The 57,039-nt window shown below is 68.0% G+C and carries 50 protein-coding genes, 1 tRNA gene and 1 pseudogene (1 of these 52 only partly in view); 17 read left to right on the forward strand and 35 right to left on the reverse strand.

The window, feature by feature from the left end; all coding sequences use genetic code 11:
- The first annotated feature begins 209 nt into the window (after positions 1-209).
- Positions 210-1,613 carry a signal recognition particle protein gene (gene ffh / locus J5T34_RS13170; RefSeq protein ID WP_208580134.1) on the forward strand — a complete coding sequence of 468 codons (1,404 nt, stop codon included), beginning with the start codon at positions 210-212 and terminating at the stop codon, positions 1,611-1,613.
- 78 nt (positions 1,614-1,691) lie between these two features.
- The gene (locus J5T34_RS13175; RefSeq protein WP_149316591.1) at positions 1,692-2,237 is read left to right on the forward strand and encodes a hypoxanthine-guanine phosphoribosyltransferase; all 546 of its coding nucleotides are present in this window, start codon (positions 1,692-1,694) and stop codon (positions 2,235-2,237) included.
- 49 nt (positions 2,238-2,286) lie between these two features.
- Here J5T34_RS13175 and J5T34_RS13180 read toward each other — a convergent pair whose 3' ends face one another.
- The 4 genes from J5T34_RS13180 to J5T34_RS13195 form a co-directional block, all read right to left on the reverse strand.
- Positions 2,287-2,907, reverse strand: coding sequence for a LysE family translocator (locus tag J5T34_RS13180; RefSeq protein WP_208580135.1), 621 nt, complete (start codon positions 2,905-2,907; stop codon positions 2,287-2,289).
- Between the two features lie 207 nt (positions 2,908-3,114).
- A complete protein-coding gene (locus tag J5T34_RS13185) occupies positions 3,115-4,080 on the reverse strand; it encodes a 2OG-Fe(II) oxygenase (protein WP_208580136.1) in 966 nt (321 codons plus the stop codon).
- Complete coding sequence (locus tag J5T34_RS13190; protein WP_208580181.1) at positions 4,077-4,811, reverse strand: lytic transglycosylase domain-containing protein; 735 nt, start codon at positions 4,809-4,811, stop codon at positions 4,077-4,079. Before J5T34_RS13190 ends, J5T34_RS13185 begins: the two co-directional genes overlap by 4 nt.
- A gap of 67 nt (positions 4,812-4,878) precedes the next feature.
- Positions 4,879-6,606, reverse strand: coding sequence for a proline--tRNA ligase (locus J5T34_RS13195; RefSeq protein ID WP_208580137.1), 1,728 nt, complete (start codon positions 6,604-6,606; stop codon positions 4,879-4,881).
- 225 nt (positions 6,607-6,831) lie between these two features.
- Here J5T34_RS13195 and J5T34_RS13200 point away from each other — a divergent pair, with 225 nt between their 5' ends.
- Both J5T34_RS13200 and J5T34_RS13205 read left to right on the forward strand, forming a co-directional pair.
- Positions 6,832-7,491, forward strand: coding sequence for an RNA pyrophosphohydrolase (locus J5T34_RS13200; protein ID WP_174104623.1), 660 nt, complete (start codon positions 6,832-6,834; stop codon positions 7,489-7,491).
- Positions 7,484-8,122, forward strand: a complete 639-nt coding sequence (locus tag J5T34_RS13205) for a CNP1-like family protein (protein WP_244258874.1) — start codon at positions 7,484-7,486, stop codon at positions 8,120-8,122. Before J5T34_RS13200 ends, J5T34_RS13205 begins: the two co-directional genes overlap by 8 nt.
- A 98-nt stretch (positions 8,123-8,220) precedes the next feature.
- On the opposite strand, the gene proB is transcribed toward J5T34_RS13205, so the two are convergent.
- The 4 genes from proB to rplU form a co-directional block, all read right to left on the reverse strand.
- A complete protein-coding gene (proB, locus tag J5T34_RS13210; RefSeq protein WP_208580138.1) occupies positions 8,221-9,345 on the reverse strand; it encodes a glutamate 5-kinase in 1,125 nt (374 codons plus the stop codon).
- Between the two features lie 60 nt (positions 9,346-9,405).
- The gene (cgtA, locus tag J5T34_RS13215; RefSeq protein ID WP_208580139.1) at positions 9,406-10,503 is read right to left on the reverse strand and encodes an Obg family GTPase CgtA; all 1,098 of its coding nucleotides are present in this window, start codon (positions 10,501-10,503) and stop codon (positions 9,406-9,408) included.
- A gap of 137 nt (positions 10,504-10,640) precedes the next feature.
- Complete coding sequence (gene rpmA / locus J5T34_RS13220) at positions 10,641-10,901, reverse strand: 50S ribosomal protein L27 (protein WP_053822556.1); 261 nt, start codon at positions 10,899-10,901, stop codon at positions 10,641-10,643.
- 66 nt (positions 10,902-10,967) lie between these two features.
- Complete coding sequence (gene rplU, locus J5T34_RS13225; protein ID WP_006576525.1) at positions 10,968-11,279, reverse strand: 50S ribosomal protein L21; 312 nt, start codon at positions 11,277-11,279, stop codon at positions 10,968-10,970.
- 553 nt (positions 11,280-11,832) lie between these two features.
- Here rplU and ispB point away from each other — a divergent pair.
- The 8 genes and pseudogenes from ispB (at position 11,833) to J5T34_RS13265 (ending at position 18,449) form a co-directional block, all read left to right on the forward strand.
- Entirely contained in the window at positions 11,833-12,762 is a 930-nt protein-coding gene (gene ispB / locus J5T34_RS13230; RefSeq protein WP_174104687.1) for an octaprenyl diphosphate synthase, read from the forward strand.
- 20 nt (positions 12,763-12,782) lie between these two features.
- Positions 12,783-12,859: transfer RNA gene (locus J5T34_RS13235), tRNA-Pro, on the forward strand.
- A 306-nt stretch (positions 12,860-13,165) separates the two neighbouring features.
- Positions 13,166-14,452 (forward strand): annotated as a pseudogene (locus J5T34_RS13240) (ATPase, T2SS/T4P/T4SS family); the annotation flags it as partial.
- Positions 14,453-14,472: 20 nt separating this feature from the next.
- The gene (locus tag J5T34_RS13245; protein WP_208580140.1) at positions 14,473-15,597 is read left to right on the forward strand and encodes a type II secretion system F family protein; all 1,125 of its coding nucleotides are present in this window, start codon (positions 14,473-14,475) and stop codon (positions 15,595-15,597) included.
- A gap of 1 nt (position 15,598) precedes the next feature.
- Complete coding sequence (locus J5T34_RS13250; protein ID WP_279633763.1) at positions 15,599-16,540, forward strand: prepilin peptidase; 942 nt, start codon at positions 15,599-15,601, stop codon at positions 16,538-16,540.
- Between the two features lie 74 nt (positions 16,541-16,614).
- Complete coding sequence (gene coaE, locus J5T34_RS13255) at positions 16,615-17,247, forward strand: dephospho-CoA kinase (RefSeq protein ID WP_208580141.1); 633 nt, start codon at positions 16,615-16,617, stop codon at positions 17,245-17,247.
- A gap of 248 nt (positions 17,248-17,495) precedes the next feature.
- Positions 17,496-18,254, forward strand: coding sequence for a cell division protein ZapD (gene zapD, locus J5T34_RS13260; RefSeq protein WP_174104629.1), 759 nt, complete (start codon positions 17,496-17,498; stop codon positions 18,252-18,254).
- 6 nt (positions 18,255-18,260) lie between these two features.
- Complete coding sequence (locus J5T34_RS13265; RefSeq protein WP_208580142.1) at positions 18,261-18,449, forward strand: DNA gyrase inhibitor YacG; 189 nt, start codon at positions 18,261-18,263, stop codon at positions 18,447-18,449.
- A gap of 59 nt (positions 18,450-18,508) precedes the next feature.
- On the opposite strand, the gene J5T34_RS13270 is transcribed toward J5T34_RS13265, so the two are convergent.
- The 4 genes from J5T34_RS13270 to secA all read right to left on the reverse strand — a co-directional run bounded on the left by J5T34_RS13270 (position 18,509) and on the right by secA (position 24,032).
- Positions 18,509-18,913 (reverse strand): NUDIX domain-containing protein, encoded by a 405-nt coding sequence (locus J5T34_RS13270; protein ID WP_208580143.1) that lies wholly within the window; start codon positions 18,911-18,913, stop codon positions 18,509-18,511.
- Positions 18,910-19,809 carry an ATP-binding protein gene (locus J5T34_RS13275; protein WP_208580144.1) on the reverse strand — a complete coding sequence of 300 codons (900 nt, stop codon included), beginning with the start codon at positions 19,807-19,809 and terminating at the stop codon, positions 18,910-18,912. Before J5T34_RS13275 ends, J5T34_RS13270 begins: the two co-directional genes overlap by 4 nt.
- A 123-nt stretch (positions 19,810-19,932) precedes the next feature.
- Positions 19,933-21,162, reverse strand: a complete 1,230-nt coding sequence (gene argJ, locus J5T34_RS13280; protein ID WP_208580145.1) for a bifunctional glutamate N-acetyltransferase/amino-acid acetyltransferase ArgJ — start codon at positions 21,160-21,162, stop codon at positions 19,933-19,935.
- 95 nt (positions 21,163-21,257) lie between these two features.
- A complete protein-coding gene (secA, locus tag J5T34_RS13285; RefSeq protein WP_208580146.1) occupies positions 21,258-24,032 on the reverse strand; it encodes a preprotein translocase subunit SecA in 2,775 nt (924 codons plus the stop codon).
- 254 nt (positions 24,033-24,286) lie between these two features.
- Between secA and J5T34_RS13290 the strand changes: the two genes are divergently transcribed.
- Positions 24,287-24,787, forward strand: a complete 501-nt coding sequence (locus tag J5T34_RS13290; RefSeq protein ID WP_208580147.1) for a DciA family protein — start codon at positions 24,287-24,289, stop codon at positions 24,785-24,787.
- Positions 24,788-25,082: 295 nt separating this feature from the next.
- Here the strand turns inward: J5T34_RS13290 and lpxC are convergent, their stop codons facing one another.
- The 18 genes from lpxC to coq7 form a co-directional block, all read right to left on the reverse strand.
- Positions 25,083-26,000: a UDP-3-O-acyl-N-acetylglucosamine deacetylase gene (lpxC, locus tag J5T34_RS13295; protein ID WP_149316574.1), complete on the reverse strand. Its 918-nt coding sequence runs from the start codon at positions 25,998-26,000 to the stop codon at positions 25,083-25,085.
- 253 nt (positions 26,001-26,253) lie between these two features.
- On the reverse strand, positions 26,254-26,760 hold the full coding sequence (locus J5T34_RS13300; protein ID WP_174104636.1) for a peroxiredoxin: 507 nt from the start codon (positions 26,758-26,760) through the stop codon (positions 26,254-26,256).
- Positions 26,761-27,234: 474 nt separating this feature from the next.
- Positions 27,235-28,428, reverse strand: coding sequence for a cell division protein FtsZ (gene ftsZ, locus J5T34_RS13305; protein ID WP_149316572.1), 1,194 nt, complete (start codon positions 28,426-28,428; stop codon positions 27,235-27,237).
- Between the two features lie 184 nt (positions 28,429-28,612).
- Entirely contained in the window at positions 28,613-29,845 is a 1,233-nt protein-coding gene (gene ftsA, locus J5T34_RS13310; RefSeq protein ID WP_149316571.1) for a cell division protein FtsA, read from the reverse strand.
- Positions 29,842-30,780 carry a cell division protein FtsQ/DivIB gene (locus J5T34_RS13315; protein ID WP_208580148.1) on the reverse strand — a complete coding sequence of 313 codons (939 nt, stop codon included), beginning with the start codon at positions 30,778-30,780 and terminating at the stop codon, positions 29,842-29,844. The genes ftsA and J5T34_RS13315 overlap by 4 nt, the downstream gene beginning before the upstream one ends.
- Before the next feature lie 58 nt (positions 30,781-30,838).
- Positions 30,839-31,831, reverse strand: coding sequence for a D-alanine--D-alanine ligase (locus J5T34_RS13320; protein WP_208580149.1), 993 nt, complete (start codon positions 31,829-31,831; stop codon positions 30,839-30,841).
- Complete coding sequence (gene murC / locus J5T34_RS13325; protein WP_208580150.1) at positions 31,828-33,333, reverse strand: UDP-N-acetylmuramate--L-alanine ligase; 1,506 nt, start codon at positions 33,331-33,333, stop codon at positions 31,828-31,830. The genes J5T34_RS13320 and murC overlap by 4 nt, the downstream gene beginning before the upstream one ends.
- A 37-nt stretch (positions 33,334-33,370) precedes the next feature.
- Complete coding sequence (murG, locus tag J5T34_RS13330) at positions 33,371-34,447, reverse strand: undecaprenyldiphospho-muramoylpentapeptide beta-N-acetylglucosaminyltransferase (RefSeq protein WP_208580151.1); 1,077 nt, start codon at positions 34,445-34,447, stop codon at positions 33,371-33,373.
- Positions 34,444-35,712: a putative lipid II flippase FtsW gene (gene ftsW / locus J5T34_RS13335; RefSeq protein WP_208580152.1), complete on the reverse strand. Its 1,269-nt coding sequence runs from the start codon at positions 35,710-35,712 to the stop codon at positions 34,444-34,446. The genes murG and ftsW overlap by 4 nt, the downstream gene beginning before the upstream one ends.
- Positions 35,709-37,256, reverse strand: coding sequence for a UDP-N-acetylmuramoyl-L-alanine--D-glutamate ligase (gene murD, locus J5T34_RS13340; protein WP_208580153.1), 1,548 nt, complete (start codon positions 37,254-37,256; stop codon positions 35,709-35,711). Before murD ends, ftsW begins: the two co-directional genes overlap by 4 nt.
- 81 nt (positions 37,257-37,337) lie before the next feature.
- Positions 37,338-38,507 carry a phospho-N-acetylmuramoyl-pentapeptide-transferase gene (gene mraY, locus J5T34_RS13345; protein ID WP_174104643.1) on the reverse strand — a complete coding sequence of 390 codons (1,170 nt, stop codon included), beginning with the start codon at positions 38,505-38,507 and terminating at the stop codon, positions 37,338-37,340.
- Between the two features lie 95 nt (positions 38,508-38,602).
- The gene (locus J5T34_RS13350; protein WP_208580185.1) at positions 38,603-40,033 is read right to left on the reverse strand and encodes a UDP-N-acetylmuramoyl-tripeptide--D-alanyl-D-alanine ligase; all 1,431 of its coding nucleotides are present in this window, start codon (positions 40,031-40,033) and stop codon (positions 38,603-38,605) included.
- Positions 40,034-40,107: 74 nt separating this feature from the next.
- Positions 40,108-41,661, reverse strand: coding sequence for a UDP-N-acetylmuramoyl-L-alanyl-D-glutamate--2,6-diaminopimelate ligase (locus J5T34_RS13355; RefSeq protein ID WP_208580154.1), 1,554 nt, complete (start codon positions 41,659-41,661; stop codon positions 40,108-40,110).
- The gene (locus J5T34_RS13360; RefSeq protein WP_208580155.1) at positions 41,658-43,502 is read right to left on the reverse strand and encodes a peptidoglycan D,D-transpeptidase FtsI family protein; all 1,845 of its coding nucleotides are present in this window, start codon (positions 43,500-43,502) and stop codon (positions 41,658-41,660) included. Before J5T34_RS13360 ends, J5T34_RS13355 begins: the two co-directional genes overlap by 4 nt.
- Positions 43,499-43,879 carry a cell division protein FtsL gene (ftsL, locus tag J5T34_RS13365; RefSeq protein ID WP_208580156.1) on the reverse strand — a complete coding sequence of 127 codons (381 nt, stop codon included), beginning with the start codon at positions 43,877-43,879 and terminating at the stop codon, positions 43,499-43,501. The genes J5T34_RS13360 and ftsL overlap by 4 nt, the downstream gene beginning before the upstream one ends.
- Positions 43,876-44,868, reverse strand: coding sequence for a 16S rRNA (cytosine(1402)-N(4))-methyltransferase RsmH (gene rsmH / locus J5T34_RS13370; RefSeq protein ID WP_208580157.1), 993 nt, complete (start codon positions 44,866-44,868; stop codon positions 43,876-43,878). The genes ftsL and rsmH overlap by 4 nt, the downstream gene beginning before the upstream one ends.
- Before the next feature lie 7 nt (positions 44,869-44,875).
- The gene (mraZ, locus tag J5T34_RS13375; RefSeq protein ID WP_006577764.1) at positions 44,876-45,304 is read right to left on the reverse strand and encodes a division/cell wall cluster transcriptional repressor MraZ; all 429 of its coding nucleotides are present in this window, start codon (positions 45,302-45,304) and stop codon (positions 44,876-44,878) included.
- Positions 45,305-45,768: 464 nt separating this feature from the next.
- The gene (gene coq7 / locus J5T34_RS13380) at positions 45,769-46,395 is read right to left on the reverse strand and encodes a 2-polyprenyl-3-methyl-6-methoxy-1,4-benzoquinone monooxygenase (protein WP_208580158.1); all 627 of its coding nucleotides are present in this window, start codon (positions 46,393-46,395) and stop codon (positions 45,769-45,771) included.
- A gap of 322 nt (positions 46,396-46,717) precedes the next feature.
- Here coq7 and J5T34_RS13385 point away from each other — a divergent pair, with 322 nt between their 5' ends.
- From J5T34_RS13385 to J5T34_RS13400, 4 genes are all read left to right on the forward strand, one after another.
- Positions 46,718-47,830: a porin gene (locus J5T34_RS13385; protein ID WP_208580159.1), complete on the forward strand. Its 1,113-nt coding sequence runs from the start codon at positions 46,718-46,720 to the stop codon at positions 47,828-47,830.
- Between the two features lie 228 nt (positions 47,831-48,058).
- Positions 48,059-49,078 (forward strand): Bug family tripartite tricarboxylate transporter substrate binding protein, encoded by a 1,020-nt coding sequence (locus J5T34_RS13390; RefSeq protein ID WP_208580160.1) that lies wholly within the window; start codon positions 48,059-48,061, stop codon positions 49,076-49,078.
- Between the two features lie 93 nt (positions 49,079-49,171).
- The gene (locus J5T34_RS13395; RefSeq protein WP_174104651.1) at positions 49,172-49,675 is read left to right on the forward strand and encodes a MarR family winged helix-turn-helix transcriptional regulator; all 504 of its coding nucleotides are present in this window, start codon (positions 49,172-49,174) and stop codon (positions 49,673-49,675) included.
- Positions 49,672-50,199: a hypothetical protein gene (locus J5T34_RS13400; RefSeq protein ID WP_244258876.1), complete on the forward strand. Its 528-nt coding sequence runs from the start codon at positions 49,672-49,674 to the stop codon at positions 50,197-50,199. Before J5T34_RS13395 ends, J5T34_RS13400 begins: the two co-directional genes overlap by 4 nt.
- A 33-nt stretch (positions 50,200-50,232) precedes the next feature.
- Here J5T34_RS13400 and J5T34_RS13405 read toward each other — a convergent pair whose 3' ends face one another.
- The 5 genes from J5T34_RS13405 to J5T34_RS13425 form a co-directional block, all read right to left on the reverse strand.
- On the reverse strand, positions 50,233-51,915 hold the full coding sequence (locus J5T34_RS13405; RefSeq protein WP_208580161.1) for a long-chain fatty acid--CoA ligase: 1,683 nt from the start codon (positions 51,913-51,915) through the stop codon (positions 50,233-50,235).
- A gap of 179 nt (positions 51,916-52,094) precedes the next feature.
- Positions 52,095-53,285: an aminopeptidase gene (locus tag J5T34_RS13410; protein ID WP_208580162.1), complete on the reverse strand. Its 1,191-nt coding sequence runs from the start codon at positions 53,283-53,285 to the stop codon at positions 52,095-52,097.
- Positions 53,285-55,384, reverse strand: a complete 2,100-nt coding sequence (locus tag J5T34_RS13415; RefSeq protein WP_208580163.1) for a molybdopterin-containing oxidoreductase family protein — start codon at positions 55,382-55,384, stop codon at positions 53,285-53,287. The genes J5T34_RS13410 and J5T34_RS13415 overlap by 1 nt, the downstream gene beginning before the upstream one ends.
- 165 nt (positions 55,385-55,549) lie before the next feature.
- Entirely contained in the window at positions 55,550-56,605 is a 1,056-nt protein-coding gene (locus J5T34_RS13420; protein ID WP_432207668.1) for an ABC transporter ATP-binding protein, read from the reverse strand.
- 5 nt (positions 56,606-56,610) lie between these two features.
- Positions 56,611-57,039, reverse strand: the final stretch of a protein-coding gene (locus tag J5T34_RS13425) for an ABC transporter ATP-binding protein (protein ID WP_208580164.1). It continues 573 nt past the right edge of the window; only the last 429 of its 1,002 coding nucleotides appear in the window; the start codon falls outside the window, past its right edge — the gene reads right to left on this strand; it ends in the stop codon at positions 56,611-56,613.

Here is a 57,039-nt window from a genome sequence, read left to right on the forward strand (position 1 = left end):
GCGCAGTGACCGACGGCGATGACCGACGGCAGTGACCCGCGGCGGCAAGGCCCGATCGCCACGCCGCGACGGACGCCCGGCGAGTCGGCCCGATCGGTACCCGCGGGCCCCGCCCGCCACGCCACGGTCGCCGCAACGCACTGTCGCGCACCGTCAATGCAGCCGCGGCGCGCCGCAACCCCTACAAAGCCCACCTCCGGATTTCTGCCATGCTGGACAATCTCACTCAACGCCTGGCGCGGGTCGTCAAGACCATGCGCGGCGAGGCACGCCTGACCGAAGCCAATACCGCGGAGATGTTGCGGGAGGTTCGCCTGGCCATGCTGGAGGCCGACGTCGCGCTGCCGGTCGTGCGCGAGTTCGTCGCCCGCGTCAAGGAAAAGGCGCTCGGCGAGGAAGTGGTCGGCAGCCTCACGCCGGGCCAGGCCCTGGTCGGCGTGGTGCAGCGCGAACTGACCAAGGTCATCGGCGGCGAGGAAGCCGTCTCGGCCGACGGCGCGCCCGGCAAGGCGGCCGAGCTGAACCTGGCGGTGCAGCCGCCGGCGATCATCCTGATGGCCGGCCTGCAGGGCGCGGGCAAGACCACCACGGTCGGCAAGCTGGCCAAATGGCTGAAGGAAAACAAGAAGAAGAAGGTGCTGACGGTCTCGTGCGACGTCTACCGCCCTGCCGCGATCGCCCAGCTCAAGACCGTGTCGGAACAGGTCGACGCGGACTTCTTCCCCTCGCAGCCGGACCAGAAGCCGGTCGATATCGCCCGTGCCGCGGTCGACTGGGCGCGCAAGCACTATCACGACGTGCTGATCGTCGACACCGCCGGCCGCCTGGGCATCGACGAGGCGATGATGCGCGAGATCGCCGCGCTGCACGCCGAACTCAAGCCGGCCGAAACGCTGTTCGTGGTCGACGCGATGCTGGGCCAGGACGCGGTCAACACCGCCAAGGCGTTCAACGACACGCTGCCGCTGACCGGCGTGGTGCTGACCAAGCTCGACGGCGACGCGCGGGGCGGCGCGGCCCTGTCGGTGCGTCACGTGACGGGCCGGCCGATCAAGTTCGTCGGCGTCGGCGAGAAGCTCGACGGCCTCGAAGCCTTCTACCCGGACCGCATGGCCCAGCGCATTCTGGGCATGGGCGACATCCTGGCGCTGGTCGAGGAGGCGCAGCGCGGCGTCGACATGGAAGCGGCCGAGAAGCTGGCCAAGAAGATCAAGAAGACCGGCGGCTTCGACCTCGAGGACTTCAAGGCGCAGATCGGCCAGATGAAGAAGATGGGGGGCCTGGGCAGCCTGGTCGACAAGCTGCCGGCGCAGTTCGCCCAGCAGGCCCAGGGCGCCAATATGGATCAGGCCGAGAAGCAGGTGCGCCGCATGGAAGGCATCATCAACAGCATGACGCCGGCCGAGCGCGCCAAGCCCGAACTGATCAAGGCCAGCCGCAAGCGCCGCATCGCCGCGGGCGCCGGCGTGCCGGTGCAGGAAGTGAACCGCCTGCTGAACCAGTTCGACCAGATGCAGAGCATGATGAAGAAGCTCAAGGGCGGCGGCATGGCCAAGATGATGCGCTCGATGGGCGGGATGAAGGGCGGCATGAAGGGGCTGTTCAATCGCTGATCGGCCGCCGATCCAGCCTGTCTCCCTATTGCGCGCCGCCGCCCCACCAAGAACACTGCCAGATCAGGACCGAACATCATGATGACTGCCGAACAGGCCCGCGAACTGTGGGCCAACTCCGAGGAAATCGTCAGCGCGCAGGCCGTGCAGCAATCGCTGGACCGCATGGCGCGCGAGATCACCGACAAGATGGGGGACCGCTTCCCGCTGGTGCTGTCGGTGATGGGCGGCGCCGTGGTGTTTACCGGCATGCTGCTGCCCAAGCTCGAATTCCCGCTGGAGTTCGACTACATCCACCTGTCCCGCTACAACAACAAGACCGTCGGCGGCGAGATGCAATGGCGCGTGGCGCCGCGCGAGTCGGTCAAGGACCGGACCGTGCTGGTGCTCGACGACATCCTTGACGAGGGCGAGACCATGGCGGCGATCCGCCAGCGCATCATGGACATGGGCGCGCGCGAGTTCTACGCCGCAGTGCTGTGCGAGAAGACGCTGGCCAAGGCCAAGCCGATGCATCCGGACTTCTGCGGCTTTACGGTGCCGGACCGTTATGTGTTCGGCTGCGGCATGGACGCCAAGGGCTATTGGCGCAACCTTGGCACTATCCGCGCGCTGAAGGGCTGAGCTGCCGGCGCCGCCGGTGCCGCCCGTGCCGCGGGTGGCCGGACGTGCCTCAGTGTCCGGCCGCCAGGATCGGCCACAGCGAGCCGAGCAGCAGCAGCGCCATCGTCACGTTGAACACGCGCAGCACGCGGGGGCGCGCCAGCCAGCGGCGCAGCGAGGCGCCGAACACCGCCCACACCGCCACGCTGGGCAGATTGATGATCGCCGACAGGCCGGCCAGCAGCAGCACGTTGAGCCAGACATTCGGGTGCAGCACATAGGCGCTGCACGCGCCCACCGCCATCACCCACGCCTTCGGATTGACCCACTGGAACGCGGCCGCCTGCAGGAAGCCCATCGGCTTGCCGACCTGGCGGTCCTGCACGCCGCCCGCAGTGGCCAGCTTCCAGGCCAGATAGACCAGATAGACGGTGGCCGCCACGCGCAGCACCGGCCAGGTCCACGGCAAGGCCGTGAACAGCGAGCCCAGTCCGAGGCCGATCAGCGCGATCATCAGGGCGAAACCGCTGCTGATGCCGAGCAGATGGGGAATGGTGCGGACAAATCCGAAATTGACGCCCGAGGCCAGCACCATCGTGTTGTTCGGCCCGGGCGTGATCGACGACACCAGCACGAAACCGCTGAACGCGGCAAACACGGCAGAGCCTGCCGCCAGATCCGACAGCGCCATGGCAACTCCTGAATGCAGGGGGAAAGCGGCAGTCTAGCGCGGCGACCCTATACAGTACCGGTACAGTTTCACCTGCAAAGCCCGGCACAGTGCTGCTGCCGGTTCGGCACAGATGCGAAGCGGCCGCTCAAGGTCACGGCTCCGAGCCCACGGCTGCGTTCGTTCAGCGTTCGTTCAGCGTTCGTTCAGCGTTCGTTCAGCGTTCGCTCAGCCCTCGCCCCGATACGGCGCTTCCCGCAGCCACTTGGTGGCGATCCACTTCTCGCCCTGCTCGACCGGCAGCCCGGCGTGCAGCGTGCGCTCGTCCAGCGCCCCGTCCTCGCCGAGATAGGCGAAGAACACCGCATTGCCCTTGACCGGATTGACGCGCAAGCCCAGCTTCGGGAACGCGGTGGCGCCGCCGGCGGGGACGTCGTTCAGATAGATCACCAGCGTCGCCATGCGCTGGCCGCCGACGCGCAGCTGGCGCGCTTCGCCCGGGCGCTGCGGATTGAAGAAGTCGTAGTGCGGCTGGTATTCGGCGCCCGGCTTGTAGTTCAGGATCTGCAGCCCTTCGCCCTGCTCCACCGGGACGCCGGTCACCGCGGCGATGCGCGCCTCCAGCGTTTCAATCAGCGGATGCTCGCCGACCTGGAACATCGCGCCCATGCTGGTGCGCGCATCGATCAGGTTCTCGTCGCCGGTATCGGGATTGACCACCGGCGAGCGCGCCAGCCGGCCGCGCGACAGCGCGATCAGTGCATCGCATTCGTCCGGCATCAGCAGCCGCTGGAACAGCGCGATGCGCGGCGATTCCATCGCGAACAGCACCGGCACGTCGCGGCCGTCGCCGGCGGGCAGGGCGTTGGGGGCGGCGATGGCAGCGGCCGCTTGGGCGTTGGCGTGTGCGGGGTTCGTCGCGGCTTCCGTAGCGGCCCTGGCCTTCGCGGTCCGCGGCGACGGCGATGCCGATGGCGCCGGGCCCGGCCGCGCGCTCCTCATCGCGGAGCCGGCAAAGGCGGCCTGCACCGTGGCCCGCGCGAAGGCCGCATCGTAACCGGACTGGCACATCGACCGCACCAGCGCGTCGGCGCCGAAGCCTTGCGCGATATGCCGGGCCAGCCAGCGTTCCAGTTCGGGCGACGAGGTGGCGTAGCCGGTCTTGCCGGCCACCGGATGCGAGCGGGAAGTCATGACGGATCGGGCAGGCGGTTGGGCTTGAGCGGATCGCGGGCGCCGTAGGGATCGGTCGTCCCGGGCAACGAACGCGCGGCATCGTGCCGGGAACGGACGCCATCGGCAGCGCTGGCCACCGTCACGGCGACTTCGGCATGCTGCCAGCGCTTCCAGGCGGCCAGCACCGCGTTCGGATAGTCGGCGCGGCCGCGGCTGCCGTTGTAGCGGCCCAGCGCCAGAAACAGATCGCCGGACTCCCGGTCCAGGTAGTGACGCAGGATGGTGCAGCCGTAGCGCAGATTGCTCTGCAGATGGAACAGCTTGCGGGCGTCGCCATCGCCGATGGTGCGCGCCCAGAACGGCATCACCTGCATCAGCCCGCGCGCGCCCGCCGTGCTGATCGCGTACTTGCGGAAGTTGCTCTCGACCTGGATCAGGCCGAGCACCAGCGCGGGCTCGAGCCCGGCGCGCCGGGCCTCGTAGTAGACCGTCTCGACCAGCTCGGTGCGGATCGGCGCCTCGGGAATGCGCGGCTCGAGGCGGCGCGACATTTCGGCGACCCAGCGCAGATAGGCCTGCCGTTCGCCGGCGGAGGCGAATACCGGCCGGGCGGGTCGCGCGTCGGCAATCGCCGCGGCCAGCGCGCCGCGCACCGCGTCGGCCAGCTGCTCTTCACGCTGGGCGCCGGCATGCACGGCCGGCGCAGTCAGCAGCAACGCCAGCGCGGACAACAGCACCGAGGCCAGCATCGCCTGCCCCGGCCACCGGCGCGGACACGGCGCCGCGATGGCGGCGCATCGCGGCGGTTGCATTGCCTCAGTCGGCCAGCAGCTTGCGGACATGCCCGACGATGTCGGCCACCGCCACGCGGCTCGCCTCGGCGTCGCGCCGGCCCTGGTACTCGACCTGGCCTTCCTTCAGGCCGCGGTCGCCGACCACCACGCGGTGCGGCACGCCGATCAGTTCCCAGTCGGCGAACATCACGCCGGGGCGCTCGCCGCGGTCGTCCAGGATCGCGTCGACGCCCGCAGCCAGCAGCTCGGCATGGATGCGATCGGCCTCGGCCTTGACCGCTTCCGAACGGTCGTAGCCGACCGGGCACACCACCACTTCGAACGGCGCGATCGCGTCCGGCCAGATGATGCCGCGCTCGTCGTAGTTCTGTTCGATCGCCGCGCCGACGATGCGGGTCACGCCGATGCCGTAGCAGCCCATCTGCATCGGCTGGGTCTTGCCGTTCTCGTCGAGGAAGGTCGCGTTCATCGCCGCCGAATAGCGCGTGCCCAGCATGAACACGTGGCCGACCTCGATGCCGCGGCAGATCGCCAGCCGGCCCTTGCCGTCGGGCGAAGCGTCGCCGGCCACCACGTTGCGCAGGTCCGCCACGAGGGGCTCGGGCAGGTCGCGGCCCCAGTTGACGCCGGTCAGGTGATAGTCGCGCTCGTTGGCGCCGCAGACGAAGTCGCTCATGTTGGCAACCGTGCGGTCGGCCACCACCTTGATCGGCGCCTTCGCACCGATCGGACCCAGATAGCCCGGCGGCGTGCCGAAGGTCGCAACGATCTCCGCCTCGGTGGCGAAGCGGAACTCGGCCAGGCCCGGCACCTTGGACGCCTTGATCTCGTTCAGGTCGTGGTCGCCGCGCAGCAGCAGCAGCCAGATCTGCGCGGGCTGCCCTTCCGCGCCGTCGGTCGCCAGCACGATCGACTTGACGGTGCGCTCCAGCGGGATGCCGAGCAGCTCGGCGACGTCCTCGCACTTGGCCTTGCCCGGCGTGGGCGTGCGCGTCAGCGCCTCGCGCGCCGGCGCACGCTCGGCCACCAGCGGCAGGGCCTCGGCGGCCTCCATATTGGCGGCGTAGTCGGACTCGGGGCAGTAGACGATGGCGTCCTCGCCAGTGTCTGCGATCACGTGAAACTCGTGCGAGCCCGAACCGCCGATCGCGCCGTTGTCGGCCGCCACCGCGCGAAATTCCAGGCCGAAGCGCTCGAAGATGCGGATATAGGCGTCGTACATCTTGCGGTACGAGACCTTCATCGCTTCCTCGTCGCGATCGAAGGAATAGGCGTCCTTCATCGTGAATTCGCGCCCGCGCATGATGCCGAAGCGCGGCCGGCGCTCGTCGCGGAACTTGGTCTGGATCTGGTACAGGTTCAGCGGCAGCTGCTTGTAGCTGCGGATCTCGGTGCGGACGATGTCGGTGACGACCTCCTCCGAGGTCGGCTGCAGCACGAAGTCGCGCTCATGGCGATCCTTCAGGCGCAGCAGCTCCGGCCCCATCTTGTCCCAGCGGCCGGTCTCCTGCCACAGCTCGGCCGGCTGCACGAACGGCATCAGCAGTTCGACGGCGCCGGCGCGGTTCATCTCCTCGCGGACGATCTGCTCGATCTTGCGGATCACGCGCAGGCCGACCGGCATATAGCTATAGATGCCGGCACCCAGCTTCTTGATCATGCCGGCGCGCATCATTAGCTTGTGCGAGACGATCTCGGCGTCGGCGGGGGCTTCCTTGAGAGTGGAAATGAAGAATTGCGAAGCTTTCATCCGTGGCTTTCGGTTGGGACAGCGCGCGCGGCGCGGATCGATGGGAAAAGGCGTAAGGGGGGAAACGCGGCCCAGAAAAACGGGCGGGGACACGGTGTGTGGGCCCGGCGAAAGGCGCCTGAAACGGCGCATTTCGTCGGGGAAAACCAGCACCTCGGGCCGCCCCGGTCGGACCCCGCGCTTCCTTTATAATCGACGTAATTCTAAAGGATTCGAGGTGCAGTCATGCTCGATCGTGAAGGCTTTCGCCCGAACGTCGGCATCATCCTCATCAACGCACGGAACGAGGTGTTCTGGGGCAAGCGAATCGGCGAACATTCTTGGCAGTTTCCGCAAGGCGGCATCAAATACGGCGAGACGCCGGAACAGGCGATGTACCGCGAACTGCATGAAGAGGTCGGACTGCTGCCCGAGCACGTCAGGATCGTCGGTCGCACGCGCGACTGGCTGCGTTACGAGGTGCCGGACAAGTTCATACGCCGCGAAATTCGCGGGCATTACAAGGGGCAGAAACAGATCTGGTTCCTGCTGCGCATGGCGGCGCGCGATTGCGATATCTGCCTGCGCGCCACCGACCACCCGGAATTCGACGCCTGGCGCTGGAGCCAGTACTGGGTGCCGCTCGACGCGGTGATCGAATTCAAGCGCGAGGTCTACCAGATGGCGCTGACGGAACTGTCGCGCTTTCTGCATCGCGGCCAGCGGGCGCCGCTGAGTCCCTACGGCAACCACCACGCCGGGACCCATGGCAACCCAGGCCGCGCCGGCGGCCAACGTGCGGGCCGGCAAGGCCCGGGCAATGCGCCGGCCGCCAGCCAGCCGTCCCCTACCCTGACGCAGCCGGAATCGCCGGTCTGCGTCCAAACGCGGAGCACTGATGACTAAACCCGCCGGCTTCGGCCGACGCCACGCCGGCAGCGCGATCCCCCGGGGTCTGGCTGCCGGGCTTGCCACGCTGTTCGCGCTCGCCCTGGTGAGCGCGTGTTCGACCAGCACCGAAACGCCCAAGCGCGCCGCCCAGCTGGAAGCCGAGGACGAAGAAGAACCCGTCTTTCTGCTGGACCGGCTCGCTTCCAAGGGTTTCCAGGAGGCCGCGACCAAGCTGCCGCCGCCTCCAGCCGATGCCGATCTGCTGCCGTTCGACGTCAGCACCACCGGACGCCTGTCGTTCGCCGTCGACGCCAAGTCGCTCACGGTCGGTGAAGACGGCGCGGTGCGCTACACCGCGGTGGTCACCAGCCCGACCGGCGTGCGCAATATCAGCTACGAAGGGGTGCGCTGCGACGTATTCCAGCGCAAGCTGTTCGCCACCATGCCGCCCGGCAGCAAGACGTGGGTGCCGAACCAGAGCGCGGGCGCCGAGCAATGGCGGCCGATGAGCACCAGCGTGCGGAACAGTTATGCGGCCACGCTGGCCGCCGAGTACCTGTGCGACGGACGCGCGGTGGCGGGCAAGAGCGAAGATATCGTCCGCGCGATCCGCGACGGCGTCGCGCGGCAGGGCGCGTACAGGTAAGAGGTATCGGGACAGTCCGGACGGACCGGGCGTACCGGTCGGGGATCAAGGCCGAAGGGCGGCGATTTGCCCTTCTTTGCACTGCGTGCCCCGCTGTGTCAGACCAGCACCAGATTGTCCCGATGAATCAGCTCGGGCTCGTTCAGATGGCCGAGCACCGATTCGATTTCCGATGACGGCTTGCGGGCGATCAGCCGCGCCTCGGCGCTTGAATAGTTGGTCAGGCCGCGCGCGACCTCGCGCCCCTGGGCATCGACGCAGGCGATGACCTCGCCGCGCGCGAACTCGCCCTGCACCTCCACGACGCCGATCGGCAGCAGCGACTTGCCGCCTGCGGTCAGCTTGTCGACCGCGCCGGCATCGATGACGACGCGTCCGCGCAACTGCAGATGGTCGGCCATCCATTGCTTGCGCGCGGTCAGCCGCCCGGTCGGCGCCAGCAGCTGCGTGCCGATCGCCTCGCCGCCGGCCAGCCTCGCCAGCACGTCGGCCTCGCGTCCCGACGCGATCACGGTATGCGCCCCGGACTTGGCGGCGCGCTTGGCCGCCAGGATCTTGGTCAACATGCCGCCGCGCCCGATCGCGGTACCGGCACCGCCGGCCATCGCTTCGAGTTCCAGCGTGCCGGCCAGCGCCTCGTGGACGAATTCGGCGGCCGGGTCCTTGCGCGGATCGGCGGTGTAGAGCCCCCGCTGGTCGGTCAGGATCACCAGCGCGTCGCCCTCGATCAGGTTGGTCACCAGCGCGCCCAGCGTATCGTTGTCGCCGAACTTGATTTCGTCGGTGACGACCGTGTCGTTCTCGTTGATGATCGGCACCACGCCGAGCCCGAGCAGCGTCAGCAGCGTCGAGCGGGCATTCAGATAGCGCTCGCGGTCGGCCAGGTCGGCATGGGTCAGCAACACCTGCGCGGTGCGGATGCCATAGCGGCCGAACTGGCTTTCGTAGACCTGCGCCAAGCCCATCTGCCCGACCGCGGCGGCCGCCTGCAGTTCGTGGATCTCGCGCGGACGCCGTACCCACCCCAGCCGCTGCATGCCCTCGGCGATCGCCCCCGAACTGACCAGCACGACTTCCTTGCCGGCGGTGCGCAGCCTGGCGATCTGCGCCGCCCAGCGGGCGATGGCGTCGTGGTCCAGCCCCTTGCCGTCATTGGTGACGAGGCTGGATCCGACCTTGACGACGATGCGCCTGGCCTGCGCGATGACCGATTGGGTGGGCAACTCTGTCTCCTGAAATGGGGTCGTGCCGGGCAAGGATCTGGCTTGGGATCGGGCGCGAAGTCAGCCTTGTTGTCCGTCGCGATCGACGTTGTGCAGCCGCTCGTCCAGACGCACGTCCGGCTCGGCCAGCGCCGCGGCCTCCTCGGCCTTCAGCGCGGCCAGATGGTCCTTGATCGCATAGGTCAGTTCGCGGCAGCCCTCGCCGGTCAGCGCCGAGATGCGGAACACCGGCCCCTTCCACTTGTAGCGCTTGATGAAGTCCTTGACGCGCGCCTCGCGCTCGTCCTCGGGAACCATGTCGAGCTTGTTCAGCACCAGCCAGCGCGGCTTCTCGTACAGATCGGCATCGTACTTCTTCAGCTCGTTGACAATGGCGCGCGCCTCGGCGACCGGATCGACGGATTCGTCGAACGGCGCCAGATCGACGATATGCAGCAGCAGCCCGGTGCGCTGCAGATGGCGCAGGAACTGATGGCCCAGGCCGGCACCCTCGGCGGCCCCCTCGATCAGCCCGGGGATATCGGCGATCACGAACGATTGCTCATGGTCGACACGCACCACGCCGAGGTTCGGATGCAGCGTGGTGAACGGATAGTCCGCCACCTTGGGCCGCGCATTGGAGACGTGCGAGATGAAGGTCGACTTGCCGGCATTGGGCATGCCCAGCAGGCCCACGTCGGCCAGCACCTTCAGCTCCAGCTTGAGCATGCGGCGCTCGCCCGGCTTGCCGTCGACCTGCTGGCGCGGCGCGCGGTTGGTACTGGACTTGAAATGCAGATTGCCCCAGCCGCCGATGCCGCCTTCGGCCAGGCAGACCTTCTGACCATGCTCGGTCAGGTCGGCGATGACTTCGCCGCTGTCCATGTCGGTGATCAGCGTGCCGACCGGCATGCGCAGCGTCACGTCCTCGCCGGCGGCGCCATAGCAGTCCGAGCCGCGGCCGTTCTCGCCGTTGCGGGCGACGTGCTTCTTGGCGTAGCGGAAATCGATCAGCGTGTTGATGTTGCGATCGGCCACCGCGTAGACGCTGCCGCCACGGCCGCCATCGCCGCCGTCCGGCCCGCCGAACGGCACAAACTTCTCGCGCCGGAACGACGCGCTGCCATTGCCCCCATTGCCGGCAATGACTTCGATTCGGGCTTCGTCGATGAACTTCATGATGACTATCCGTGATGGAGCGTGCCGCGACGAAAGACCTGGTCAGGCGCTGCCGGCGGCGGGCGACGTTCGACATTGTCGCCAGAAAAGAAAAAGCCCCGCAAGGGTTGCGGGGCCTTCGTGCTGCAAGGCAGTGGTCAGGCTGCCGGAACGACGCTGACCTGCTGCTTCTTGGCAGCGCCCTTGACGGCGAACTTCACGTGGCCGTCAACCAGGGCGAAGAGGGTGTGGTCCTTGCCCACGCCGACGTTCTCGCCGGCATGCACGCGGGTACCGCGCTGGCGGACGATGATGCCGCCGGCGTTGATGGCCTGGCCACCAAACACCTTCACGCCCAGACGCTTCGATTCGGAATCGCGGCCGTTCCGTGTGGAACCGCCGCCTTTTTTCTGTGCCATGACTTAACTCCTGTCGCTATACCTGAATGTCGCTCGATTTGCTGTCTCGTTGCCGTCCGCGTGGACTCAGGCAACGATCGCTTCGATGCGCAGTTCGGTGTAATTCTGGCGATGGCCTTGACGCTTCTGGTAATGCTTGCGACGGCGCATCTTGAAGATCTTCACCTTGTCGTGACGACCTTGGGAGATAACGGTAGCTTTGACGGAAGCCCCGCTGACCAGCGGCGTACCAAACTTGATCTGGTCGCCAGCGCCCACTGCGAGCACTTGGTCGAGCGTGATTTCTGCGCCAATGTCTGCCGGTATCTGTTCTACTTTCAGTTTTTCGCCAGCAGCAACCTTGTATTGCTTGCCGCCGGTTTTTACGACCGCGTACATTGTCGAACCTCTCGATGTGAATAAACGCCCAAAAGCCAGCACTGGCGTGGCTTCGCGGCTAGGCGAAGCGGCCATGCAACGCGCTTTCGGCCCGGTTATCTCCCGCCGGCACGGACGCAACAACAGCAGTTCAGCCGGAGGAAACTCGGCATTCTATACGAGCAGCGGGAAAAGTGCAAAGAAAACAAACACATAGCCCTGCAGGGGCGGGCAATGCACTTACCCGAGCCGGCGGTCAGGTGGCCTCGGCCAGCAGGAATCCCGCCAGAGCGGCGAAGGCGACCCACCACGCGAGGCGGCGGGACGGGCGGCGGCCATGGCCATCGGAAGCGGCGGGCTTGTTCATGCGCGCATTATAGGCGTCGGTTCAGGCGCCGCCTCGACGTCGCGAGGCTGGCCGAGCCGAACCCGCCTGCCCCCGAACCGCGCGGCAATCGCGCGCACGGCAAGCCATCTGGACACGGCCATCGCATATAATCGCTCGTTCTGCGTAACGGTGATCATCTTGTCCGAGTCTTCCGCCTCTGCCTTGCTCGCTCCGGTCGCTGCCGACATGCGCGCCGTCGATGCAGTCATCCGGCAGCGCCTGTCTTCCGAAGTGCCACTGATCGAACAGATCGGCGAATACATCATCGGCGCGGGCGGCAAGCGCCTGCGTCCCGTGATCCTGCTGCTGTCCGCACGCGCCCTCGGCTATGACGGACACCGCCATCACGAACTGGCCGCGGTGGTGGAATTCATCCACACCGCCACGCTGCTGCACGACGACGTGGTCGACGAGTCCGAGCTGCGGCGCGGCCGCCAGACCGCCAACGCGGTGTTTGGCAATGCCGCCAGCGTGCTGGTCGGCGACTTCCTCTATTCGCGCGCCTTCCAGATGATGGTCGACGCCGGCAGCATGCGGATCATGCAGATCCTGTCGGACGCGACCAACGTGATCGCCGAGGGCGAGGTGCTGCAGCTGCTCAACATGCACGACCCCGACGTCACGGTGGAGCGCTATCTGCAGGTGATCCGCTACAAGACCGCCAAGCTGTTCGAGGCCTCCGCCCAGCTGGGCGCGGTACTGGCGGGCGCCGACGCGGCGATGGAAGAAGCCGCCGCAGAATACGGCCGCCGCATCGGCACCGCCTTCCAGCTGATCGACGACATGCTCGACTACACCGCCAGCGCGGAGCAGATGGGCAAGAACGCCGGCGACGATCTGCGCGAGGGCAAGCCGACGCTGCCGCTGCTGCATCTGATGGAACATGGCACCGCCGAGCAACGCACGCTGGCGCGCGAGGCGATCGTCCAGGGCGGCACCGAACACTTCGACGCGGTGTTCTCGGCCATCCATCAATGCGGGGCCCTGGATGCGACCTTCGAGGCCGCAAAACGCGAGGCCGATGCAGCCGAACGTGCCGCAATGCAATTTCCCCCTTCACAACTGAAGGAAACACTGATAAAGTTATGTGCTTTCTCGCTGCAACGTCAGTCCTGACGCCGCAGCGGAAACGAAAACGGGGTGTAGCTTAGCCTGGTAGAGCGCTACGTTCGGGACGTAGAGGCCGGAGGTTCGAATCCTCTCACCCCGACCAGTTTTTCCGAAAGGGCCGTGCAGCGATGCACGGCCCTTTTGCTTTGGTGGGTCCTTTGGCTTTGAGCTTTGAGCTTTGAGCTTTGAGCTTTGAGCTTTGAGCTTTGAGCTTTGAGCTTTGAGCTTTGAGCTTTGAGCTTTGAGCTTTGAGCTTTGAGCTTTGAGCTTTGAGCTTTGGGCTTTGGCTCACGCTCCGGCTCGCACGGTGCGGTCCATTTTGAGACTGCGCGCATTCCGTCTCCGGCCCCCCGCATCGCACACTGGCCCCCTCCTCCACTGCGCCCTGCCCGCCATGATCGCCACCGCCGATGCGCCGATCGAATACGACCCCGCCATGCCATCGAGCGATGGCAGCCAGCGCGGCCACCGTGGTCCACGCGGCGGTGACGAGGTCGACGATGCGCCCGTGGTGCGCTTCGTCCAGAAGCTGCTGAGCGAGGCGTGCCGGCGCGGAGCCTCGGATCTGCACTTCGAGCCGTACGAAAGCTTCTACCGCGTGCGCTTTCGCATCGACGGGCTGCTGCACGAGGTCGCGCGTCCGCCGCTGGAAATACGCGACCGCATCGCGACGCGGATCAAGGTGCTGGCCCGGCTCGACATCGCCGAGAAACGCGTGCCGCAGGATGGCCGCATGCGCTTTGTGATACCGCGGCGCGACGGCGAGGCGGCGCCGGAAGGCACAGCAGCACGCGCGGTCGACCTGCGCGTATCGACGCTGCCGACGCTGTTCGGCGAAAAGATCGTGCTGCGCATGCTGGCCGCGTCCGGCGTGCGGCTCGACATGGAAGGCCTCGGCTTCGAACCGGCGCAGCTCGCCATGCTGCTCGAGCGCCTGCGCCGACCCCACGGCATGGTCCTCGTCACCGGCCCGACGGGCAGCGGCAAGACCGTCTCGCTGTACGCCTTCCTGAATCTGCTGAACCAGGACGAGCGCAATATCGCGACGGCCGAGGATCCGGCCGAAATCCAGCTGGCCGGCATCAATCAGGTCAATATCCACGACAAGGTCGGCCTGGGCTTTCCGACCGTGCTGCGCGCGTTGCTGCGCCAGGACCCGGACGTGATCATGGTCGGCGAAATCCGCGACGCGGAGACCGCCGACATCGCAGTCAAGGCAGCGCAGACTGGCCATCTGGTCTTGTCGACGCTGCATACCAACGATGCGCCGGGCACGCTCACACGGTTGGCGCAGCTGGGCGTCGCCCCCTTCCACCTGGCTGCCAGCGTGCTGGTCATCACGGCGCAGCGGCTGGCCCGCATGCTGTGCGCCTGCAAACGGCCCGGCACGTTCCCGCTGGCCGCGCTGCGCGAGGCCGGCTTCGCGGACGCCCTGCTCGACGGGGACTGGCAGCCCTGCGAGCCGGTCGGCTGCGCCGCCTGCCGCGGCAGCGGCTATCGCGGCCGCTGCGGCATCCACCAGGTGATGCCCGTCTCCGACGCGATGCAGGGCATCATCCTGTCGCGCGGCAGTGCGCGGGCGCTAGCGCAGCAGGCGCGTCGCGAGGGCGTGCTATCGTTGCGCGAGGCCGGGCTGCTCAAGGTCAGGGCGGGCACGACCTCGCTGGCCGAGGTGCTGGCGACCACCCATCCATAACGAAGATCGACCGAACGATCATGCCATCCGGGTCCACCATGGCGGCCCCCGCACCGCGCGCCGCGGTCCGCCTTCCCGCCGTGGCGCGCACGACCGCGCCACCACGATTCCGCGTCGACGACATTGCGCGCTTCACGCGGCAACTGTCGACGCTGCTGGGCGCGAGCGTGCCGCTGCTGCCGGCGCTCGACATCATCGCGCGCGGCCATGGCGATCCCGCCTGGCGCCACCTGCTGACGCAACTGCGCGGCGACATCGAAAGCGGGAGCGGCCTGGCTCAGGCCATGCGCCGACATCCCCGCACGTTCGACGCGCTCTACTGCAATCTCGTCGACGCCGGCGAACAAGGCGGCGCGCTGGGCAGCATGCTGGACCGGCTGTGTGCCTGCCTGGAACAGTCGATTGCGCTGCGCCGCCAGGTAAGGGCCGCGCTGCGCTATCCGCTGGTGGTGCTGGCAGTGGCCGCCGCCGTGATGACGATCCTGATGCTGTTCGTGATTCCCGCCTTCAAACAGGTCTTTGTCGGCTTCGGTGCCGGCGCCCAACTGCCCGCGCCGACGCAATTCGTGATCGCGCTGTCCGATGGCCTTGTCGCGCACTGGCAAATGCTGCTGGCCCTGCCGCCGCTGGCGTGGCTGAGCCTGCGGCATGCGCTGCGCCGCTCGGCGTCGCTGCGCCATGCACGCGACCGGGCGATGCTGCGCTTGCCGGTGGCCGGTCCGCTGCTCCGCAAGGCGGCGGTGGCGCGCTGGACGCGCACGCTGGCGACGCTGTCCGCTGCGGGCACGCCGCTGGTCGAGGCGATGGCGCTGGTCGCGGGGGCGGCCGGCAATCGCGTGTATCGCGACGCCACCCGGCGGATCGAACGTGCCGTGCGTTGCGGCGCCAGCCTCGCCACGGCGATGCGCGCCAGCGCCGTGTTCGACCCGATGGCGCTGCAGATGACCCGCATCGGCGAGGAATCCGGCGCGCTCGACACGATGCTGCTGCATGTCGCGCAATGCTGCGAGCGTGAGGTCGACGAGGACGTCGCCGCGCTCGCCGGCATGGTCGAGCCGCTGATCGTCGTGGTGCTGGGCGTGCTGATCGGCGCGCTGGTGATCGCGATGTATCTGCCGATCTTCAAGCTGGCGCAGGTGGTCTGAGATGCAAGGCTTCCTGTCGAACTGGAACGCGGTCATGCCGGCCGGTACCTGGACCATCGCCGCGCTGGCGGCCCTGCCGCCGTGGTTTCTGCTGAGCGCGGCGGCGTTGCTCGGGCTGGTGGTCGGCAGCTTCCTGAACGTGGTCGTGCATCGGCTGCCGCGCATGATGGAGCGCGAGGAGGCGAATTATCTGGCCGCGCTGCGCCACGAGCCCGCGCCCTACCCCGAACGCTATGACCTGATGGTGCCGCGCTCGTCGTGCCCGCATTGCGGCCATGCGATCGCGCCGTGGGAAAACATTCCGGTGCTGGGCTATCTGCTGCTGGGCGGGCGTTGCTCGGCCTGCAGCAAGCCGATCGGCCTGCGCTATCCCGCCGTCGAGCTGGCGAGCGCCGCGCTGTGCGCGCTGGCGGCCTGGCATTTCGGGCCGACCTGGCAGGCGCTGGCCGCGATGGTGCTGATCTGGTCGCTGCTGTCGCTGGCGCTGATCGATGCCGACACCCAACTGTTGCCGGACCAGATCACGCAGCCGCTGCTGTGGCTGGGCCTGCTGCTGAACCTGACGGGTCTGTTCGCGCCGATCGGCGACGCGGTGATCGGCGCGGTCGCCGGTTATCTGCTGTTGTGGACCACCTATTGGCTGTTCAAGCTGCTGCGCGGCAAGGAGGGCATGGGCTATGGCGACTTCAAGCTGATGGCGGCGCTCGGCGGCTGGTTCGGCTGGCAGGCGCTGCCCGCGCTGGTGCTGCTGTCGTCGGTGGTCGGACTGGTGTACGGTCTTGCCAAGATCGCGCTGCACCGACACGATCGCGATACGCCGTTCCCGTTCGGGCCGTTTATTGCCGGCGCCGGATTGCTGGTGCTGTTCGCGGGCGCCGACTGGCTGCTGCCGGCATTGGCGCCGGGCGCCGCGATCGAAGCGGGCGCGGTGATGACCCGCTGACGCCGGCGATGCTCCGCAGCGCCCGACTCACTGACGACCAACGCCACCCCAACGCCCCACTCACCTGGAGACATATGCTGGAAATCGGATTGACCGGAGGCATCGGCTCCGGCAAGAGCCGCGTCGCCGATCTGTTCGCCGAGCGCGGCGCCGCGCTGATCGATACCGATCTGATCGCACACGAGATCACCGCGCCCGGCGGCGCGGCGATTCCCGCGCTGGTCGAGGCCTTCGGTCCTGCATGTCTGCGCGCCGACGGTGCGATGGATCGCGATGCGATGCGCGCGCTGGTGTTCTCCGATCCGACCGCCAAGGCGCGCCTCGAAGCGATCACGCATCCGCTGATCCGCGAGGTCACCGAACAGCGGGCGGCACAGATTCGCACGGGCGGTGCCCATCCCTATCTGATCCATGTGGTGCCGCTGCTGGTCGAGTCCGGCCGCTGGCGCGAGCGCGTCGACCGCGTGCTGGTGGTCGATTGCAGCGAAGCCACGCAGATCGCCCGCGTGATGTCACGCAACGGTTTCTCGCGCGAGCAAGTCGAGGCCATCATGGCGAGGCAGGCGACGCGCGCGCAGCGGCTGGCGGTGGCCGACGATGTGATCGACAACGACGGTCCCGTCGAAGCGCTGCCTCCGCAGGTCGAGGCGCTCGATCGCCGCTATCGCGCGATGAAGCCCGCGTCGCCGACATCTGCCGCGGGCTGAACCGCACTGACGCACATCGCTGCGCATCAGGCGATCCCGAGGCCACCATCGGCGGCGTTTCATTGTCCTTGCGCGCGGTCTCGCATAGAATGCGTTGGAATATGCTGCCAAGTGCATGCATACGGCCGCATGCGAGCTTCGCATGCATTCTGTACCGATCGCCTCGCGCGCCAGCCTGAGCCGATTCGTCTGTCGAATCCAGCACCGGGCCGGCAAGCTGGCCGACGCCGCGCTGCACGGACTTCCCCTTGATTCTGTACGAATATCCTTTCAACGAACGCATCAGGACACTCCTGCGTCTGGAGGACCTGTTCGATCGGCTGGAGTACTTTCTCGGACAGGAACATGCGCTGCAGCATCATGTCGCGCTGACCACGCTGTTCGAGATCATCGACGTCGCGGGCCGCGCCGATCTGAAAACCGATCTGATCAAGGAGCTCGATCGCCAGCGGCAGGCGCTGACCGCGCTGCGCTCGAGCCCGCAGATCGATCAGCAGACGCTGGACGCCGTGATCGGCGAACTCGAGCAAGCCATCTCGCAGCTGAACCAGACCGTCGGCAAGGCGGGCCAGCTGCTGACCGACAACGAGTGGCTGACCAGCATCCGCAGCCGCGCGATCATCCCCGGCGGCACCTGCGAATTCGACTTGCCGTCGTACTACGCCTGGCAGCATCGGCCGGCGGAGGAACGGCGCGCCGACATCCTGAAGTGGGTCCGTCCGCTGATTCCGCTGCGCGTGGGCACCGACGCCGTGCTGAAGCTATTGCGCGAGTCCGGCCAGAGCGGCAAGGTGATCGCCACCGGCGGCAGCTATCAGCAGATGCTGTCCGGCCGCAGCTACCAGCTGATGCAGGTGCTGCTCGACGATTCGCTGCTGGCCTTCATCCCCGAGATGAGCGCCAACAAGTACATGCTGTGGGTGCGCTTCACCCAGCAGGATGGCGATATGCGACCGCGCTCGGTCGATGCCGACATCCCCTTCCTGCTCAAACTCTGCAATTTCTGATTTGCCATGCCATCCGTAGTCAAATGCCCGACCTGTGGCAAGGACGTGGTTTGGGCGCCGGAAAACAAGTTCCGCCCCTTCTGCTCCGAACGTTGCAAGCAAATCGACCTGGGGGCCTGGGCCTCCGAGAAATACGTGATCGAGGGCAAGCCGGCCGCTCCGACCGAGGACCAGCAGGACCGGGACGACGACTGAGCGACGACTGAGCGCCCACGCTCAGCCAAAGAGCGCCCACGCTCGGCCAGAGCCGGCCTTCAGGCCGCCTCCTCCCCCAGCCACTCGACCACCGGAATCGTCGCCGGCAGCAACGGCCCGACGCTGACGGGCACCTGCTCCCACGAGAAGGCCTGGCCTTCGCGCCCGACCGGCTCGCCGTCCCATCCGGTGACCTTGCAGAAGTGCAGCCGCACGTAGGCGTGCGGGTAATCGTGCTCCAGCACGTGCCAGCGGGTCGAGGCCGTGATGTCCAGCCCCAGTTCCTCGTGCAGCTCGCGCGCCAGCGCCGCTTCGACGGACTCGCCCGCTTCGAGCTTGCCGCCCGGAAACTCCCAGTAGCCCTCGTACGGCTTGCCGGCCGGCCGCTGCGCCAGCAGGAAGCGGCCGTCCGGGCGTACCAGCACGCCGACCGCGACCTCGGTGACCTTGCGCCCGCCGCTCATGCCGGCTCGCCCTGGTGCGCACCGTAGGGCTTGCCGTGCTTGCCGCCCCAATCGCGCGCGAACTGCCAGGCGACCCGCCCCGAGCGCGAGCCGCGCTCCAGCGCCCACACCAGCGCATCGCCGCGCGCCGCCGCGATATCGTCCTCGCTGCAGCCGAACTGGCGCAGCCAGTGCGCGACGATATTCAGGTATTCGTCCTGCTTCGGCGGATAGAACGACAGCCACAGGCCGAAGCGCTCGGACAGCGAGATCTTTTCCTCGACCACCTCGCCGGGATGGATCTCGCCATCCGCGGTGTGCTGATAGGTCTCGTTGTCCTTCATGTATTCGGGCAGCAGATGGCGGCGATTCGAGGTCGCATAGACCAGCACGTTGTCCGACTGCGCGGCGACCGAGCCGTCGAGCGCGGACTTCAGCGACTTGTAGCCCGATTCGCCATCCTCGAACGACAGGTCGTCGCAGAAGATCACGAAGCGTTCCGGCCGCTGCGTCAGCTGCTCGACGATATCGCCCAGATCGCCGAGATCGGCCTTGTCGACTTCGACCAGACGCAGCCCCTCGCCGACGAAGGCGTTCAGGCAGGCCTTGATCAGCGACGACTTGCCGGTGCCGCGCGCGCCGGTCAGCAGCACGTTGTTGGCCGGCAGCTTGTGCACGAACTGGCGTGTATTGGCGACGATGGCGTCCTTCTGACGCTCGATGTTCTTCAGATCGTCCAGATGGATCGGCGGCAGCTGCCGGATGGCCTGCAGATAACCGATATTGCCGAACAGACTCTGCCGCTTGCGCCAGCGGAAGGCGACGGCCTGCTGCCAGTCCGCCTCGGTCAGCTGCGGCGGCAGCCACTGTTCGAGCCGGGCGAGAAATTGGTCGAGACGGGAGGCGAGATCGGACATTGGCGGCAATCCGGAAAGGCGGGAGATGGAGAAGCGGAACGGCGAGGCGAGGACGATGGGCCGATGCCGGGCCCTTGTCGCGGGCGATGCCTCGCCAGGCGGCAAGGCATCGTCAGGCAGCAATCAGGAGCGATAGTCCGCGTTGATCGATACGTAGTCGTGCGACAGGTCGCAGGTCCAGACCGTGGCCGTGGCGTTGCCGCGGCCGAGCGCGATGCGCACCGTGATCTCGGCCTGCTTCATCACGCGCTGGCCGTCTTCCTCGCGGTATTCGGGATGGCGGCCGCCGTCCTTCGCCACCCAGACATCGTCGAGCCACAGATTGACGCCGCCAACGTCGAGATCGTCGACGCCGGCATAGCCGACCGCAGCGAGAATCCGGCCCAGATTGGGATCGGAGGCGTAGAACGCGGTCTTGACCAGCGGCGAGTGGGCCACCGCATAGGCGATCTGCCGGCATTCGGCGACATCGCGTCCGCCTTCGACCTGGATCGTCATCAGCTTGGTCGCGCCTTCGCCGTCGCGCACGATCATCTGCGCGAGCTCCTGCGCCAGCGACGTCACCGCGTCGCGCAGCGCCTCGAAGTCGGCACCGTCGGCGCGCTCGATCGCGGGGGCGCCGGCGCGGCCGGTGGCGATCAGCACGAAGGAATCGTTGGTCGAGGTATCGCCGTCGATCGTGATGCTGTTGAACGAATGATCGGCCGCGTGCGACACCAGCGCCTGCAGCACCGGTTGGGCCACGGTCGCGTCCGTCGCGATAAAGCCCAGCATCGTCGCCATATTCGGCTTGATCATGCCGGCACCCTTGCTGATGCCGGTCAGCGTGACGGTCTTGCCGCCGATCGTCACCGTGCGCGACGCCGCCTTCGGCTGCGTGTCGGTGGTCATGATCGATTCGGCCGCCGCCAGCCAGTTGTCCTCGCGCGCATTGGCGATCGCCTTGGGCACGCCGGCCAGCAGACGGTCCATCGGCAGCGGTTCGAGGATCACGCCGGTCGAGAACGGCAGCACCTGATCGGCGCCGATGCCCAGCGCGCCAGCGACCGCCTCGCAGGTCGCGCGCGCATTGGCCAGGCCCGGTTCGCCGGTGCCGGCATTGGCGTTGCCGGTGTTGATCACCAGCGCGCGGATGCCGCGGCCGGACGCCAGATGCTCGCGGCAGACCTGCACCGGCGCGGCGCAGAAACGGTTGCGCGTGAAGACGCCGGCCACCGTGCTGCCTTCGGCCAGGCGCACCACCAGCACGTCCTTGCGGTTGGCCTTGCGGATGCCCGCTTCAGCCCAGCCGAGCTCGACGCCGGCGACCGGTTTCAGATTCTCTGCCTGCGGCAGCGGCAAGTTGACGGCCATGTTCGATTCCTTGCTTCGATGCGATACCTGATGCCTGATGCTCAGTGACCGGGGCTCAGTGACCGGGGCTCAGTGCCCGGTGCCCAGTGTCCGGCTTAGCTCAGCCGGCCGTGGCACTGCTTGAACTTCTTGCCCGAGCCGCACGGGCAGGGGTCGTTGCGGCCGACGCGGGGCATGGTCGCCACTTCGCTGTCGTCGCGGGCGCCGCGTGCCGCCGCCGCGATCGCGCGCTCGCCGGTGTCGGGGCCGGCGCCGCCGAACTCGTCATGCTGGTATCGCACATTGCCCACGTGCGCCAGATCGTCCTCGATCTGCTCCGAGGCATGCTCGAGCTCTTCCGGCGACTGGATCTGGACGTTGAAGACGATGCGCGTGACTTCGCTCTTGATCACGTCCAGCAGACGCGCGAACAGTTCGAACGACTCGCGCTTGTATTCCTGCTTCGGATCCTTCTGCGCATAGCCGCGCAGATGGATGCCCTGGCGCAGATGGTCCAGCGCGGCCAGATGCTCGCGCCAGTGCGTGTCGATGCTCTGCAGCATCACCGACCGCTCGAAGCCGGCGAAGGCCTCGCGGCCGACCTGCGCGACCTTGGCCTCGTAGCGCTCGGCCGCGGCCGAAACGATCATCTGCAGCAGTTCCTCGTCCTCGATGCTCTGCGCGTTCTCGATGGTCTGCGCCAGCGGCAGCTCCAGGCCGAAGTCGTCGCGCAGACGCTTCTCCAGGCCGGCGATGTCCCACTGCTCTTCCATCGATTCGGCCGGCACGTACTCGCGGAACAGATCGACCAGCACGCCCTCGCGCAGGCTCTTGATCATCTCGCCGACGTCCTGCGCCTCCAGCACCTCGTTGCGCAGCTTGTAGATTTCCTTGCGCTGGTCGTTGGCGACGTCGTCGTACTGCAGCAGCTGCTTGCGGATATCGAAGTTGCGGCCCTCGACCTTGCGCTGCGCCGATTCGATCGAGCGCGTCACGATGCCGGCCTCGATCGGCTCGCCCTCAGGCATCTTCAGGCGGTCCATGATCGCGCGCACGCGGTCGCCGGCGAAGATGCGCAGCAGCTGGTCGTCCAGCGACAGATAGAAGCGCGACGAACCCGGGTCGCCCTGGCGGCCGGCACGGCCGCGCAGCTGGTTGTCGATCCGGCGCGATTCGTGTCGCTCGGTGCCGACGATATGCAGGCCGCCCGCGGCCTTGACCTGCTCGTGCAGCGACTGCCATTCCGACTTCAGCTGCGCGATGCGCGCGGCCTTTTCCTCGGCGGACAGATTCGCATCGGCCTCGATGAAGCCGGCCTGCTTCTCGACATTGCCGCCCAGCACGATGTCGGTACCGCGGCCGGCCATGTTGGTGGCGATGGTGATCATCTTCGGCCGGCCCGCCTGCGCGACGATCTCGGCCTCGCGCTCGTGCTGCTTGGCGTTGAGCACCTGGTGCGGCAGCTTTTCCTTGTTCAGCAGGTCCGACAGGTATTCCGAGGTCTCGATCGACGTGGTGCCGACCAGCACCGGCTGGCCGCGCTCGTAGCAGTCGCGGATATCGCGCACCACGGCGTCGTAGCGCTCCTTGCCGGTCTTGTAGATCTGGTCCTGGAAGTCCTTGCGCTGGGTCGGCTTGTTGGTCGGGATCACGACCACTTCCAGGCCGTAGATCTCCTGGAACTCGTACGCTTCGGTATCGGCCGTGCCGGTCATGCCGGCCAGCTTCTCGTACATGCGGAAGTAGTTCTGGAAGGTGATCGTCGCCAGCGTCTGGTTTTCCTGCTGGATGGTGACGCCTTCCTTGGCCTCGACGGCCTGGTGCAGGCCGTCGGACCAGCGGCGGCCGGTCATCAGGCGGCCGGTGAACTCGTCGACGATCACGACCTCATCGTTCTGCACCACATAGTGCTGGTCGCGATGGAACAGGCTGTGCGCACGCAGGGCCGCGTACAGATGGTGCATCAGCGTGATGTTCTGCGGCGCGTACAGCGACTCGCCCTCGCCGATCAGGCCCAGCTGGGCCATGATCTGCTCGGCCTTCTCGTGGCCGGCCTCGGTCAGGTAGACCTGGTGCGCCTTCTCGTCGACGTAGTAGTCGCCCGGCTTCTCGACGCCGGTGCCGTCGGCCTTCTCCTCGCCGATCTGGCGCTCGAGCAGCTTCGGGATGCCGTTCATGCGCTGGTACAGGTCGGTGTGGTTCTCCGCCTGGCCCGAGATGATCAGCGGGGTGCGCGCCTCGTCGATCAGGATCGAGTCGACCTCGTCGACGATCGCATAGTGCAACGGCCGCTGCACGCGCTGACCCGGGTCGTAGACCATGTTGTCGCGCAGGTAGTCGAAGCCGAATTCGTTGTTGGTGCCGTAGGTGATGTCGCTGTTGTAGGCCGCCTGCTTCTGGTCGTGCGGCATCTGCGACAGGTTGACGCCGACCGACAGACCGAGGAAGTTGTACAGCCGGCCCATCCATTCGGCATCGCGCTGGGCCAGGTAGTCGTTGACCGTGACCACGTGCACGCCCTTGCCGGTCAGCGCGTTCAGGTAGACCGCCAGCGTCGCAGTCAGGGTCTTGCCCTCGCCGGTTCGCATCTCGGCGATCTTGTTGTCGTTCAGCACCATGCCGCCGATCAGCTGCACGTCGAAATGGCGCATCTTCATCACGCGCTTGCTGGCCTCGCGGCAGACCGCGAAGGCTTCGGGCAACAGCGATTCCAGCGATTCGCCGCCGGCATGGCGCTGGCGGAACTGCTCGGTCATGCCGCGCAGTTCGTCGTCCGACAGCGCTTCGAACTTCGGCTCCAGCGCGTTGATCCGCTCGACTGTCCGTCGATATTGTTTGATCAGCCGCTCGTTACGGCTGCCGAAGACTTTCTTGAGAAGGCCCGTGATCATCGATTGGTGTCACCTGCGCACGATTGCGGTCCTGCCGTCCGTGCCGCATGGCCGGACGGGAAGCGCGCGTGGCGAAGAGAGGATTAGCGCAAAACGCCGAGTTTATCACGCGCGGCGGGCGGTTCCGTGGGCGAATCCGCCGCGGTTCCGGTACGCCGCGCGCGGGTCCGGACCGTGCCGGCACGGTGTCTCGCGCACGGCACCGGGGCGCTGCGCCGGGCCCGCTCGAGACGGGCTTGGGGCTAGAATGCGGCATGCGCCTGTTCACCCACCACGCCCTGCAAACGCCCGCCGCCAAGCCGCTGAACGACTGGCTGGCCAAGGCCGGGCCGATGTCCTCGCTGATGCAGACCGCGCGCGAGCTCGCCGCGCTGGAAGCCGAGGTGATGGCCCTGCTGCCGCCGGGCATGCGCGCCGGCATCGCGATCGGCGGCGTGCGCCGGGACATGCGCAGTCCCGGGGAGCCCAATACGCTGCTGCTGCTGGCCGCCCACGGCGCCGCCGCGGCACGGGTGCGGCAGATCGTGCCGAGCCTGCTGGCGCGGCTGCAGCAACGCGGCGCGCGCATCGATGCGGTCAAGGTGCGGGTACAGCCGGACGTCGCACGCGGCGACTGGGACGTGGCACCGGCGGAGCGGCCGAAAAAGGTGGGGGTGCCCGCGGCGGGGCTGAACAGCCTCGGCGAACTGGCGCAGACGCTGCCCGATTCGCCGCTGCGCGATGCGGTGCAGACGATGCTGGCGCGGCATCGGTAGGGGATTCGATCGGCAGGGCGCGGCAAGCGCCGTTTGCCCTCTCCCCCGGCCCCTCTCCCGCAAGCGGGCGAGGGGAGCAAACCCGCAGCAGTCGAGCTTCCCGCGCTTCGACTTCCCCTCGGCCAAAAGCGGGCGAGGGGAGCAAACCCGTAGCAGTGGAGCTCCCCGTGCTTCGATTTTCCTCTGCCGCAAGCGGGCGGGAGGAGCCCTCCCAACATTCACGCTTTCGACTCCCCTCTCCCGCTTGCGGGAGAGGGGTTGGGGGAGAGGGAACGCGCCGCCAGGCGCGCCTGGCTCAGGCGAAGGCCGGCTGCAGCTGCGGCAGGAAGGCGGCCGGGGCCTCTTCCTGGCGCTCGAAACTGACGATCTCGTAGGCCTGCTCGTCCGCCAGCAGCGCACGCAGCAGCTGGTTGTTCAGCCCGTGGCCGGACTTGTTGGCGACATAGGCGCCGATCAGCGGATGGCCGACCACATACAGGTCGCCGATCGCGTCGAGGATCTTGTGGCGCACGAACTCGTCGCCATAGCGCAGCTCCTCGTTGTTCAGCATGCGGTGCTCGTCGAGCACGATCGCGTTGTCCAGGCTGCCGCCGCGGGCCAGGCCCATCTCGCGCAGCGCCTCGACCTCGTGTGCAAAGCCGAAGGTGCGCGCCCGCGCGATCTCGCGGACATAGCTGGTGTCGCCGAAGTCGATCTCGAAGGTCTGGCCGGTCTTGTCGACGGCCGGATGGCGGAAATCGATCGTGAACGACAGCTTGAAGCCGAAATACGGCTCGAGCCGCGCCAGCTTGTCGCCATCGCGCACTTCCACGGCCTTCTTGACGCGGATGAAGCGCTTGGCCGCCGGCTGCTCCTCGATGCCCGCCGATTGCAGCAGGAACACGAAGGACGCGGCGCTGCCGTCCATGATTGGGATTTCCTCGGCATCGACGTCGACGAACAGATTGTCGATGCCCAGGCCCGCGCACGCGGACATCAGGTGTTCGATGGTGGAAACGCGCGCGCCGTTTTTCTGCAGCACGGAGGCCAGGCGCGTATCGCCGATGGCCGATGCCTTCACCGGAATCTCCACCGGCTCGGGCAGGTCGACGCGGGTGAAGACGATACCGGTATCGGTCGGGGCGGGCCGCAATGTCAGCGTCACTTTACGGCCCGAGTGCAAGCCAATGCCAACGGTCTTGACCAGGGACTTGATAGTGCGCTGTTTGAGCATGACGGCCTCTGCTAATTATTAAAATCTATCGGGCTTGAGATTCGATAAACCGTATCTTACCACCGGTCATTATATTGCGCTGCACCAGTTTTGTTTCGCCGTGTTAACGGTGTGGCATTCGACGGCTAAAGGCCCGAAAAAGATGCGGGAAATGGCGGGAAAATCGTCGGAAAATATGGAATAAGCGGCATACGAGTCACAAATAACGCCGCTTTCGCTCCCCCTGCCCGCGCCAGAGTCAGAGAACGCCGTCTTACCCGCGCAACATTGCGAGCACCGCCTCGGCGCTGCTGACCTTGAATTCGCCCGGGGCTTCGACGGCCAGGTGCGTGACCACGCCATCGTCCATCACCATCGCATAGCGCAGCGAACGCACGCCCATGCCGCGCTTGCCCAGGTCCTGTTCCAGACCGAGTGCGCGCGTCCATTCGGCGCTGCCGTCGCCGAGCATCCGGACCTTGCCGGCGGTGCCCTGCTCGCGCGCCCATGCGCCCATCACGAAGGCATCGTTGACCGACACGCACCAGATCTCGTCGACGCCTGCGGCGCGCAGCGCATCCGCCTGCTCGACGAAGCCGGGCACGTGGCGTGCGGAACAGGTCGGCGTGAACGCGCCGGGTAGACCGAACACGACGATGCGCCGACCCTGGGCCAGGTCGGCCACCGAGAAGGCGTTGGGACCGAGCGCACAGCCGCCGGCCTCGACTTCGAAGTATTCGTACAGCGTCGCGTCGGGCACGCGTGCACCGATTTCGATCATGGCGATTTCCTCAGGCGGCCGCGGCGTCGGCGTCCACATCGAACATCAGCGAACGACCGCGAACGCCTTGGCCAAACCCAGTCTGCATCATAGTTGCCTGGCACCGGCATCCCAAGTGAGACGGCGGCGCGCACGCCTGTCAGCGGATGCCGACAGGCAGGCAAGCAGAACTGACAAAAACAGGCGCGGCGAGCTTGCACTCGCCGCGCGGAAGGAAGGCACATCCCGGCCGGGATACGGCGGGAGACCAGTCCGGGGAGGCGGCCGGCGGCGCGCCTGTCCCGGCACGGGATGCGGACGGAGGACAGCAGGCGCGTCAACCTCGCCGGTTCCGCAAGCGGCAGGCGGCCGTCATCCGTAGCGCGGCACGGGCGGATGGGGAGCGCCCATCGTGCCCCGCTGTCGCGGATGCGCGGCCGGCAAACTGCCGGCAATGCGGTCGGCTATATCGGTCGACTCGCGCCGTGCCGGCTCTCAGTCCGCCTGCTTGCGCAGGAAGGCCGGGATGTCGTAGGTGTCGACGCCCTTCTCCTGCAGCGCGGCCACGTGCGCCGACGCGGTTTCGCGCGAGCTGCGGAACACCGCCGGCGTATCGAGGCCGCTGTAGTCCGGCGCGCTGTGCAGCGCCGAGCCGTGCTGCAGGCCAGCCATCATCTGCACCGGCATGTTGTCGGTACCGGTCTTGAGCAGCGTCATCGGCTGCTGCTTCTTGCTGGCGCGGCCCAGGCCCGTGGCGACCACGGTCACGCGCAGCGCATCGCCCATCGAGTCGTCGTAGACCGTACCGAAGATCACGGTGGCATCTTCCGCGGCATAGCTGCGGATGGTGTTCATGACTTCCTTGGTCTCCGACAGCTTCAGCGAGCGGCTGGCCGTGATGTTGACCAGCACGCCGCGCGCGCCGGACAGATCCACGCCTTCCAGCAGCGGGCTGGCGACGGCCTGCTCGGCGGCCAGGCGCGCGCGATCGACGCCCGACACCGTGGCCGTCCCCATCATCGCCTTGCCCTGCTCGCCCATCACCGTCTTGACGTCCTCGAAGTCGACGTTGACCAGGCCGTCCACGTTGATGATCTCGGCAATGCCGGCCACCGCGTTATGCAGCACGTCGTCGGCGCACTGGAAGCACTTGTCCATCTCGGCGTCGTCGCCCATCACCTCGAACAGCTTCTCGTTGAGCACGACGATCAGCGAGTCGACGTTGTTCTCCAGCTCGGCCGATCCATGCTCGGCGACCTTCGCGCGGCGCGCGCCTTCGAAGTCGAACGGCTTGCTGACCACGCCGACGGTCAGGATGCCCATCTCCTTGGCGACCTGCGCCACGATCGGCGCCGCACCGGTACCGGTGCCGCCGCCCATGCCGGCAGTGATGAAGACCATATGCGCGCCGCGCAGCGCGTCGGCGATCTGCTCGCGTGCCGATTCGGCGCAGGTGCGGCCGACCTCCGGCTTCGCGCCGGCGCCCAGGCCGGTATTGCCCAGTTGCAGCACGCGCGCCGCGGTCGAGCGCTTGAGCGCCTGCGCATCGGTGTTCATGCAGATGAATTCGACGCCCTGCACCCCGCGGTTGATCATGTGCTGCACGGCGTTGCCGCCCGCGCCGCCCACGCCGACCACCTTGATGATGGTGCCGTCCTGCATTTCCGATTCGATCATGTCAAAGTCCATCACTGCCTCCGAGAAAAATCAGTCGCCAAACGCTGCGGCCTCCCCGCCGCAACCCTTGGTTCCTGAACAAAGAACCAAAAGAAAGAAACTGCTCCATCAACGCGCCGCGCCCGCCACGGTGGACAGTCGGCGACCAGCGCGTCGCCAATTCGATGCAATTCGTGCCGCCAATACGTGTCGTCAATCAGAAATTGCCGACGAACCATTCCTTCATGCGCGTCCAGATCTGCTTGACCGAACCGCTCTGCACCGCGACCTTGCGCCCGCGCATCCGTTGCACGCGGCCTTCGAGCAGCAGGCCCATCACCGTCGAATAGCGCGGGCTCTTGACGACCTCGTGCAGATTGCCGCGGTACTCGGGAACGCCGACCCGAACCGGTTTGAGGAAGATGTCCTCTCCCAGTTCCACCATGCCGGGCATCATTGCGGTGCCGCCGGTGATCACGATGCCCGACGACAGCAATTCCTCGTAGCCGGACTCGCGCACGACCTGATGCACCAGCGAGTACAGCTCCTCGATGCGCGGCTCGATCACCGCCGCCAGCGCCTGGCGCGACAGCGTGCGCGTGCCGCGATCGCCCACGCCCGGCACCTCGATCATTTCCTCCGGATCGGCGATCGCCTGCTTGGCGATGCCGTACTGGATCTTGATGTCCTCGGCATCGGGCGTCGGCGTACGCAGCGCCATCGCGATGTCGTTGGTGATCTGGTCGCCGGCGATCGGAATCACCGCGGTATGGCGGATCGCGCCTTCGCTGAAGATCGCGATGTCGGTGGTGCCGCCGCCGATGTCGACCAGCACCACGCCGAGTTCCTTCTCGTCCTCGGTCAGCACCGCCAGGCTCGAGGCCAGCGGCTGCAGGATCAGGTCGTGCACCTCCAGCCCGCAGCGGCGCACGCACTTGACGATGTTCTGCGCGGCGCTGACCGCGCCGGTCACGATATGGACCTTGACCTCCAGCCGGATGCCGCTCATGCCGATCGGCTCGCGCACGTCCTCCTGCCCGTCGATGATGAATTCCTGGGTCAGGATGTGCAGGATCTGCTGGTCGGTCGGGATATTGACCGCCTTGGCCGTCTCGATGACCCGCGCCACATCGGTCTGGGTCACCTCCTTGTCCTTGATCGCCACCATGCCGCTCGAGTTGAACGAGCGGATGTGGCTGCCGGCAATGCCGGTGAAGACCTCCGAAATCTTGCAGTCGGCCATCAGCTCGGCTTCCTCGAGCGCCTTCTGGATCGACTGCACGGTGGCCTCGATATTGACCACGACCCCTTTCTTCAACCCCTTGGACTCGGATTGGCCCATCCCGATCACTTCGTAGCTGCCGTCGGGGCGCAATTCCGCGACCACCGCCGCCACCTTCGAGGTGCCGATGTCCAGACCAACCAACAGGTCCTTGTATTCCTTGCTCATCGGGTTTTCTCCGCGTTCTCTTTTCTCAGTCGCGTCGGATTGTTGTTGGAAGCCGGGCCACGCTTCGCGCCGGCGGCGTTGGCACTGGCACCGGCACTGGCACGATTGGCACCGTTCGCATGGCTCGTCCCCTGTTCGCGTGCCTTGGCGGCGGCTGCCGCCTGGGCCTCGGTCAGGAAGCGCACATTGGCTGCCCGGATGGCAAACCCGTTCGGATAGCGTAAATCCGCGTACTCGATCTGCTTGCCCCACTGCTCCGTCACCTGCGGCCAGGCGATGACGAAACGCTTGACGCGCTCCTCCATCGCCATCCGGTCAAGGTCGGTCTGTTCCCGTCCCAGTTCGACCACCATGCCGTTGGACAGCCTGGCCCGCCAGGCGTAACGCCCGGACAACGTCACCGCGAGCGGCTCGGCCTTCAACGGCCGGAACCAGTCGCGCATGATCTCGAGTTTGTCGACGACCTCCGCCTCGCTGCCGGGCGGGCCATCGAGCGCGAGCAGCCGTGCGTCCTCTTCCGCCTCGGCGGGATTGGCCACGAACAGCTCGCCATAGGTGTTGATCAGCCGCCCGGTATCGGGCGCGCCCCAGGTGCCGAGCGCCTCGTGTTCCTCGATCTTGACCGTCAGGCCGCTGGGCCATTCGCGCCGCACGCTGGCCTTGCGCACCCACGGCACCGACTCGAAGGCCTGGCGCGCGGCGTCCAGGTCCAGCGTGAAGAAATTGCCCGACAGCTTGCCCAGCGCGTTGGCGCGCACCGCGGGCGCGTTGACGTGGCGCAGCGCGCCGCCATACATCGGCGCCAGCTCGACATGGGTGATCGCGAACACCGGCCGCTGCGCCAGCCACATCAGGCCGGCCGCGAGCGCCATCACCACCACCACGGCGTAGAGCGTGGTGGCGATCAGGTTCAGCAGGCGTGCGTTGTGCCACATGTCGGTTCGGGGTGCGCGAAGGCTTCGTTGTACGGGGTCAGCCGCGGGTTGTTCGGGGTTATTGGGGTTTCCAGTGCTCGTTCGGATGCAGGTCCAGCGTCGCCGCGGCGACCACCTGCAGCACGAAGTCCTCGTAGCTGATGCCGGCCGCGCGCGCCGACATCGGCACCAGCGAGTGGCCGGTCATGCCGGGCGAGGTATTCATTTCGAGCAGATAGGGCTGGCCGTCGGCGGTCAGCATCACGTCGGCGCGTGCCCAGCCGCGGCAGCCCAGCACGCGGAAGGCTTCGACCGCCAGGCTGCGCACGCGCTGCTCGAGCGCGTCGCCCAGATTCGCGGGGCACAGGTACTGGGTAACGTCCGTGAAGTACTTGTTTTGATAGTCGTAGTTGGCGTCGGGCGCGACGATGCGGATCACCGGCAGCGCCACCGCGTCGCGGCCCTCGCCGACGATCGGGCAGGTCAGCTCGGCGCCGTCGATGAACGCTTCGGCGATCACGTCGTTGTCCAGCGCGGCGGCCTTCTCGTAGGCGGCGCGCATCTGGCCGGCGTCCGTCACCTTGGTCAGGCCGATCGACGAGCCTTCGCGCGCCGGCTTGACGATCAGCGGCAGGCCCAGGTCGGCCACCACCGCATCGAACTCGCGCTCGGTGCAGTCCGCGGTCAGCATCGCAAAGCGCGGCGTCGGCAGCCCGTGGGTGCTCCACACCCGCTTGGTGGCGGGCTTGTCCATCGCCAGCGCGGAGGCCAGCACGCCGCTGCCGGTGTAGGGAATGCCCAGCTGCTCGAGCAGGCCCTGCATGGTGCCGTCCTCGCCGTAGCGGCCGTGCAGCGCGATGAAGACGCGATCGAAACCGGCCGTCGCGAGCTCGGCGACGTTGCGCACGCCCGGGTCGAACGCATGCGCGTCGACGCCGCGCGACTGCAGCGCGGCGAGCACGCCCTGTCCCGACAGCAGCGAGATTTCCCGTTCGGCCGAACGGCCGCCCATCAGCACGCCGACCTTGCCGAGCGCCTTCGGATCGATTTGGGGATTGGCGACGAAGCTCATGCCTGGTCTCCGGCTTGCGGCACGGCCGCTTGCACTGGTTGTTGCGACGCTGACTGGGCAGCGGGTTGCGAAAGGGGGGATGCGCTCGCCGACGATGCGCCAGCCTGGCCCGACACCAGCAGGCCCGGCACCGCGCCGATCGTGCCGGCGCCCATCGTCACCACCACGTCGCCGGGGCGCGCGGCGTCCAGGATCGCCTGCGGCATGTCGTCGATCAGCTCGACGAACACCGGCTCGACCTTGCCGGCCACGCGCAGCGCGCGCGTCAGCGCACGGCCGTCGGCGGCGACGATCGGCGCCTCGCCGGCCGCGTAGACCTCGGCCAGCAGCAGCGCATCGACGGTGCCCAGCACCTTGACGAAGTCCTCGAAGCAGTCGCGCGTGCGCGTGAAGCGATGCGGCTGGAAGGCCAGCACCAGGCGGCGGCCCGGGAACGCACCGCGCGCGGCGGCCAGCGTCGCGGCCATCTCGACCGGGTGATGGCCATAGTCGTCGACCAGCGTGAACGTGCCGCTGCCGTCCGCGCAGGCCACCTCGCCATAGCGCTGGAAGCGCCGGCCGACGCCGTGGAACTCGCGCAGCGCCTTGACGATGGCGGCATCGGGCACTTCCAGCTCGGTGGCGATGGCGATCGCCGCCAGTGCGTTCTGCACGTTGTGCAGGCCCGGCAGGTTCAGCACCACGTCCAGCGGCGGCTCGGCATGGTTGTTCAGCTGGCGCAGCACGGTGAAGTGCATCTGCCCGTCGACCGCGCGCGCATTGACCGCGCGCACCTGGGCGTCCTCGGCAAAGCCGTAGCGCACCACCGGCTTGGACACGAAGGGCAGGATCTCCCTGACGTTCGGATCGTCGACGCACAGCACCGCGATGCCGTAGAACGGCAGCCGCTGCGTGAACTCGACGAAGGCCTGCTTCAGACGGGCAAAGTCGTGCCCGTAGGTGTCCATGTGGTCCGCGTCGATATTGGTGATCACCTCGATCACCGGAAACAGGTTCAGGAACGACGCATCCGATTCGTCCGCCTCGGCGACGATGAAGTCGCCGGTGCCCAGCCGCGCGTTGGCGCCGGCCGAGTTCAGCCGGCCGCCGATCACGAAGGTCGGATCGAGCCCGCCTTCGGCCAGCACCGACGCCACCAGGCTGGTGGTGGTGGTCTTGCCATGCGTGCCGGCGATCGCGACGCCCTGCTTCAGGCGCATCAGTTCGGCCAGCATCACCGCGCGCGGCACCACCGGAATGCGCTTGGCGCGCGCGGCCAGCACCTCGGGGTTGTCGCCGCTGACGGCGGTCGACACCACCACCGCGTTGGCGCCGGCGATATGCGCGGCGTCATGGCCGTGCATCACCGTCGCGCCCAGCGCGGCGAGGCGGCGCGTCGCGGCGTTGCTGCCCATGTCGGAACCGGACACCCGGTAGCCGAGATTGAGCAGCACCTCGGCGATGCCGCTCATGCCGGCGCCGCCGATGCCTACGAAGTGGATGTTCTTGACGATATGCTTCATGAATCCGTTGCTTGCGGTCGACCCGTGTCCACCGTGCCTAATCCCTGGCCAGTTCGCTGCAGACCTGCGCCACGCGCCGGGTTGCATCCGGCTTGGCGAGTCCGCGCGCACGCTGCGCCATCTCTTTCAATTGCGGCCGCGACAGCTGCGCCAGCGTCTGCGCCAGCCCTTCCGCGGTCAATGCGTTCTGTTGCACCAGCAGCGCCGCGCCCTGTTCCGACAGGAAGCGCGCGTTGGTGGTCTGGTGGTCGTCCACCGCATGCGGGAACGGCACGAACAGCGCGGCCACGCCCGCCGCCGCCACTTCCGATACCGTCATCGCGCCGGCCCGGCAGATCACCAGATCGGCGTCGGCGTACGCCTGCGCCATGTCGTCGATGAAGGGCACCGCGTCCGCCGCCACGCCTGCCGCGGCGTAATTGGCGCGCAGCGTATCGATCTGCTTGACGCCGGCCTGGTGCCGCACCAGCGGCCGCTCGCCTTCGGGCAGCAGCGCCAGCGCCTGCGGCACCACCGAGTTCAGCGCCGCCGCGCCGAGGCTGCCGCCGACCACCAGCAGCCGCAGCGGACCCTGCCGGCCGTCGTAGCGCGCGGCCGGTTCGGCCAGCGCCGCGACTTCCTCGCGCACCGGATTGCCGGTCCACTCGGCGCCGGGCAGCGTCTGCGGGAACGCGCACAGCACGCGGTCGGCGACCCTGGCCAGCACCTTGTTGGCCAGCCCGGCGATCGAGTTCTGCTCGTGCAGCACCAGCGGCCGGCCCAGCAGCGAGGCCATCATGCCGGCCGGGAAGGTGATATAGCCGCCCATGCCGAGCACCACGCTCGGGCGAACCCGGCGCAGCGCGCCGATGCTCTGCCAGAACGCGCGCAGCAGGTTCATCGGCAGCAGCAGCTTGGTCAGCAGCCCCTTGCCGCGCAGCCCGCCGAACTGGATGAACTCCATCGGGATATCGTGCTTCGGCACCAGCGTCGCTTCCATGCCGGTACGGTTGCCGAGCCAGACCACGCGCCAGCCCTGCGCCCGCAGCGCCTGCGCGACGGCGAGCCCCGGGAACACGTGACCCCCGGTGCCGCCCGCCATCACGAGCAAGGTGCGCGGCTGCGTGGCGCTCATACCTTCCCTCCACGCATCAATACGCGGTTTTCGTAATCGATGCGAAGCAGCAAAGCCAACGCGACGCAGTTCATCAGGATCCCGGACCCGCCATAGCTGACCATCGGCAGCGTCAGGCCCTTGGTCGGCAGCAGGCCCAGGTTCACGCCCATGTTGATGAAGGCCTGCCAGCCGATCCAGATGCCGATGCCCTTGGCGACCAGTCCGGCGAAGGTGCGGTCCAGCTGCAGCGCGGTGCGGCCGATCGAGAAGGCGCGGCGCACCAGCCAGTAGAACAGCACGATCGCGGTCAGCACGCCGATGAAGCCCAGCTCCTCGCCGATCACGGCCAGGATGAAGTCGGTATGCGCCTCCGGCAGGTAGTGCAGCTTCTCGATGCTGCCGCCCAGCCCAACCCCGGCCCATTCGCCGCGGCCGAAGGCGATCAGCGAATGGGTCAGCTGATAGGCCTTGCCGAGCGCGTATTCCTCGCGCCAGGGGTCGAGATAGGCGAAGATCCGCTCGCGCCGCCACGGCGATACCGCAATCAGCAACGCGAAGGTGCCGACCGCGATCGCGACCAGCGCGCCGAACAGCTTGCCGTTGACGCCGCCGAGAAACAGGATCCCCATCGCCACCGCGGCGATCACCAGGAAGGCGCCCATGTCGGGCTCGAGCAGCAGCAGCATGCCGACCACCGCCACCGCGACGCCCATCGGCAGGAAGCCCTTGCCCAGGCTCTGCATCCATTCCTGCTTGCGCACGGTGTAGTTCGCCGCGTACAGCACCACCGCCAGCTTCATCAGTTCGGACGGCTGGAAGTTCATCAGGCCCAGCGGAATCCAGCGGCGCGCGCCGTTGACGCCCTTGCCGATGAAGGGCACCAGCACGATGATCAAGAGGATCAGCGCCAGCACGAACAGCTTGGGTGCATAGCGGTCCCAATACTTGACCGGGATCTGGAAGGCCAGCAGGCCGACGCCCAGCCCGATCAGCAGCGAGAACGCGTGGCGCATCAGGAAATGGCTCTCGCGGTAATTGGCGAAGCGCGGCGAATCGGGCAGCGCGATGGTCGCCGAATACACCATCACCAGGCCGAGCGACAGCAACACGATCGCCACCCACAGCAGCGGCTGGTCGTATTCCATCATCCGCGAGCGAGTCGGCTTGACGCCCGACACCGCATCGCGCAGCCCTTCCCAGGCGTTGCCGATGGTCGCGCCGACGATGGTGGCGCCGACGAAGCCGCTGCGCTTGGCCTGGCGCTCTGCCTGCATCTCGCTCATGGCATGATCCCCCGGGACAGCGCCAGTTCTTCGACCGCGGCACGGAACACCTGCGCGCGGTGCACGTAATTGCGGAACATGTCCAGGCTCGCGCACGCCGGCGACAGCAGCACCACGTCACCCGCCTGCGCCTGCTCCGCGGCCAGCCGCACCGCGGCTTCCAGCGCGCCCTCGTGCGAACCCGCATCGAGCAGCGCGACGCCGGTGCCCTCGAGCGCGGCACGCAGTTCGCCGGCGGCCTTGCCGATCAGCACCACCGCGCGTGCGTATTGCGCGACCGGTGCGGCCAGCGGCGAGAAGTCCTGGCCCTTGCCCTCGCCACCGGCGATCAGCACCACGCGCTTGTCCAGCCCGGACAGCGCGGCGACCGTCGCGCCGACGTTGGTGCCCTTGCTGTCGTCGAAGTACTCGACGTCGTCGATGGTGGCGATCCATTCGACGCGGTGCGGCTCGCCGCGGTATTCGCGCAGGCCGTGCAGCAGCGCGTTCATCGGCAGATCGATGGCGCGGCACAGCGCCAGCGCCGCCATCGCGTTGGTGGCGTTGTGCATGCCGCGGATATGCAGCGCATCGGCCGGCATCAGGCGCTTGTGCCGCACCGGCACCGGCGCGGCGTCGTCGCCGGCGGCGGCGCTCTTGCGGCGGCGCGGCTTCGCTTCGTCGGCCTCGCCGTCGGGCTCGGCCAGCACCAGCCAGGGCATGCCGCCCTCGCGCAGAACGCCGAAGCTGCCCGGCACTTCCGGCAGATCGGTGCCGAAGGTCACCGGCACGCTGCCCGCGCGCGCCATCTCCATCGTCAGGCGGTCGTTGCGGTTCAGCACCTGCACGCAGTGGGAACCGTCGCTGCCGCCCGGGCCGAAGATGCGCTGCTTGGCGGCGGCGTAGGCCTGCATCGTGCCGTGCCAGTCCAGATGGTCCTGCGTGACGTTGAGCACCGCGGCCGCGTGCGGCGCCAGCGTATGCGTGGTTTCCAGCTGGAAGCTGGACAGCTCGAGCACCCAGACGTCGGGCAGCGTCGCCGAGGCGATGCAGGCCGACAGCTTGTCCAGCGCCGACGGGCTGATATTGCCGGCCACCGCGACGGTCTTGCCGGCGCGCTCGACCAGCCGGCCCGTCAGCGCGGTGGTGGTGGTCTTGCCGTTGGTGCCGGTGATCGCCAACAGCTTCGGCGCGTAGCCCGCTTCGGCCTGCAGATGCGCGAGCGCGCGCGCGAACAGTTCGATCTCGCCCCACACCGGGATGCCGCGCTCGCGCGCCGCGTCGAGCAGCGCGCCGGTGTCGGCTTCCGTCGGCGACAGGCCCGGGCTGATCGCGATCAGCCCGATGCCGTCGAGCAGCGCCGGCAGCGCGGACGCAAAGGCGGCGCCGCCGACGAATTCGGCCGAGGGGAGCTCGGCCTGCAGGAAGGCAAGATTGGCGGGCGCGGCACGGGTATCGGCGACACGCAGCGCGCAGCCATACCGGCCGCACCAGCGCGCCATCGCCAGGCCCGATTCACCGAGGCCCAGTACCAGCACATGAGGGGTCTGCAACTCGCCAAACACTTCGTTTCCTGCCTTTGATTTCCTGTCGTCGATTCAACTTGCCTGCATGCATTCCGTGCGGGGCTTCAGGGCTTCAGCGCTTCAGCGCAGCTTCAGCGTCGACAGCCCGATCAGCACCAGCATCAGCGTGATCACCCAGAAGCGGACCGTGACCTGCGTTTCCTTCCAGCCGCTCAGCTCGAAATGGTGGTGCAGCGGCGCCATGCGGAACAGCCGCCGCCCTTCGCCATAGCGGCGCTTGGTGAACTTGAACCACGTGACCTGCAGCATCACCGACACCGTTTCGGCGACGAACACGCCGCCCATCACGAACAGCACGATCTCCTGGCGCACGATCACGGCGATGGTGCCGAGCGCCCCGCCCAGCGCCAGCGCGCCGACATCGCCCATGAACACCTGCGCCGGATGCGCGTTGAACCACAGGAAGGCCAGCCCCGCGCCGGCCATCGCCGAGCAGAAGATCAGCAGCTCGCCGGCACCCGGGATATGCGGGAACAGCAGGTACTTGCTGTAGACCGCGTTGCCCATCACGTAGGCGAACACGCCGAGCGCGCTGCCGACCAGCACCACCGGCATGATCACCAGGCCGTCGAGGCCGTCGGTCAGGTTGACGGCGTTGCTCGAGCCGACGATCACGAAATAGGTCAGCACGATGAAGCCGGCCACGCCCAGCGGATAGCTGACTTCCTTGAAGAAGGGCACCAGCAGGTTGGACTTGTAGGGCATGTCCAGCGACAGCCCGCCCTCGACCCAGCTGAGGAACAGCTCCCACACCTTGACGTTGCTGGCCTCGGAAATCGAGAAGGCCAGATAGACCGCGGCCACCAGCCCGATCAGCGTCTGCCAGAAATACTTCTCGCCGCTCGACATGCCGCGCGGGTCGCGGTAGACGACCTTGCGGTAGTCGTCGACCCAGCCGATCGCGCCGTAGCCGAAGGTCACCAGCATCACGACCCAGACGAAGCGGTTGCCCCAGTCGCACCACAGCACCGTCGAGATGCCGATCGACAGCAGCACCAGCACGCCGCCCATCGTCGGCGTGCCGGACTTGACCAGGTGCGTCTGCGGGCCGATGGTGCGCACCGCCTGGCCGATCTTCATCTCGGTCAGCTTGCGGATCACCCACGGACCGAGCGCGAGGCCGATCACCAGCGCCGTGAGGTTGGCCATCACGGCGCGGAAGGTCAGATAGTTGACGACCCGCAGGAAGCTGTAGTCATCTTGCAGCCATTGGGCCAGGGCCAATAACATCGTTCTTCGGTTTCCCAGTCTGCTGCCGCCGCCCCCTTGTTCAGGGGCTTGGCGGACAATTCCAATCAATCGTCAAGCTTCACTGCCGTTCAGCTTCAACCCTTCTTCGCTGGCGCCGGCGGGGTCACCAGCGCTTCGACCATGCGTTCCATCCGCATGAAGCGCGAGCCCTTGACCAGCACCGCGCTCGCCCGCGCGACGGTGCCGTCGGCGTCGGCGGCCAGCGTCGCCGCCAGCGCGCCGGCGTCGGCAAAGTGCCGGGCACCCTCGCCGAACGCCTGCACCGCGTGCGGCGACGCCTCGCCGGTCGCCCACAGCGTGTCGATGCCGCGCGCGCGCGCATAGGCCCCGATCTCGGCGTGGAACGCCGGTCCCTGATCGCCGACCTCGCCCATGTCGCCGATCACCAGCACGCGCGGCGGCGCGAAGCCGGCCAGCACGTCGATGGCGGCGCGCATCGAGTCGGGGTTGGCGTTGTAGGTGTCGTCGATCACCACGGTGCCGGCGGCAGCCCGCTTGACCTGCAGCCGGCCCTTGACCGGCGCAAAGCTCGCCAGCCCGCGCCGGATCGCCTCGACCTCGACGCCTGCCGCCAGCGCGCAGGCGATCGCCGCCAGCGCGTTGCGCACGTTGTGCATGCCGAGCAGCGCCAGCCGGACCTCGAAGGCACGGCCGGGCGCGCGCACCTGCAGGCGCTGCACGCCGTCGTCGAGGCTGACCTCGGCAGTGACGTCGGCGCTGACGTCGGCCGGGCTGGCGTTGCCGTCTTCGGTCAGGCCGAAGGTCAGCACCGGCCGGCTGCCGGCCGCGGCGCGCCAGATGTCGGCGTGCGCGCCGCCGCTGGCCGCGTCTACCGGGAACACCGCGGTGCCGTCGGCCGGCAGCGCGGCCAGGATGCTGGCGTGCTCGTGCGCGACCGCCTCGACGCTGACCATGAATTCCTGGTGCTCGCGCTGCGCGTTGGTGATCACCGCCACGGTCGGCTGCGCGATCGCCGCCAGCGTCGCGGTCTCGCCCGGATGGTTCATGCCCAGTTCGAGCACCGCCAGCCGATGGCTCTGGCGCAGCCGCAGCACCGTCAGCGGCAGCCCGATGTCGTTGTTCAGGTTGCCGCCGGTGGCGAGCCGCTGCGGCTCGCCGACCGCCGCGGCGAAGATCGCCGCGATCATTTCCTTGACCGTGGTCTTGCCGTTGCTGCCGGTCACGGCCACCGTCGGCAGCGTGAAGCGGGCGCGCCAGCCGGCGCCTAGCTGGCCCAGCGCGACGCGCGTGTCCGGCGCAATGATTGCCGGCAAACCCGGCGCGACTGCACTGACATCCCGCTCGACCAGCACCGCGGCGGCGCCCCTGGCGGCCACGTCGGCAATGAAATCGTGCGCGTCGAAGCGTTCGCCGCGCAGCGCGACGAACAGATCGCCGGGCTCGACGGTACGGCTGTCGGTGTGCACGCGCGCGAATTGCCGCGCGCCATCGCCTTCGATGCGCGCGCCGGCGATCCAGCCCGCGGCCTGCTGCAGGTCGGTCATCGTCTGTTCTGGTTTGGCCATTGGTTTGGCCACCGCGGTCATGCCGTTGTTCATGCCGTTGTTCATGCCGGTATTCATGCCGATACTCCGCGCGCCGCGAGCGCCAGGCGCACATGCTCGCGATCGGAGAACGGCCGCTTGCGGCCCTGGATTTCCTGCGTGGCCTCGTGGCCCTTGCCGGCCACCAGCACCACGTCGTGCGCGCCGGCATGCTTGACCGCATAGAGGATGGCCGCGGCGCGGTCCTCGATCTGGCGGCCGCGGCGGAAGTCCTGCATGCCGTCGGCGATCGCATCGAGAATCGCCTGCGGATCCTCGCTGCGCGGGTTGTCGCTGGTCAGCACCACCTCGTCGGCCAGCCGTTCGGCCACCGCGCCCATCTGCGGACGCTTGCCCGGGTCGCGGTCGCCGCCGCAGCCGAACACGCACCACAGCCGGCCCTGGCGTGCCGCCACCACCGGACGCAGCGCGCCCAACGTCTTCTCCAGCGCGTCGGGCGTATGCGCATAGTCGACCACGGCCAGCGGCCCTTCCTGGCCGCCGAACAGCTCCATGCGGCCGTCGACCGGGCGCAGCGCGCGCAGTCCCGCCAGCGCCGCGTCCCAGGCGACGCCGTTGGCCAGCGCCGCGCCCAGCACCGCCAGCAGATTGCTGACGTTGAACTCGCCGATCAGCGGCGTAACCACCTCGGCGCTGCCGAAGCTGCCGTCGATATGGAACACGGTGCCGGTCGGCGTCGCCTTCACGCCGGTGGCGCGCAGCCACGCCGCGCCGCCGCTGAAGCCGGTCGCGCCCGCGGGGCCGCCGATGCCGTACTCGATCACCTGCCGCGCCGCCATGCCGGCCGCCAGCAGGCGCCGCCCCATCGCGTCGTCGCGGTTGATCACCGCGGCCTGCAGCTTCGGCCAGTGGAACAGCAGCGTCTTGGCCGCTTCGTACTCGGCCATGCTGCCGTGATAGTCGAGGTGGTCCTGGGTCAGATTGGTCAGCACCGCGACCTGGAACGGCGTGCCGGCGACGCGGCCCTGCTCGAGGCCATGCGAGGACACTTCCATCGCCACCGCGGCCGCGCCGGCGGCGTGCAGCTCGGCCAGGCTGTCCTGCAGCTGCACCGCGTCGGGCGTGGTGAAGCCGGTGTGCTGCAGCGCGTCCGGGAAGCCGCTGCCGAGCGTGCCGATCGTCGCGCAGCGGGTGCCGGCCGATTGCAGCACGCGCGCGAGCCACTGGCTGCACGAGGTCTTGCCGTTGGTGCCGGTGATGCCGGTGATCGCCAGACCGCGCGCGGCGTTGCCGTACCAGGCAGCGGCGATCGGCCCGGCGAGGCGCTCCAGCCCTTCGATGGGCAGATGCGGCACGGCGTCGCCATGCGGCCAGTCGTAGCCGCGGCTCTCGTAGACGACTGCCGCGGCGCCGCGCGCCAGCGCCTCGCCGATATAGGGGCGGGCGTCGGTCGACAGGCGCTGGTTGCCGAGCACATAGGCGAAGAAGACATCGCCCTGACGCAGCCGGCGCGTGTCGCCGGTCAGCCGCGCCGTATTGCCCGGGTGCTGCGCGGCGTGCTGGCGCAACCAGGCCGCTGCCTTGGCAGCGGCCTGTTCGACGGCGGCGTGCTTGCTGCGGGCGGTCATCGGGTCGTGCTCCCGGATCCGCGGGCGGACAGGGTTTCGGGCGGCGTATCGGGCAGGGTTTCGGGCACGCTTTCGGTGACCACCAGCTGCCGGATCGGCGAATCAGGCTGCACGTTCAGCGCGCGCAGCGTGCCGCCGGTGATCGCGGCGAACACCGGGCCGGCGACCGCGCCGCCATAGTGGCTGCCGGAGGTGGGCTCGTCGACGCTGACGGCGACGATGATGCGCGGGTTCGACATCGGCGCCAGGCCGATGAACGAGGCGCGGTACTTGCTGCGGTCGTAGCCGCGGCCGACGTGCTTGTAGGCCGTGCCGGTCTTGCCGCCGACGCGGTAGCCCATCACCTGGGCCTGGGTCGCGGTGCCGCCCGGCGCCGTCACCATTTCCAGCATGCCGCGCACGTCGCGCGCGACCTGGGGCGAGATCACGCGTTCGCCGCTGGCCGGGCCGTCGGTGCGGAACATCGTGATCGGAATCAGCTCGCCGTCGTGGGCGAAGATCGTATAGGCGTGTGCCATCTGCATCAGCGACACCGACAGGCCGTAGCCGTACGACATGGTCGCCTGCTCGATCGGCCGCCAGCTCTTGTACGGGCGCACGCGGCCCGCGGCGGCGCCGGGAAAGCCGAGCTTGGGCGCCTGGCCGAGGCCCAGGCTGGTGAACATGTCCCACATTTCCTGCGGCTTCATCAGCATCGCCATCTTGATGGTGCCGATGTTGCTGGACTTCTGGATCACGCCCGCGACAGTCAGCGGGCCGTAGTTATGCGTGTCGGAGATGGTCGCGCGCTCGAAGGTGTAGCGGCCTTCGGTCTGGAACACCGTCGACGGCGTCACGCGCTTCAGTTGCAGCGCCAGCGCCGCCGTGATCGGCTTCATCATCGAGCCGGGTTCGAAGGTGTCGGTCAGCACGCGGTTGCGCAGCTGTTCGCCGGACAGGCGCGCGCGGTCGTTCGGGTTGTAGCTGGGCCAGTTGGCCAGCGCCAGCACCTCGCCGGTCTGCGCGTCGAGCACCACCGCGCTGGCGGCCTTGGCCTTGCTGCGCTCGGCCACCGCCTTGACCTCGTTGAAGGCCAGGTACTGGATCTTGGCGTCGATCGACAGCTGCAGGTCCTGGCCGTCGCGCGGGCTGCGCAGCACGCCGATGTCCTCGACCACGCGGCCGAGCCGGTCCTTGATGACCTGGCGCGCGCCGGCCTTGCCGGCCAGCACGCCTTCGCGCGCCAGTTCCATGCCTTCCTGGCCGCGGTCCTCGACGTTGGTGAAGCCGACGATATGCGCCATCGCCTCCCCTTCCGGGTAGAAGCGCTTGTACTCGCCGCTCTGGTGCACGCCGTCGATCTTCAGCGCGGCGATCTTCTCGGCCACGTCCGGCAGCACCTGCCGCTTCAGGTAGACGAAGCTCTTGTCCTCGGTCAGCTTCTTGCGCAGGTCCTTCTCGGACATGTCCAGCAGCCGGGCGAGCTGGCGCAGCTTGCCCGGATCCAGGCTGGACGGCACGTCCTCGGGCACCGCCCAGATCGCCTTGACCGGCAGGCTGGTGGCCAGCACCAGGCCGTTGCGGTCCAGGATCTTGCCCCGCGTGGCGGGCAGCTCGAGCGTGCGCTGGAAGCGCTTCTTGCCCTCGGCCTCGTAGAACTGGTTGCCCGGGCCCTGGATCCACAGCGCGCGCATGGCCAGCGCGACGAAGGCCGCGAACATCAGGAACACCACCAGCTTGGAGCGCCACATCGGCAGGCGCAGGCCCAGCACCGGGCTGGCCGAGAACTGGCCGGAACGCGGACGCGTGGCGGCCGGACGCGCGGCGCGCGGGCGGTGCAGGTTCGGGCGGGCCATCGTCATGGACGGGCCTCCGCCGCGGCGTCGCGCTGCTCTTTTTCCGCACTACCGGCGCCATTCGGTCCATTGGCGCCATTGGCGCCATTGGCGCCGTCGGCGCCCTCGGCGCGCGGCAGCACGATGCCCTGCAGGTATTGGGTACGGCCGGGGCTGACCGGCGACATCTTCAATTGCGCGCGGGCCGCGTCGGCGATGCGCGCGCTCTTGGACAGCGCGCTCTGCTGATATTGCAGCCGCGACCAGTCGGTCTCGAGCTGGCGTTCCTCGGCCTGCTCTCGCTCGAGCGCGACGAACAGCGTGCGCGCCTCGTGCTGGGCGCTGACCAGCGACAGCGCGCACAGGATCAGCGCGCCGAGCAGGAAGAAGGTCAGGCGGTTCATGCGCGCGCCCCACCCTGCGGCGCGGCGGGCGCCAGTTTTTCAGCGACGCGCATCACCGCGGAACGCGCGCGCGGATTGGCGGCGATCTCGTCGGGGCCGGGCTTGAGGCGGCCGAGCAGCTTCATGGTCGGCTGGGGCAGGTCGGCCGCGCGCAGCGGCGCGCGCCGCAGCGCCGGATCGGCGTCCTGCTGCGGGCGTGCGTGCGCCTGCATGAACCGCTTGACGATGCGGTCCTCCAGCGAATGAAAGCTGATCACCACCAGCCGTCCCCCTACCTCGAGCAGATCGTAGGCCGAGCTCAGACCGCTTTCGAGGTCCGCAAGCTCTTGATTGATGAAAATCCGTAGAGCCTGAAAGGTGCGGGTCGCAGGGTCCTGACCCTTCTCGCGTGTCTTGACGGCTTTCGCCACGAGCGCGGCAAGGTCGGCAGTAGTGGCGAGGCGTCCGCCATCGCCGGGTTCGCTCCGGCGAGCAACAATCGCCTTTGCAATCTGTACAGCAAACCGTTCTTCCCCATAGTCTCGTATCACCCTCGCGATGTCCTGCTCGTCGGCCTGCGCCAGCCACTCGGCGGCGGTGATGCCGCGCGTGGTGTCCATGCGCATGTCGAGCGGGCCTTCGAACCGAAACGAAAACCCCCTCGCTGCGTCGTCGATCTGGGGCGAGCTGATCCCCAGGTCGAGCAGCACGCCCGCGACCTTCGCGCCGGCCAGGCGCTCGCCCATGGCGGCGAAGCTCGCGTGCTCAATAGAGAAGCGGGCATCCTTGATGGTGCCCGCTTCTGCGATTGCTGCCGGATCCTTGTCGAAGGCGACCAGTGCCCCTTCGGGTCCCAGCCGCGCCAGCACGGCCCGGCTGTGCCCTCCCCTGCCGAAGGTGCCGTCCACGTACACGCCGTCGGGCCGCCACACGAGCGCATCGACGGCTTCGTCCAGCAGCACGGTGCGATGGCGCAGGGGGGTGGGCCCCGGCGTACGGGTCGGTTCCATAACCACTTCAGAAAGAGAAGTTCTTCAATGCTTCAGGCATGCCCTGCGCCATCGCCTGCTGTTCCTTGGCGGCGTAGGTCGCGGCATCCCAGACCTCGAAATGGCTGCCCATGCCGAGCAGCATCACTTCCTTGTCCAGCATGGCGGCGCTGCGCAGCTCCGGCGCGATCAGCACGCGCCCGGCGCTGTCCATTTCGACGTCCGCGGCATTGCCCAGAAAAATGCGCTTCCACCAGTGCGCGTCCATCGGCAACGCCGCAATGCGAGTGCGAAAGGTTTCCCATTCCGGCCGGGGAAAGAGCAACAGGCATCCATCCGGGTGCTTGGTCAGCGTCACCCGGCCCTCGGCCTGTTGTTGCAGCGCTTCCCGATGCCGCGTCGGAATCGACATCCGACCCTTGGCATCGAGGGAGAGCGCCGATGCTCCCTGAAACAAGTTCACCCCCGTCCCGCGCCGGCCTGCTGGGGCTTGGCGTGGCGTTGACTGGTCCGCTTCGGCTAGTACACATCATCCCACACCGAAGCCCTTTCCTCACACAAAAATACACTTCCTCACACTATTCCCCACTTTAGAGGAAGCCTATTGGCCGGTCAAGGCTCGTCAACGGTGCCAAAAAGGCGTTTTTCGGAATCAGAACAAAGACTTAGCGCAAGGCGAGCGCGCACCAGGAAGGTGAATTCCTAATGAAATGAAGGTCTTAGGGGAGAAAGCCGAGAAACCACCTGAGAACTGCGAGGGGAGAAGTCGCTGGCGACAGGAAATACCGCGGTCCCGAGCCCGGCCAAAGGATACAACGATTCGGCGCGGAGAGCCGCTGGGAAGAGCCCGCAGCCGAGGCCAGACGAGCCGGGCCTCCAGGGCCCGTCGTCAGTGGCGGCCCGGCGGATCCGCCCACTCCATCAGATGCGATAGGCGGTGGTGGTCATCACGCGCGAGGCCGCGCGCATCGCCGCCCGTACCGGGGCGGGCAGCGTGATGCCGCCGGCTTCGCGGGCGCTGGCACCGTGGCGGGCCTCGTCGTCCCGCATCTGCTCGAGGATCGCGCGCGAGCGCGCGTCGGCGGGCGGCAGCTGCTCCAGATGCCCGGTCAGATGCTGCTCGACCTGACGCTCGGTCTCGGAAACGAAACCCAGGCTGGCGCGATCGCCCGCACGTCCGGCCAGCCAGCCGATCGCGAAGGCGCCGGCGTACCACAGCGGGTTCAGCAGGCTGGGTCGCGAACCAAGCTCGCGCAGACGCTCGGCGCACCAGCCGAGGTGGTCCTCCTCCTCGCGCGCGGCGGCATCCATCTGCGCGCGCACCGCGCCGTCGCGCGCGGTCAGCTTCTGGGCCTGGTACAGCGCCTGGGCGCAGACCTCGCCGACATGGTTGACCCGCATCAGCCCGGCCACATGCCGGCGCTCGCCCGCATCGAGCTGGGTGTCGTCGTGCTCGGCCAGCGTCTCGGCGGGGCTGGGACGCCCTGCACGGGTGGCGCCGGTGATGGCGCGCAGGGCGACGTCGAATTCGTGGATCAGCTTGTCCATGTCGGTACGGCGGAGCGGCCAGCGTGACGATGAAAGTGACGATGAGCCGCCATCGGTCGGTTCGGGGAATTCCCGCATTGTACCGCCCCGGTTTCGGCGGCCCCGCGCAGGGCGCCTTGCCAGTACTGGCTTGGGCTGGCGGGCTACTCCAAAACCCTGAGTTGTTAAAAGCCGACAATAGAACGACTGTGCGATTGTGCAAACAATGCCGTTTGTTACAGTACCCGACAACTTCTCGCGAAGTTGGGTGCGCAGGTGTTGGAGAGCTCAGGAGGCTGCCTCGCGCATCACCAATAATTCTTACTACAGGAGATAAACCAGCATGAAGAAGTCGCTTCTTGCATTGGCCGCGCTCGGCGCTTTCGCCGGCACTGCGCAGGCTCAGTCGAGCGTCACGCTGTACGGGGTGGTCGATGCCAACATCGAATACGTCAGCAACATGTCCTCCACCTCCCCGGGTACCGCAGGGTTCCCCGGCCGCGGGGAGAACAAGTTTGGTGTGACTTCGGGCGGTCTGTCCGGTTCGCGCTGGGGTCTGCGCGGCGTGGAAGATCTCGGTGGCGGCATGAAGGCGCTGTTCGTGCTGGAAAGCGGCTTCGGCGTGGACGATGGCCGCATGCAGCAGGGCGGCCGTCTGTTCGGCCGTCAGGCGTACGTCGGCATCGAGAGCAACCAGATCGGCCGCATCACGCTGGGCCGCCAGTACACCTCGATGTTCGATGCGTTCGCCAACTTCTCGCCGACCGGCTACGCGACCCAGTACGAACCGATCGCCTATCAGCTGGGCACCAACTTCCGCTCGGACAACACCGTCAAGTACACCGGCAAGTTCGGTCCGGTGACGGCCATCGCGCACTGGTCGTTCGGCAACGGCGCGGCGGGCGGCGGCGAGGTGCCGGGCCAGTTCCGCCGCGACACCGGCTACGGTGGTGCGGTCGCCTATGCGGCCGGCCCGCTGGGCGTGGCGATCAGCTACGACCAGTCGAACCCGACCGTGGCCAACACCGGCGGCGACACCGCGACGTTCCGCAAGGCAGGCGCCGCGGCCAGCTACGCCTTCGGCCCCGCCAAGCTGATGGCCGGCTACCGCTGGGGCCAGAACAAGGCCCCGAGCGACGCGACCATCTATCGCGACGACTACTACTGGGCCGGCGCCAACTACCAGGCCACTGCCGCGCTGGGCCTGACGCTGGCGTACTACTACGCCGACGTCAAGAACCTGAACGGCGTCAACGCTCCGAACCCGTGGCAGGTCAGCTTCGTGGCGGACTACAACATCACCAAGCGGACCGACATCTACCTGACCGCGGCCTACACCAAGAACGCCGGCCTGAACTTCGACAGCGCCGTCATCAGCTTCGCCAACGGCTACCCGCTGGGCGCCGGCGAAGACAATATGGTCGGCGTGGGCATCGGTATCCGCCACAAGTTCTAAGCACAACGGCAACACCGCGAGCCTGCTCGCTTTCGAAAGGCACCTTCGGGTGCCTTTTTTATTGGACCTCGCGAGTCCGCTGGCTTGCGCCATAGGGCTTCACCTCATCGGCATTGCCGCGCCGGCGCCACTAGAATGCAGCAGTCCCGGCGGCCCGCCGCCGACCCGCAACCACACAGCGACAACACGACGCGCTTCCACACTTAAAGGCGCGCAAGGAGACAACCGATGCAAGCCACCCGCCGCCGCGCGCTGCGCCTGACACTGGCCGCCACCCTGAGCGGGCTGGCCGGACTCGCAGGGCTATCGCCGGCGCATGCCGCAGATCCGGCCGCCTATCCGGCCAAGCCGATCCGCATGGTCGTGCCCTTCGCCCCGGGCGGCACCACCGACATCCTGGCGCGCGCGGTCGCCGCCGAGCTGTCGAAGCTGCCGGGCTGGAACGTGGTAGTCGACAACCGCCCCGGCGCCGGCGGCAATATCGGCGCCGAGATCGTCTCCAAGGCCGAGCCCGACGGCTACACGCTGCTGATGGGAACCGTCGGCACGCACGGCATCAACCAGTCGCTGTACAGCAAGCTGCCGTACGACCCGATCAAGGACTTCGCGCCGATCACCGAAGTCGCCGCGGTGCCGAACGTGCTGGTGCTGAACCCGGCGTTCGCACAGCAGAACAAGATCAACAGCGTCAACGACCTGATCGCCTATGCGCGCGCCAACCCCGGCAAGCTGAACATGGCCTCCAGCGGCAACGGCACCTCGATCCATCTGGCCGGAGAACTGTTCAAGACGCAGACCCGCACCTTTATGGTCCACTTCCCGTACAAGGGCAGCGGCCCGGCGCTGACCGATCTGGCCGGCGGCACGATGCAGGTGATGTTCGACAACCTGCCGTCGTCGATGTCGCTGATCAAGGCCGGCAAGCTCAAGGCGCTGGCGGTGACCAGCGCCAAGCCGTCGCCGGCGCTGCCCGACCTGCCGACCATCGCGCAGGCGGCCAAGCTGCCCGGCTACGAGGCGAGCTCGTGGTTCGGCCTGCTGGCGCCGGCCGGCACGCCGCCCGCGATCGTGTCGCGGATCCAGCAGGAAGTGGCCAAGGCGCTGGGCACGCCGGCGATGCGCGAGAAGCTGCAGGCGCAGGGCGCCGAGCCGGTCGGCAGCACGCCGCAGCAGTTCGCGCAGCATATCCGCGCCGAGACCACCAAGTGGGCCAAGGTGGTCAAGGATTCGGGGGCGAAGGTCGACTGATCCGGCCCCTGGCGCGGCGGTCGCGGCAGCGAGCCCCGCGCCCGGCTTAGCGCATATACTTCAGGCGTCAACATTTTCCGCTGGCCGCCTGCAATGCCGACCTCCGCCGCCGACGCCGCGCCCAACGCGGCGCCAGTCGATCTCGAAACCCGCGCCGACGACGCCAGCCACGAGGCGCTGCGTCTGTGGCTGCGGCTGCTGACCTGCACCAATCTGGTCGAGTCCGACATCCGCAGCCGGCTGCGCGAGTCATTCGGCTGCACGCTGCCGCGCTTCGACCTGATGGCGCAGCTAGAGCGCCATCCCGAGGGCCTGAAGATGGGCGAGCTGTCGCGCCGCATGATGGTCACCGGCGGCAACGTGACCGGCATCACCGACCAGCTGCAACAGGAAGGGCTGGTCTCGCGCGAGCCGCTCGCCAACGACCGGCGCGCCTATCTGATCCGGCTGACGCCCGCCGGCCGCGCCGCCTTCACCCAGATGGCACGCGCGCACGAGCAATGGGTCGAGCAGCTGTTCGGCGGGCTGGCCGAAACCGAGCGGCGCGCGCTGTTCAAGCTGCTGGGCCGCCTCAAATCGACACTGGTGTCCGCATGAAATCGATATCGCCGCAACAGCGGTCACAACAGCCGACGCAACAGCGGTCGCCACGGCAACCGCTGCGCTTCGCCCGTCTGCCCGCGCTGGCCGCCGCGGTGGCCGTGGCAGTGTTTGCCGGCGCCTGCGCCAGTTCGCCCAGCGCGCCACCGGCGCCGCAGATCACGCCGGTCAATGCCACCGTCAAGCTGGGGCGGATCGCCGAGAAGCGCTTCGTCACGCGCGTCGACGTCGAGCAGGCGCGCGGCTATTCCGGGTATGGGGTGGGAGTGGGCGCCGCCAGCGGCGGCGGCTGGAGCGGTGGTGGCGTGGGAGTGGGCCTGGCCTTCGACCTGGGCCGGCTGCTGAACCGTCCGCCGCCCCAGCAGGTCGACATCTTCGCCTACGAGATCAGGCTGACCGACGGCACCAGTGCGACGATCAACGGCCCGTCGGCGCCAGGCCTCGATGTCGGCAGCTGCGTGCGCGTGGTCTATGCCGATGGACGGCGCGAGCCGGGGCTGGCGCCGTCCAACGAATGCTGACCCAGCGCCGCGCTGCCGGCACCGTAAAGGCCGTCAGGCCGCCTTGCGCGCGTCGCGCAGCTCGCGCCGCAGGATCTTGCCGACGTTGGTCTTCGGCAGTTCCGTGCGGAACTCCACGTACTTGGGCCGCTTGTAGCCGGTCAGCCGGTCCTTGCAGAACGCGATCACGTCCTGCTCGGTCAGCGACGGATCCTTCTTGACCACGAACAGCTTGACCACCTCGCCCGAATGCTCGTCCGGCACGCCGACCGCCGCGACTTCCAGCACGCCGGGGCATTCGGCCACCACCCCTTCGATCTCGTTCGGATAGACGTTGAAGCCCGACACCAGGATCATGTCCTTCTTGCGGTCGACGATGCGGGTATAGCCGCGCTCGTCGATGATGCCGATGTCGCCGGTCTTGAAGAAGCCGTCCGGCGTCATGACCTTGGCGGTCTCGTCCGGCCGGTTCCAGTAGCCGGCCATCACCTGCGGTCCGCGGATGCAGATCTCGCCGGGCTGGCCCAGCGGCACGTCGCGGCCGTCGTCGTCCCGGATCGCGATCTCGGTGGAAGGCAGCGGCAGGCCGATGGTCCCGGAGAAGGCGTCGGTGTCGGTGGGATTGCAGGTCGCTGACGGCGAGGTCTCCGACAGGCCATAGCCCTCGATGATCGGGCAGCCGGTCTTGGCGAGCCACTTCTTCGCGACCGCCTCCTGCACCGCCATGCCGCCGCCGTTGGCCACGCGCAGCCCCGAGAAATCGACCTTGTCGATGTCCGGATGATTGATCAGCGCGTTGTACAACGTGTTGACCGCCGGGAACATGTGGAAGCGGTACTTCTGCAGTTCCTTGATGAAGCCGGGAATGTCGCGCGGATTCGGAATCAGCACGCTCAGGCCGCCGCTGCGCATGCCCAGCAGCGCGCAGACCGTCAGCGCGAAGATGTGGTACAGCGGCAGCGCGGTGATCGTCACCACCTGATCGATCGGCGCGCCCTTGGCCAGCGCCGGCTGCATCCAAGCCTGCGACTGCAGCACGTTGGCGACCACGTTCCGGTGCAGCAGCACCGCGCCCTTCGACACGCCGGTGGTGCCGCCGGTGTACTGCAGGAAGGCGATATCGTCCGGACCGGTATCGACCGGCTTGCGCTGCAGCCGGCTGCCCTCGGCCAGCGCCGTGGGGAAGCGCACGCAGTTGGGCAGCTCCCACGCCGGCACCATCTTCTTGACGTTGCGCACGACGAAGTTGACCACCGCGCCCTTGAGCCCGCCCAGCATGTCGCCCATGCTGGCGACGACCACATGCCTGACCGGCGTGGCGGCCAGCACCTGCTGCAGCGTGGCGGCGAAGTTCTCCAGGATCACGATCGCCTCGGCGCCGCTGTCCTTGAGCTGGTGCTCGAGCTCGCGCGGCGTGTACAGCGGGTTGACGTTGACGACGACCATGCCCGCGCGCAGCACGCCGGCCAGCACCACCGGATACTGCAGCACGTTCGGCATCATGATCGCGACCCGTGCGCCCGGCTTCAGCCCGCGCGCCTGCAGCCAGGCGGCGAAGTCGCCGGAGAGCCGGTCCAGCTCGGCATAGGTGATCGCCTTGTCCATGCAGATGAAGGCGCGCCGGTCCGCATAGTCCCGAAAGGATTCCTCCAGCAGTTGGGCAAGCGACCGGTACTGGGTGGCGTCGATCTCGGCGGGCACCCCTGCCGGATAGTGTTTCAGCCACTGCTTTTCCATATGCCGTCTCCTGGTTTCTGAATGATCGTTCGATTTTTGGGATGTCAAACGGCGATGCTAAACGGCGGGCTCCCTTAAGACAACACCGGGACGGCACGTTAGATGAAGTCCTCTGGACTGCCGCCAGTGTAATGGTCGCGCAGCGCGCCAACCGTGCGCCGGCCGCTGGGGGAATACCCCTAGGACCCGCCGGCAGTGGCGTCGTTGCGGCCCTCGGTGACGGTAGCGGTAGCGGCGGCCGGGGCGGCGCTCGGGGCGCTGACCGGATCGGCGGCCGCATTGACGGTCGCTGCTTCGCCGGGCGCCAGCGCCCGCAGCCGCGCCTTGCGCTGTTCGGGCTTGAGCTTGCCGATGCGCTCGGCCTCGGCATAGAAGCGCTCCCAGTCGCCGCCGCATTGTTCGAGCAGCGCCAGGAACGCCGGCACCCATTGCTGATAGGTGGCGACCGCGGCCAGATGGGCGTTGGTCAGCGGCTGCGAGAACCAGCGGTCGTAGCCGCTGTAGCCGCCCCACGATTCCTTCAGCGCCGCATAGCGCTGGCGCAGCGCGGCAAAGATCGCCGCCTTGCCGGCGCGCTTGGCGTCGTCGTCGATCGGCTTGCGGTACAGCGCATCGAGTTCGGCGCGCGCCTGCAGCAGCATCGCCCTGAACTGCTGCCGGCGCGCGTCGTACTGCCGATAACTGGCGCGCGCGTCGGCCGACGCCTCGCGCGCCAGCCAGCGCTCGACGCCGGCGATCTCCACCGCGCTGGCGAACGACTCGTTGAAGGTGGTGTCGTTGCGCACGTAGACCACCTGGTGCGCCAGCTCGTGGAAGATCATCCGCGCGAGCTCGCCCTCGGGCAGATAGACGAAGGTATTGAGCAGCGGATCGTCGAAATAGCCCAGCGTCGAATAGGCGGGCACGCCGGCCACATAGGTCTCCAGCCCTTCGCTGCGCAGCGCCGCGGCATAGCGGTGCGCATCCTCGACCGCGTAGTAGCCGCGATAGTTGATGCAGCCGACCACCAGGAAGCACCACTTGTGCAGCTCCATCGACAGCTCGGGCGTGGCAAACACGCTCCACACCACATAGGGCCGATGCAGATTGGCGTAGCGGCGGTAGCTGCCGTTGTCCGGCAGCGCCAGTTCGCGCGAGGCGAAATCGCGCATGCGGGCGGCGGGCGCCAGCCGGTCGGCCAGCCGCTTGTCGTTGCTGCCATTGGCGTAGGCGATCGCCTCGGACAGCGGCGTGGCCTGCGCCATCACGCCCAGATGGCCGCTGATCGACTGCGCGTAGTACCCCACCGCCTCGCAGCCTGCCAGCAGGCCGCCCAGCGCGAGGGCGGCCAGCGCGGCCGCCACGCGGACGCGAGCCGGCCGCCGGGTCATCACGTCACCGCCTGCGCGGCGGCCTCCACCTGCACCAGGCAGTCGTAGAAGACCGGCGCGCGGCCCATGTCGGTCAGGCGCTGGCTGGTCAGCTCGTTGGCGTTCTTGCCGTCCGGCGCCAGCTTCTTCCACCAGATCGACAGCCCGACCACCAGCCCGCGGCGCGCGCGGTCGGTGACGCGGGCACGCGCCTGCATGCTGCCGCGGTCGTTGAAGGCGCGCACCATCATGCCGTCGGCGATGCCGCGCGCGGCGGCGTCGTCCGGATGAATGTCCAGATGCGGTTCGCCCTCGGTGGCGCGCAGGCTGTCGACGTTGACGAAGGTGCTGTTGAGGAAATTGCGCGCCGGCGGCGAGATCATCGCCAGCGGATAGCGCGCGGCCAGCTCCGGCGCGCTCGCGGGCGCCTCGTACGGCGGCACGTAGCCGGGCAAGGGATCGAGGCCGTCCTGGACCATCTCGGCCGCGTAGAACTGGCACTTGCCGGTCGGGCTCGGGAAGCCGCCCTCGGCAAACGGCGCCGCCGGCAGCTTCAGCTTCTGCCAGCCGGTTTCCTTCAGCGTCTGCCAGTCGATGCCCGCCGCGCGCGGATCGCCCCGCACGATCGCCTGCGCCGCGATGTCCTCGTCGCTGTCGGCAAAGCACGGGTCGTCAAAGCCCATGCGCCGCGCCAGCCGCCGAAAGATCTCGGTGTTGGGCAGCGCCTCGCCCAGCGGCGCAATGGCCTGGTTGTTGGCGAGGAAATAGGTGTGGCCGTAGGCCTTGTGGACGTCGACGTGCTCGAGCTGCGTGGTGGCCGGCAGCAGGATGTCGGCGTAGTCGGCGGTATCGGTGCGGAAGTGTTCCAGCACCACGGTGAACAGGTCCTCGCGCGCGAAGCCCGCCGCGACCTTGCCCGAGTGCGGCGCCACCGCGACCGGATTGCTGTTGTAGACCACGATCGCCTCGACCGGCGGCGTGCCGGGCGGCAGGCCTTCGCCGAGCAGGGCATCGCCGATCGTCGACATATTGATCGTGCGCGGCAGCTTCGGCCAGCTCGGCAGCAGGTCCGGGCGCTGCAGCGCTGCGTTGTCGATCGGGAAGAAGCCCGAGGTCGACAGCTGCAGGCCGCCGGCGGCGTGGCGCCACGCGCCCACCAGCGACGGCAGGCAGGCCACCGCCCGCACCGCCTGGCCGCCGCCGTGGGCGCGCTGCATGCCGTAGTTCAGGCGGATCGCCACCGGTTGCCGTTCGCGCACCGCGAGCTTGCCGTACAGGCCGGCCAGCCATTCGATGTCTTCCGCGTCGACGCCGCAGATCTGCGCGGCGCGCGCCGGCGAGTACTGCGCCGCGCGGTCGCGCAGCGCGTCGAAGCCGACCGTATGCCGGGCGATGTAGTCGTGGTCGAGCAGGTCGTCGCGGATCAGCACGTGCATGATCGCCAGCGCCAGCGCGCCGTCGGTGCCCGGCATCGGCGCGATGTGCCGATGGCACTTCTCGGCGGTCAGCGAGCGGTACGGGTCGATCGCGACCAGCGTCGCGCCGCGGCGCTTGGCCCGCTGCACGCGCGTCCACAAGTGCAGGTTCGAGGCGATCGGATTGCCGCCCCAGATCACGATCAGCTTGGCGTCCTCGATATGCTCGATGTCCATGCCGACGCTGGCGCCATAGGTGTAGCGCAGCGCGGTGGCACCGGCGCTCGCGCATATGGTGCGATCGAGCAAGGAGGCGCCCAGCTTGTGGAAGAAGCGCGCGGCCATGCTTTCGCCCTGCACCAGCCCCATCGTGCCCGCATAGCTGTACGGCACGATCGCCTGCGGATCGCGCGCGGCGATCGCGCCGAGGCGCTCGGCGACGATATCGAGCGCCTCGTCCCAGCCGATGGGCGCGAACTGACCGCTGCCCTTGGGGCCGACCCGCTTCATCGGGGTCAGCAGGCGGTCGGGATGATAGGTGCGCTCGGTATAACGCGACACCTTGGTGCACAGCACGCCCTGCGTGCCCGGGTGGTCCGGATCGCCGGCCACCTTGACGGCGCGGCCGTCCTCGACGGTGACGAGCAGCGCGCAGCTGTCGGGACAATCGTGCGGACAGGCGGCGCGGACGATGCGGGTGGACATGGGTTCTCCGGGGGCGATGGTCTTTGTGGCCGATTGTATTCGATCGGATTCCGTCGGATTCGATCGGATTCGGTCAAACAGTGGCCGGCGGGAGCGCCCACCGCCTTTGCGTACCCTTTCGTGTCCCCTTCTCGCCTCCCGCGACGGCCCTTCAGCGCTGGTCGTTCAGCGCTGGTCGTTCAGATGGCAGGCCGACATCCGCAGCGGGGCGATCTCCTTCAGCGCGGGCGCCTCCTCCCGGCAGCGCGGCATCGCATACGGGCAGCGCGGATGGAAGTGGCAGCCCGAGGGCGGATGCAGCGGCGACGGGATCTCGCCCTGGATCGCCACATAGGTCTTCTTGCCGACCTCCAGCTTCGGCGCCTCGGCCAGCAGCGCCTGCGTGTACGGGTGATTGGGCGCGGCGAACACCTGCTCGGTCGGCGCCGACTCGACCACGCGGCCCAGATACATGATCACCACCCGGTCGCTGATGTGCTTGACCACACCGAGATCGTGGCTGATGAACAGATAGGTGAGGTTCAGCTCCTCGCGCAGCCGGATGAACAGGTTCAGCACCTGGGCCTGGATCGACACGTCGAGCGCCGCCACCGATTCGTCGCAGACCAGGAATTCCGGCTGGACCGCCAGCGCCCGCGCGATGCCGATGCGCGCGCGCTGACCGCCCGAGAACTGGTGCGGAAAGCGCCGCAGCACGGTCGGATCCATGCCGACCCGTCTCAGCATCTCCTCGACATAGGCCTTCTGGCCGGAAGCCGGCACGATGCCGTGCACCACCGGCGCCTCGCCGACGATATCGAGCACACGCAGCCGCGGGTTCAGCGACGCGTACGGGTCCTGGAAGATCATCTGGATCGCCAGCTGCTTCTCGCGCTTCTTTTCCGCCGGCAACTGCTCCAGATCGACGCCCTTCCACAGACGCGTGCCTTCGGTCAGCGTATGCAAACCGACTGCCATCCGGCCCAGCGTCGACTTGCCGCAGCCGGATTCGCCGACCAGGCCGACCACCTCGCCGGTGCGGATGGCCAGGTCGACATGGTCGACCGCATGCACGACCTCCTCCTTCGCATGCGCGCCGAACAGATTGGCGATGCGGGCGGCGGCGTCGAGCGACTTGACGAAGCGCTTGGACACGCCGCGCAGTTCGAGCAGCGGCGTTTCCGCCGGCGACGCGGCGGCAGATCCCGCAGGGCGCGCGGACGGTGCGTCGATCACGGACATCTCGGTCATGCGGCCTCCTGGGTTTCGAGCACCGGATGGAAGCAGCGCAGCCGCCGTCCGTCGGGCGTGCTGCTCAGCGGCGGCTCGGTGCGGCAGATCTCGGTGGCGCACGGACAGCGCTCGCGGAAGGCGCAGCCGCCGGGCAGGTTCAGCAGCGACGGCGTCATGCCTGGAATCTGCCGCAGCGGCGTGCCGCGCGGATTGCGCGACGGCGCCGAGCCGATCAGCCCGTGCGTGTAGGGATGTTCGGGACGCTCGAGCACCTGGCGCACGTCGCCGGCCTCGACGATCCTGCCGGCGTACATCACGCAGACGCTGTCGGCCAGCCCCGCGATCACCGACAGGTCGTGCGTGATCCAGATCAGCGCGGTGCCGGACTCGCGGCACAGCTTCTGCATCTCGTAGAGGATCTGGCCCTGAATCGTCACGTCGAG

Source organism: Cupriavidus gilardii (genome assembly GCF_017598945.1).
Lineage (GTDB): Bacteria > Pseudomonadota > Gammaproteobacteria > Burkholderiales > Burkholderiaceae > Cupriavidus > Cupriavidus gilardii_E.

Coding starts and splice junctions, on each gene's coding strand:
- ffh (WP_208580134.1), top strand. CDS start 210: ATGCTGGACAATCTCACTCAACGCCTGGCGCGGGTCGTCAAGACCATG.
- J5T34_RS13175 (WP_149316591.1), top strand. CDS start 1,692: ATGATGACTGCCGAACAGGCCCGCGAACTGTGGGCCAACTCCGAGGAA.
- J5T34_RS13180 (WP_208580135.1), bottom strand. CDS start 2,907: ATGGCGCTGTCGGATCTGGCGGCAGGCTCTGCCGTGTTTGCCGCGTTC.
- J5T34_RS13185 (WP_208580136.1), bottom strand. CDS start 4,080: ATGACTTCCCGCTCGCATCCGGTGGCCGGCAAGACCGGCTACGCCACC.
- J5T34_RS13190 (WP_208580181.1), bottom strand. CDS start 4,811: ATGCTGGCCTCGGTGCTGTTGTCCGCGCTGGCGTTGCTGCTGACTGCG.
- J5T34_RS13195 (WP_208580137.1), bottom strand. CDS start 6,606: ATGAAAGCTTCGCAATTCTTCATTTCCACTCTCAAGGAAGCCCCCGCC.
- J5T34_RS13200 (WP_174104623.1), top strand. CDS start 6,832: ATGCTCGATCGTGAAGGCTTTCGCCCGAACGTCGGCATCATCCTCATC.
- J5T34_RS13205 (WP_244258874.1), top strand. CDS start 7,484: ATGACTAAACCCGCCGGCTTCGGCCGACGCCACGCCGGCAGCGCGATC.
- cgtA (WP_208580139.1), bottom strand. CDS start 10,503: ATGAAGTTCATCGACGAAGCCCGAATCGAAGTCATTGCCGGCAATGGG.
- rpmA (WP_053822556.1), bottom strand. CDS start 10,901: ATGGCACAGAAAAAAGGCGGCGGTTCCACACGGAACGGCCGCGATTCC.
- rplU (WP_006576525.1), bottom strand. CDS start 11,279: ATGTACGCGGTCGTAAAAACCGGCGGCAAGCAATACAAGGTTGCTGCT.
- ispB (WP_174104687.1), top strand. CDS start 11,833: ATGCGCGCCGTCGATGCAGTCATCCGGCAGCGCCTGTCTTCCGAAGTG.
- J5T34_RS13245 (WP_208580140.1), top strand. CDS start 14,473: ATGCCATCCGGGTCCACCATGGCGGCCCCCGCACCGCGCGCCGCGGTC.
- J5T34_RS13250 (WP_279633763.1), top strand. CDS start 15,599: ATGCAAGGCTTCCTGTCGAACTGGAACGCGGTCATGCCGGCCGGTACC.
- coaE (WP_208580141.1), top strand. CDS start 16,615: ATGCTGGAAATCGGATTGACCGGAGGCATCGGCTCCGGCAAGAGCCGC.
- J5T34_RS13265 (WP_208580142.1), top strand. CDS start 18,261: ATGCCATCCGTAGTCAAATGCCCGACCTGTGGCAAGGACGTGGTTTGG.
- J5T34_RS13270 (WP_208580143.1), bottom strand. CDS start 18,913: ATGAGCGGCGGGCGCAAGGTCACCGAGGTCGCGGTCGGCGTGCTGGTA.
- J5T34_RS13275 (WP_208580144.1), bottom strand. CDS start 19,809: ATGTCCGATCTCGCCTCCCGTCTCGACCAATTTCTCGCCCGGCTCGAA.
- argJ (WP_208580145.1), bottom strand. CDS start 21,162: ATGGCCGTCAACTTGCCGCTGCCGCAGGCAGAGAATCTGAAACCGGTC.
- secA (WP_208580146.1), bottom strand. CDS start 24,032: ATGATCACGGGCCTTCTCAAGAAAGTCTTCGGCAGCCGTAACGAGCGG.
- J5T34_RS13290 (WP_208580147.1), top strand. CDS start 24,287: ATGCGCCTGTTCACCCACCACGCCCTGCAAACGCCCGCCGCCAAGCCG.
- lpxC (WP_149316574.1), bottom strand. CDS start 26,000: ATGCTCAAACAGCGCACTATCAAGTCCCTGGTCAAGACCGTTGGCATT.
- J5T34_RS13300 (WP_174104636.1), bottom strand. CDS start 26,760: ATGATCGAAATCGGTGCACGCGTGCCCGACGCGACGCTGTACGAATAC.
- ftsZ (WP_149316572.1), bottom strand. CDS start 28,428: ATGGACTTTGACATGATCGAATCGGAAATGCAGGACGGCACCATCATC.
- ftsA (WP_149316571.1), bottom strand. CDS start 29,845: ATGAGCAAGGAATACAAGGACCTGTTGGTTGGTCTGGACATCGGCACC.
- J5T34_RS13315 (WP_208580148.1), bottom strand. CDS start 30,780: ATGTGGCACAACGCACGCCTGCTGAACCTGATCGCCACCACGCTCTAC.
- J5T34_RS13320 (WP_208580149.1), bottom strand. CDS start 31,831: ATGAGCTTCGTCGCCAATCCCCAAATCGATCCGAAGGCGCTCGGCAAG.
- murC (WP_208580150.1), bottom strand. CDS start 33,333: ATGAAGCATATCGTCAAGAACATCCACTTCGTAGGCATCGGCGGCGCC.
- murG (WP_208580151.1), bottom strand. CDS start 34,447: ATGAGCGCCACGCAGCCGCGCACCTTGCTCGTGATGGCGGGCGGCACC.
- ftsW (WP_208580152.1), bottom strand. CDS start 35,712: ATGAGCGAGATGCAGGCAGAGCGCCAGGCCAAGCGCAGCGGCTTCGTC.
- mraY (WP_174104643.1), bottom strand. CDS start 38,507: ATGTTATTGGCCCTGGCCCAATGGCTGCAAGATGACTACAGCTTCCTG.
- J5T34_RS13350 (WP_208580185.1), bottom strand. CDS start 40,033: ATGACCGACCTGCAGCAGGCCGCGGGCTGGATCGCCGGCGCGCGCATC.
- J5T34_RS13355 (WP_208580154.1), bottom strand. CDS start 41,661: ATGACCGCCCGCAGCAAGCACGCCGCCGTCGAACAGGCCGCTGCCAAG.
- J5T34_RS13360 (WP_208580155.1), bottom strand. CDS start 43,502: ATGACGATGGCCCGCCCGAACCTGCACCGCCCGCGCGCCGCGCGTCCG.
- ftsL (WP_208580156.1), bottom strand. CDS start 43,879: ATGAACCGCCTGACCTTCTTCCTGCTCGGCGCGCTGATCCTGTGCGCG.
- rsmH (WP_208580157.1), bottom strand. CDS start 44,868: ATGGAACCGACCCGTACGCCGGGGCCCACCCCCCTGCGCCATCGCACC.
- coq7 (WP_208580158.1), bottom strand. CDS start 46,395: ATGGACAAGCTGATCCACGAATTCGACGTCGCCCTGCGCGCCATCACC.
- J5T34_RS13385 (WP_208580159.1), top strand. CDS start 46,718: ATGAAGAAGTCGCTTCTTGCATTGGCCGCGCTCGGCGCTTTCGCCGGC.
- J5T34_RS13390 (WP_208580160.1), top strand. CDS start 48,059: ATGCAAGCCACCCGCCGCCGCGCGCTGCGCCTGACACTGGCCGCCACC.
- J5T34_RS13395 (WP_174104651.1), top strand. CDS start 49,172: ATGCCGACCTCCGCCGCCGACGCCGCGCCCAACGCGGCGCCAGTCGAT.
- J5T34_RS13400 (WP_244258876.1), top strand. CDS start 49,672: ATGAAATCGATATCGCCGCAACAGCGGTCACAACAGCCGACGCAACAG.
- J5T34_RS13405 (WP_208580161.1), bottom strand. CDS start 51,915: ATGGAAAAGCAGTGGCTGAAACACTATCCGGCAGGGGTGCCCGCCGAG.
- J5T34_RS13410 (WP_208580162.1), bottom strand. CDS start 53,285: ATGACCCGGCGGCCGGCTCGCGTCCGCGTGGCGGCCGCGCTGGCCGCC.
- J5T34_RS13415 (WP_208580163.1), bottom strand. CDS start 55,384: ATGTCCACCCGCATCGTCCGCGCCGCCTGTCCGCACGATTGTCCCGAC.
- J5T34_RS13420 (WP_432207668.1), bottom strand. CDS start 56,605: ATGTCCGTGATCGACGCACCGTCCGCGCGCCCTGCGGGATCTGCCGCC.